Source organism: Bradyrhizobium sp. CER78 (assembly GCF_029846235.1).
In the GTDB taxonomy this organism is placed as follows: Bacteria; Pseudomonadota; Alphaproteobacteria; order Rhizobiales; family Xanthobacteraceae; genus Bradyrhizobium.
Map to the genome: position 1 here is coordinate 1 of NZ_JARVWP010000029.1, position 56,204 is coordinate 56,204.

Consider the following 56,204-nt stretch of genomic DNA (forward strand, 5'->3'; position numbering starts at 1 on the left):
TCGCGCTTGCCTCAAGACGAAGCCGTGGTTTTCCTTTATGAGAATAGCACCTCCGCGCTTTAGATGGGGCCATTGATGATCCCTTGCTGGCCACGTTTCCGGTCGATCGTCACCGCCGCCGGCCTGCTCCTGATCTGCGCGATGCGCCCGGCCTCGGCACTGGATATGCCGAGCCCGTTCGTCCAGGAGGTGCTGATCAAGAGCATCCTGGCCTCGCTCAACGATGCGGTGGCCGCGAATAATTTCACCGTGTTCCACGCCAAGATCTCGAAACCGTTCCGCGACCAGTTTCCGCCCGACAAGCTGCAGACCATCTTCAAGGACCTGGTCGACAAGCACGCCGTGTTCGACGCCGTGGTCGCCAAGCCGATCGTGCTCGATGAGGACGCCAAGATCGACGACAAGGGCGTGCTGCGGCTGAAGGGCCATTTCGACACCACGCCCAAGCAGGTGAAGTATCAGCTCGGCTTCATCCCCTCCGACGGCGCGTGGAAGCTGTCGGGCATCTCGATTGATATCGAGTAGCGGTCGGCACCGCCTATCAGACCCGTCATCCTGAGGAGCGCGTAGCGCGTCTCGAAGGATGCACGGCCCGGCCGGTGGCCGTCGACCCTTCGAGACGCGCTACGCGCTCCTCAGGGTGACGGGACCAGGAGACAAGCCAGCTCCAACTAGAACGCCGTACCGGCCCGCTTCGGCTTCTTCTCGTCGAACTCGGCGACCTCGCGCGGGACGGCTGTGATGCGTAGCGCGGTGATGCGGTTGCGCTCGCGGCGGAGCACGCGGAAGCGGAAGCCGTGGAAGGTGAAGCTCTGGCCCCGCTCCGGGATCGAGCGCGCTTCGTGGATCACGAGGCCGGCGACCGTGGTCGCCTCCTCGTCCGGCAGGCGCCAGTCCATCGCACGGTTGAGGTCGCGGATCGGCACCGAGCCGTCGACCACGACCGAGCCGTCCGGCTGCGCCCGCACGCCGGCGACGACGACGTCGTGCTCGTCGGAGATGTCGCCGACGATCTCCTCCAGAATGTCCTCCAGCGTCACCATGCCTTCGACCTCGCCATACTCGTCGACTACGAGGGCGAAGTGGGTCTTGCGGCGGCGGAACGCCTTCAGCTGTTCGGAGACCGGGCGCATCTCCGGTACGAACCACGGCGGCAGCGCGATCGCGGAGGCATCGATCGCGGACATGTCGCCCTCATTGGCGCGCATCGCGCGCAGCAGATCCTTGGCGTGCAGCACGCCGACGATATTCTCCGGCTTCTCCCGCCACAACGGGATGCGGGTGTATTCACTGGCCAGCACCTCGCGCACCAGCTCCTCGGGCGGCAGGTCGGCGTTGACCATGGTCATCTCGGTGCGATGGACCATCACATCGGAGACCTGCAGCTCGCTGAGGTCGAGGAGCCCGCCGAGCATGTCGCGGTCCTGCTTCTCGACCTTGCCCTCGTGATGCAACAGATCGACCGCGCCGCGCAGGCGCTCGGTCGGTGACAGGATAGCCTGATGCGCGCCGATCTTGATGCCGAGCAGCTTCATCAGGGCGCGGACGATGCCTTCAATGATGCTGAGCAGCGGCCCGAGCACGAACACCGTCAACCGCATCGGCCGGGCTACCAGGAGCGACACCCGGTCCGGCGCATTGATCGCGACGGTCTTCGGCAGCACTTCCGCGAAGATCACCACCAGCACCGTCATCACACCGGTGGCATAAAGCACGCCGACATCGCCGAACCAGGCGGTGAAGATGCCGGTGGCGAGCGCGGAGGCGCCGATATTGGCGATATTGTTGCCGAGCAGCAGCGCGCCGATCATCCGCTCGCGCATCGCCATCAGGCTCGAGACCACCGTGGCCTCGCTGTTGCCCTGCTTCGACAGCCGCAGCATGCTGGCGCGCGAGGCGCCGGTCAGCGCGGTCTCACTCGCCGAGAAGAAGGCGGAGATGAGCAGGCAGAGCAGCACGATCGAGAAGGTCAACCATCCCACTGGCGTGATCCGTGGCTTTTAAGCCTTCAGCTTGGCTTGCAGGAAATCGCGCACCGGCTGCGGCTCGACATTGTTGGTAATCACGGCGCGGCCGACCGCCTCCAGCAGGATGAAGGTGAGCTTGCCGCGCTTGACCTTCTTGTCCTGCGCCATCAGCGCCAGCAGCGCATCGGCATCGGCGAGCCCTTCCTGCGTGAAGCCTGCGATGTCCTGCAGGCGCGTCGGCAGTCCTACCGCGGAAAGATGACGGGCGATGCGGGCCGCATCGTCAGGTGAAATCATGCCGAGCTGCGCCGAGAATTCCGCGGCGAGCACCATGCCGACCGAGACGCCCTCGCCGTGAAACAGGCGGTCGGAGAAGCCGGTCGCGGCTTCCAGCGCATGGCCGAAAGTGTGGCCGAGATTGAGCAACGCGCGCTCGCCGGTCTCGCGCTCGTCGCGGGAGACGACGCCGGCCTTGGCGCGGCAGGAAGTTGCGATGGCGTGCTCGCGCCCGGCGCCACCTGCAAAGATGTCGGCGTGGTTCGTCTCGAGCCAGGCGAAGAACGCCTCGTCGCCGAGGATCCCGTATTTCGCGACCTCGGCGTAGCCGGCGCGGAACTGGCGCGGCGACAGCGTGTCGAGCACCGAGGTGTCGGCAATGACAAGCACGGGCTGATGGAAGGCGCCGATCAGATTCTTGCCCTGCGGCGAGTTGATGCCGGTCTTGCCGCCGACGGAGGAATCGACCTGCGCGAGCAGCGAGGTCGGCACCTGCACGAAATCGACGCCGCGGCGCAGGATCGCGGCCGCAAAGCCCGCGAGGTCGCCGACCACGCCGCCGCCGAGCGCGATGACGAGATCATTGCGCTCGATCTTCGCCGCGATCAGCGCTTCGCTGACCTCTGTCAGCGTCGCGTAGCTCTTCGAGCCCTCGCCCTCCTCGACGACGATCCTCGACGTCGGCACGCCTGCGGCAGCGAGCGACGCTTCAGTCGGCTCCAGCCAATGCCTGGCGACGGTGCGGTCGGTGACGATGGCCGTGCGCACGCCGGGCCGCAGCGCCGCGACGCGCGCGCCGAGCGAGGCCAGCACATCGCGGCCGATCACGATGTCATAAGCACGGTCGCCCAGCGCGACGTCGACGGTAACGGATGCGGAATGTTTCAAGGGCGCAGTCATGAGGTCGCGTTCAATCCATCAGGTGGTGGCTCGCCGGCCGGCCGCACGCCGCACAGATGCGCATGCAGAGCCTCGAGGCATTCGTCGACGATGCGGTCGTGCGGCACATCGCGCGAGGCGATCGTCAGGTCGGCCGTGCCATAGACCGGCTCGCGCTCGCTGAGCAGGCGGTTGACGGTCGCCTCGGGGTCGGCGGTCTGCAGCAGCGGCCGATCGGCGCGGCGGCGGACCCGGCGCATGATTATATCACTGTCGGCCTTGAGCCAGATCGAGATCGCGCGGTCGCGGATCCGGCTCCGGGTCTCCTCGCGCATGAAGGCACCGCCGCCGGTCGCCAGCACGATCGGGCCGCTGTCGAGGATGCGGGCGATCACCCGCGCCTCGCCGTCCCGGAAATAGGCCTCGCCATGGGTCTCGAATATCTCCGGGATCGTCATGTCGGCCGCGGTCTCGATCTCGGTGTCGGCATCGGTGAACGGCAACTTGAGCCGCACCGCCATCCGCCGGCCGATGGTCGACTTGCCGGCCCCCATCATGCCGACCAGCACGATCGACCGCGGCCCCAGCGCGGCCGCGATATCGGCCTCCAGGGTCGGGTGGGTGGTGGACGCCGGGACGGCTGCGTCGGACATCAAAAAGCTCGGATATTGGGACGAATTGTTCAGAATTCGAGCCACCTATACTACCCCCGGCGACACCGTTACCAGCGACTCTTGCAACCGCGCGGGGAACATGTTGGATGATTTCATTGGTTAATTCGCCGCCCGAGTCGCCTCCATGCCCAGCCTGTTCCGCTTCCTGACGGTCGTCGCCGTGATTTTCGGGATCGGCTACGGCATCGTCTTCGCGCTGGCGAATTTCGTGCACCCGAAGCCCCGGGAAATGACCGTAACCATCCCGCCGGATAAGTTCCTCAAGAAATAGGCGCTATGAGTCTTGGCATGACCGCTCTCGCCAAGATCACCAAGACATCCGCCAAGGCCACCACCAAGGCTCCGGCCAAGTCCTCCGACGCCAAGCTGACCGCGTTGTTCCTCGACATGCTCGCCGCGGAACAGGGCGCCGGCGTCAACACGCTCGACGCCTACCGGCGCGACCTCACCGATTTCTCCGGCTACCTCGCCCATGCCGGCACCGATTTCACCAGTGCCGACACCGAGGCGCTGCGCGGCTACCTCGCCGACCTGGACACGCGCGGCTTCAAGTCGACCAGCGTGGCGCGGCGGCTGTCGGCGATGCGGCATCTCTATCGTTTCCTGCTCAACGAGCGGGTCCGCTCCGACGATCCGGCCGCGATCCTGTCCGGCCCGAAGCGCGGCCGCGGCCTGCCCAAGGTGCTGTCGATCGCGGACGTCGACCGCATGCTGACCCGCGCCAAGGAGCTGACCCAAACCGACGCCTCGCCGGCGCAGCGGCTGCGCGCGCTGCGGCTCTATTGCCTGCTCGAGGTGCTCTACGCCACCGGCTTGCGCGTCTCCGAGCTGGTGTCGCTGCCGGTCGCCGCGGCGCGGCGCGATGCGCGGATGATCGTGGTGCGCGGCAAGGGCAACAAGGAGCGGCTGGTGCCGCTGAACGATGCTTCGCGCACGGCGATGGCCGATTACCTCGCCGCGATGGAAGTGATGCAGCCGAAGGCGAAGAAGGCGGCGCCCTCGAAATGGCTGTTTCCCTCCTCCGGCGAGAGCGGCCATCTGACCCGGCAGCATTTCGCCCGCGACCTGAAGGAGCTTGCGGCTGCCTCCGGACTGGCGCCGCGGTTGGTCTCCCCGCACGTGCTGCGCCACGCCTTCGCCAGCCATTTGCTGCACAACGGCGCGGACCTGCGTATCGTGCAGACGCTGCTGGGCCACACCGATATCTCCACCACCCAGATCTACACCCATGTGGTCGAGGAGCGGCTGAAGAGCCTGGTCCGCGACCTGCATCCGCTGGCGGAGAAGTAAGTCCGCCGCCGACCGGACATCGATACCGCCACCTGATCCGCCTTGACTTCCGCGGCGTCTCCGCAGAAAGAGCGTCACCTGCCTGCGATCCCGAAGCGTGCATTCCGCGGGAATGCGCGTTAACCAATTGAAGTTACAAAACTTCTCTTCTCTACGCCAAAACCGCTTCGCCCCTCGCACCGTTCCTCCCTATATTGAGTTGATGCCCGATCCGATGCGCAGCTATCTCGACTTCGAAAAACCTGTCGCCGAGCTTGAATCCAAGATCGACGAGTTGCGTGCGCTTGCCGCGAGCGGCAGCGACATCGGCGACGAGGTCGCGCGGATCGAGGACAAGGCGGCACAGGCGCTCACCGACCTCTATGCCAATCTGACGCCGTGGCAGAAGACGCTGGTGGCGCGGCATCCGCAGCGGCCGCACTTCACCGATTTCATCGGCGGCCTGATCACCGAATTCACGCCGATGGCCGGCGACCGCAAGTTCGCCGACGACGAGGCCCTGATCGGCGGCTTCGGCCGCTTCCGCGGCGAGAGCATCTGCGTGGTCGGCCAGGAAAAGGGCGCCACCACCGACAGCCGCATCAAGCACAATTTCGGCATGGCGCGTCCCGAAGGCTATCGCAAGGCAGTGCGCCTGATGGAGATGGCCGACCGCTTCGGCATCCCGGTGCTGTCGATCGTCGATTCGGCCGGCGCCTATCCCGGCATCGGCGCCGAGGAGCGCGGCCAGGCCGAGGCGATTGCGCGCTCGACCGACGCCTGCCTGTCGCTCGGTGTGCCCAATGTCGCGATCGTCACCGGCGAAGGCATGTCGGGCGGCGCCATCGCCATCACCACGGCCAACCGCGTGCTGATGATGGAGCACGCGATCTACAGCGTGATCTCGCCGGAAGCGGCGTCCTCGATCCTGTGGCGCGATGGCACCAAGGCGCAGGAAGCCGCCAACAGCATGAAGATCACCGCGCAGGACATGCTGCGCTTCGGCGTGATCGACCAGATCCTCAAGGAGCCCTCCGGCGGCGCGCATCGCGACCCCGCCGCGATGATCGCAACCACGGGCGATGCCATCGCCCAGGCGCTCAACGACCTACGAAATCTTGATCCGGACGCGATTCGCAAACAGCGGCGCCAGAAGTTCCTCGATATCGGCCGCAAGCTCGCCTGACCCGACCGAATAGCCCTATTTTTCGACCAAATCGGCCGATTTTGCCGTAATTGGGCCCCGAGCGGGGTCTTTAACGTTCCTTGAACCATGCCTGCTACCGTGAAGGCTGTCAGCCCCGGTTCAGGTTGCGAGCAGGGGTGGTCGAAGGCTAATATTTTACACAATGGCTTCAGGGCATATTCGCCGTGTTGGGGTCGCGAAAATCGCCCGGTGGGTGTGGAGCTCGGACTTGACTCATCGCACGCTCGTACGCGCGCTTCTGACTTCGGCGGTGCTCGCCGCGGGCGTCATGCTCGCCGGTTGTGACAGCGACCAGATCTCGCTCGCGCAGAACGCCAAGGCCAATCAGCCGGTCCCGCCAAAGCTCGTCGCCGCCATGGCCGAGAAGGACATGGACCTGCAGTCGCCGATCCTGGTGCGCCTGTTCAAGCAGGAGGCGGAGCTCGAGGTCTGGAAGCAGACCCGCTCCGGCCAGTTCGCCCTGCTCAAGACCTATCCGATCTGCCGCTGGTCGGGCGATCTCGGCCCGAAGGTCCGCGAAGGCGACCGCCAGGCGCCCGAAGGGTTCTATTCGATCAACCCGAGCCAGATGAATCCGCAGTCGGCCTATTACCTGTCGTTCAACACCGGCTATCCCAACGCCTTCGACAAATCGCTCGGCCGCACCGGCTCCGAGCTGATGGTGCATGGCGACTGCTCGTCGCGCGGCTGTTACGCGATGACCGACGAGCAGATCGCGGAGATCTATTCGCTCGGCCGCGAATCCTTCTTCGGCGGCCAGAAGGCGTTCCAGTTTCAGGCCTATCCGTTCCGGATGACCGCGGTGAACATGGCCAAGCACCGCAACAATCCGAACATGCCGTTCTGGAAGATGATCAAGGTCGGCAATGATCATTTCGAGGTCACGAAACAGGAGCCGAAGGTCGACTTCTGCGAGAAGAAATACGTCTTCGACGCGGCGAAGCCGGCGGATGCTGTGCGCGATCCGGTGTTCAATGCATCGGCGAAGTGCCCGGCCTATGTGATCCCCGAGGAGATCGCGAGCGCGGTGCGCGAGAAGGAGCAGCGCGACGACGCCGAGATGGCCAAGCTGGCCGCCAAGGGCACGCCGGTGGCGCGCCTCAACACCGGCATCGACGGCGGCATGAACGCGATCTTCGCCTCGAAGATTCCGGAAGGAAACACCGGCCTGTCCGAAGGCGGCGACAGCCAGGCGCTGGCATCGATGTCGCTGGCGCGCGCGCCGGGCACCATCCCCGGCACGGTCAATCCGCCCAGGCCGAATCTCGCGGTCCAGCAGGAAGAGCCTGTGGTCGCGACGACGTCGTCGACCTCGGTCGCAACAGCGACCACGCCGCCGGCCACCACCCGTGTGGCGTCGGCGAATGCGTCCGACAAGTCCGAAGGCTTCTTCTCCAGCTTTGCCCGCAAGGTCGGCATCGGCGGCACCGCCGATGCGAGCCAGCCGGCCGCAAAGCCTGCGGCCGCTGCCGCTCCAGCCAAGCCGAAGGTTGCCGAGGCCAAGCCGCAATCGGTCGTGCGCGTCGCACCGAAGGCCGAGCCGAAGGCGCCCGCCAGGCCCGCGCCGAAGCCGCAAGTCGCCGACACCGCCGCCGCGCCGGCGGCAACATCGTCGACCCAACTCGCCGGCTCCGCACCTGTCGTGCAGACCAACTCGTTCGACACCCGCTTCTCCGCAGTGAAGTAAGCGCGCCATCGTTCCGTTATCCCGACCGACGGACTGCCACCCTCCCCTGGAGGGGGCGGATCGTATTGAGCGAAGCGAAATGCGATCCGGGGTGGGGTGACGGTCTCTCCACATCCAACACTGTCCGCGTTGAGAGATCACCCCACCTCGGTCCGCATTCCGCTGCGCTGCATGCGCACCGACCCTCCCCCTCGAGGGGAGGATGAGGTGAACTTGCGGCGATGTTTCGATTCATCTGTCAACTAACCGGCTTTTAACCGGCTTTGGGTGTCATCACCCGCGAAAGCGAAAGCGGGTGATCCAGTATTCCAGAGGCAGCAGTGCTTGAGCCGAAAGGCCGCGGCGTACTGGGTCGCCCGGTCAAGCCGGGCGATGACAGCTTTGGTCAGTCATTCCGGGGCGCGCGAAGCGAGAGCCCGGAATGACGGGAAGATGGAGGCCCCCTCGCATCACCGCGCCGTCGCCACCACATTCCGCTTGTGGACGCGGACAATCGTCAGATCATGCACGCGCGCAGAGCCGGAGAGATTGCCATGAACGATCAAGCCGTGCGGTCGGCGCTGCAGCGCCATTGGGATGCGTCGGATGCCAGCGATTTCGAGCGCGAGCATGACATCTATCGTGACGATGCCGTGCTCGATTATCCGCAATCGGGCGAGCGAATCCGCGGCCGGCGCAACATTCAGGAAAGCCGCACGGCGCAGCCGAACAAGAAGCGCTTCTCGATCCAGCGCATGATCGGCGGCGGCGATCTATGGATCACCGAATACATCCTCACCTATGACGACAGGCCGTCCTATGTGGTGAGCATCATGGAATTCCGCGACGGGCTGGTCGCCCACGAAACTCAGTATTTCGCCGAGCGATTCGACCCTTCGCCCTCACGGGCACATCTCGTCGAGCGCATTGACGGAACGTCGCTGCGATAGACCGACAGAGAGTTGCCGCTGCGACCGGCAAGCGACGGCTACATACCGTGGCTCTCAAACACCTTCTTGCAGCTCCGGCTCAAACTGTCGCGCTTCATCTGCAGACAGTTCTGCACGGCGTCGTCATTGCCGAGGTCCTTGCGGCAAAAGCGCTGTGCATCGCGCGAGCAGGCGGATTGTTCCGACTTGGTGCCGGCATGCTGTGCCAATGCGGCACCGCTGCTTATGACGGCAACGACTAAAGCAGCAGCAATCGAGAAATAGCGCATCGTGAATTCCTCCCGCGGCCCAACGGCAGCGGCGGCGCTTCGTTCCCAAAGGAGCCGGAGGGAACCCTGGGATTCTACGGCGCGAGGTAGCGCAGCAGTTCCGGATCGTTGCGCACCTCGCCGGCGCCGCCCTGCAGCGCGACGCGGCCGCGGTCCAGCACATAGGCGTAGTCGGCGACGCGCAGCGCGAGGTCGAGATGCTGCTCGACGATCACGACCGCGATGCTCTTGGCGAGCTCGATCAGCCGCTCGGTGATCTCCTCGATCACGCCGATCCAGACGCCCTCGGTCGGCTCGTCCAACAGCAGCAGCTTCGGATTGCCGAGCATGGCGCGGCCGATCGCCAGCATCTTGCGCTCGCCGCCGGACAGCGTGCCGGCCGGCTGGTCGAGGCGCTGGCCGAGCTTCGGGAAGATCTCCAGCACGCGATCGACCGCGCTGGTATCGGAATTGGTCAGCGAGCCGACCGCGAGATTGTCACGCACCGACAGGCGGGCGAACACCGAGTGCTCCTGCGGCACATAGCCGATGCCGGAGCGCACGCGCTCCTCGGTGCGGCGCCGCGTGATGTCGCGGCCGTCGAAAAACAGTTCGCCCTGCGAGCTCGCAAGCTCGCCGACGATGGTCTTCATCAGCGTGGTCTTGCCGGCACCATTGCGGCCGAGCACGGCGACGCCGCCGCGCCAGGGAATCCCGATGTTGACATCGAACAGGACCTGACTGCGGCCATAACCGGCATCGAGATGCCTGATATCGAGGAAGGTTTGCTCAGGCACGGCGAAGATAGATCTCCTGGACGTTCTTGTTGGCCTGGATTTCCGCGACCGTCCCCGACGCCAGCACCTTGCCCTGGTCGAGCACGGTGAGGCGGTCGCAGATGTCGCGGATGAAATCGAGATCGTGTTCGACGATGACGAGCGAGCAATGCTGCTTGATCGGCTGCAACAATTCGCCGGTGACGCGGCGCTCCTCGAGGCTCATGCCGCCGGTCGGCTCGTCCAGCAGCAGAAGCCGCGGCTTGCCGGCGAGCGCCATCGCGATCTCGAGCCATTGCTGCTGGCCGTGCGACAGCGCCGCTGCGGCATCATGCGCGCGATCGGCAAGCCGGAACTGGGTCAGCATCGTCATCACCTGATCATGCAGTTTCCTGCGGGTGCGCGAGAGCACGAGATCGAACAGCGAGCAATGCGCCTGCAGCGCCAACAGGATGTTGTCGTACAGCGTCAGCGTCGGCAGCACCGAGGTGATCTGGAATTTCAGGCTCATGCCGGCGCGGGCGCGTTCGGTCGGCGTGAACGCCGTGATGTCAGTGTTGATGAAGCTGACCTTGCCCGTGGTCGGCACCTCGGCGCCGGCGACGCATTTCATCAGCGTGCTCTTGCCCGAGCCGTTCGGGCCGATCAGGCCGTGAAACTCGTTCTCGCCGACGGTCAGCGCCGCACCGTCGAGCGCGGTGAGCTTACCGAACACCTTGCTGATCCCTTGCGCCTCAAGGAGCGGCATTGCCGGCCTCCTTTGACGCCTTGGGTCCCTTGCCGAAGCTGCCGACGCGCTCGCGCTCGCCGAGCACGAAGGAGATCAGCCCGAGGGGGCGGAACATGATGACGAGCAGCAGCAACACGCCGAGGATGATCGGCCAGACGTCGCGATAATTATCCGACAGCCAGAACGAGACGCCCTCGATGATCACGGTGCCGATCACGGCGCCGATCAAGGTGCCGGAGCCGCCGAACAACACATAGAGCACGACCTGGGTCGAGAACACGACACCCAGCATGTTGGGCCAGACGAATCCCTCGTGGAAGGCATAGAGGCTGCCGGCGAGCCCGGCGATGGTGCCGCCGACCGCGAAGATGATCGCCTTCAGATGCTGCGCCTTGTAGCCGAAGAAGGCGATGCGCTGCTCGTTCTCGCGCAGGCCGGCGAGCGCGAGGCCAAATTGCGAACGCACCAGGAAGCGGCAGAGCAGATAGACCACCACGAGGATGCCGAGCACCATGTAGTAGTAGACCGGCCCTTCCTCGAACTCGTAACTGCCGAGCGTCAGCGGCGGGATCGACGGGATGCCGTTCTGGCCGCCGAGATAGTACCAGCCGCGCGCCAGCCGATCCGCAGCATAGGAGCCGGTCAGCGTGCCGAGCGAGACGAAGATCACGCTCGACGGGTAACGCCCGAGCAGCAGGAAGCCGCCGAGCAGCAGCGCCGCGGTGAGGCCGATCAGCGTGCCGGCGGGCAAGATCAGCAGGATCGAGGTGACGTTGAGGTCGCGCGCCATCAGCGCCACGCCATAGCCGGCAGCGCCGAAGAACAGCGCCTGGCCGAAGCTCATGATGCCGGCATAGCCCCACACCAGATCGAACGATAGCGCGAACAGCGCGAGGATCACCACGCGGGTGGCGAACACCGTGAGATAATCCTGCAGCACCCATGGCAGGACCAGTGCGATCAGCAGCACCAGCCCTTCCACGATCGGCAGGACCTTCCATCCTGCCGACGCCTGTCCCGCCGGCGCGCGTGCGGCCGGTGCACTTTCACCCGTCACGACATCTGGTTCCTCACCGACGCGTGCGACGGCCTCGCTTGCTCCACCCATGGATCGCTCAGCACTCCTTGGGATCAACGAGACCGTCGCTGCGCGCCACGATCTCATAGTTCCCGCCTTTGGCAACAGCGGTGTACATCTTCATCTTGCAATGACGCTTGCCCGGCACCATTTCGGCCGGTCCACCCGGACCTTCGGCGATCTTGGCGTGGTCGAGCGCGGCCGCGACGGACTCACGGTCGACCTTGCCGGCTTCCTTGACCGCCGCTTCCCACAGCTTGAGGCCGCGATAGGTTCCGGTGGCAGCGCTGCCGGCCGCGAACAGGAAGTTGCCGGGAAAATCCTTCTCGTAGGCAGCCTGAAGCTTGGCGTCGAACGGATCTTCCTTGGTCAGCACCTTGAAATAGTCGAGGCAGCTGGCGAGGCCCTCGATCTCGTTGGCCTGATTGATGTTGAGCGTGTTCTCGTCATAGTAGACGCAGGCGAGCCGGCCGCCGTTCTTGAGGAAGCCTGCTTCATAGAGCTGCTTGAAGAACGGACCGACGCCCGGCGGGATCACGGTGTTGAAGACCACGTCGACCTTGTTGGAGATGACGCGGTTCACCGTGGCCGAGAAGTCGACCTGGTCGAGCGGGTAATACTCCTCGAACACGACCTCGCCGCCATTGTCCTCGATCACCTTGCGGGCATAGACGTTGAGCGTGTGCGGCCAGACATAGTTGGCGCTCGGCAGCGCGAACTTCTTGCCGCCGTTCTTGATCAGCCAGGGAATGAAGGTGTCGCATTGCTGCGCCGGCGTCGGCCCGGTGCAGAACAGATAGGGCGTGCACTCCTTGCCCTCGTAGAGCTGCGGATAGATGTAGAGCGTCTTGCCGCGCGCCACGATCGGATCCTTGATCGCGTTGCGCATCGAGGAGGTGATGCCGCCCAGCACCATGTCGACCTTGTCGCGCTGGATCAGCTTGCGGACATTGCCGACCGCGACCGATTCGTTCGAGGCGGTGTCCTCGATATAGAGCTCGAGCGGCCGGCCGAGCAGGCCGCCGCCGGCATTGATCTCCTTGATCACCATCTTGGCGACGTTGGCGTCGGCATTGCCGGCATAGGCGATCGGGCCGGTCAGGTCGGTCGCGATGCCGACCTTGATCGGGCCCTCGGCGGCGTTGGCCCAATCTGGCCTGATCACCCAGCTGCCGACCCCGGTCGCGAGTCCTCCGGTCGCGAAGGCGAAATTGCTCATGAAGCGGCGGCGCGTCAGATTCATGCGTTCAATCGACATGGTGATTAGACCCCTTTCCCAGCAATGAGGCCTTGCGGCCGGAATTTGATGAAGGCGATGGCGAGCACGAAGACGAGCACGTCGGCGACGACGGGCGACATGACCCATGGCAGCGCGGCGCTGAGCGTGCCGATCAGGCCTGCGCCGGCGACCGGGCCGATGAAGGAGCCGACCCCGCCGACCATCACGGCGACGAAGCCCTGGATCAGGAAACGGATGCCGAGATCGGCGAACAGGCTGAACACCGGCACGATCAGCGCGCCGGCAAGCCCGGCCAGCGCCGCGCCGAATGCGAAGGTCGCGCCGTAGATCAGCGGCGTCGAGATGCCCGAGGCGCGCGCCAGCGCCGGGTTTTCCAGCGTGGCGCGGACCCGCAGCCCGAAGCTCGTGCGCGCCAGCAGCAGATAGCAGGCGCCCATCACCAGCAGCGTGATCACGATGATGGTGAAGCGCCAGGCCGAGATGTGGACCGAGCCGAGGTCGATCGAACCGCCGATCGGCTCCGGCACCGTGAGATAGAAGCCGCCGATCAGGCCGCGGACGCTTTCGCGGATGATCAGGCCGAGCGCATAGGTGCCGAGCATCGCCACGATCGGCGCGGCGTAGAAGCGCCGGATGATCAGCGCCTCCAGCACGAAGCCGAGCGCGCCGACCACGAAGGGCGCCGCGACCATGCCGGCCCAGACCGGCGCGCCGTGGGCGTAGGCCAGGTAGGTCACATAGGCCCCGAGCAGGACGAACTCGCCCTGCGCAAAGTTGAAGATGCCCATCATGCTGGCGATGATGCCGAGCCCGAGCACGACCAGCACGATGATCGCGCCGAAGCTCACGATCTCGAACACCGCGGCGAAGGTGCTAGCCATGGTGTTCGATCCCTCCGGTCTGCGACAAACGGCGCCTCACATCTTCTTCCAGTCGCCGGCCTGCTCGAAGGCGTGCGCGGCGCGGTAGATGGTGGATTCTTCGAACATCCGGCCGACCAGCATCAGGCCGACCGGCAATCCGTCGACCATGCCGCAAGGCAGCGACATCGCCGGGTGGTGGGTGATGTCGAACGGCGCGGTGTTGGAGATCATCTCCAGCGCGCGCGCGACGTATTCCTCGCGGCTGGCATTGGGCTCGGGCAGTTTCGTCGCCTTCATCGGCGTGGTCGGCATCAGCAGCAGATCGTAATCCTTGAACGCCTTGTCGTAGGCCGCGGCGAGCCTTCGGGAGATGTTGAGCGCCTTGCCGTAGAAGCGCGGACCGAAATTGTTGTTGATGTAGGTGCCGAGCATCATGAACAGCTTGGTGGTCTCGGACAGCGAATCCGCCTGGCGACGCCAGCCGCGATGGAAGTCCATCAGCGAGGTCGAATAGAGATCGCCGCGGCTGAGGCCGTAGCCATCGCCGAACATCATGGTCTGGGTCAGGCCTTCGGTGCCGATCGGAGTCCAGATCGCACCGCCCGCCATGTGCATCGGGATCGAGACATTCTCGACCGACGCGCCGAGATCCTTGAGGCGCTTGGCCGCCTCGCGCACGCTCTCATTCACCGCAGCTTCCGCGGTCGGCTGCTCAAAGCCTTCCTTGAGGATGCCGATCTTCATGCCCTTGACGCCTTTGCCGAGCGCCTTGGTGTAGTCCTCGACCTTCGGCGCCTTGATGCGCGGATCGTAGCCGTCGTCGCCGGCGAGCACTTCGAGCAGCAGCGCGTTGTCTTCCACGGTCGCGGTCATCGGGCCGGTATGGTCGACATAGATCTCGATCGGCATGATGCCGGTGTAGGGCACGAGGCCCCAGGTCGGCTTCATGCCGTAGGTGCCGCAGAATGAGGACGGCATGCGGATCGAGCCGCCCTGGTCGCCGCCGATCGCCATGTCGACCTCGCCGAGCGCTACGACGACGCCGGAGCCCGACGATGAGCCGCCGGCCGAATAGCCCATCTTGTGCGGATTGTGCACCGGCCCGTAGGAGCCGGTGTGGCTGCCGCCGGACAGGCAGAAGTGTTCGCAATGCACCTTGCCCTTGATCTCGGCGCCGGCATCCAGCATGCGGGTGACGATGGTGGCGTCGAAATCGGGCACAAAGCCTTCCAGCGTCGACGAGCCGTTGGTCATCGGCACGCCGGCCAGCATGATGTTGTCCTTCAGCGCCACCGTCTTGCCCTTGAGCTTGCCGGAGGCCGCGCCCTTCACCGTCGACTTGCGATACCAGGCGTTGTGCTTGTTCTCTTCCGGCGCCGGGCGATAGCCGGGCGTGCGCGGATATTTCACCTCGGGCAGTTCGTCCGGCATCGTGGCGACAAGGTTGTAGGCCTCGATCGAGCCCTGCATCAGACCGCGGAACGAGGTCACGTCCTCATCGGTGAGAGACAGGCCGCACTGCTCGGCGACGGCGCGAAGTTGCGTTGGCGTGGGAAGGACGACGGTCACGGCGCTCTCCTGAAGTTTTTGATCTTGGATCTGATCCCTCGGCGCAGGGCAGCGTGCTGCGCGTTGACGCCGCGCGAACCGCTCACCCCGTTGTTGTATTGAAAACGGAAATATTTTCCTTTTCAAGTATTATTTCACAAGGCTCCCTCTCCCGCTTGCGGGGGAGGGTCCGGGTGGGGGTATCTCAAGCGAGTCGCATGGTGGAGAGAGCCCCCACCCGCTTTGCATCTTCGATGCAATGCGACCTCCCCCGCAAGCGGGAGAGGTGAAGAAAGAATCAGATCGCCTTGATCACCCTGAAGTCGAGGCCGTCGGCTTCGGCAAGATACATCGGCATCCTGGCGTGGCCGCTGCGCACCGTGACCGGACCGCGCGGCCCGCGATAGACGAGGTTGTCCGCAGCCTGAAGCAATGGCCGCAGGTCCAGCGTGCCGGCGCGTTTGGCGGCAGCCTCGAGCAGGCAGAAGCCCTCATAGGCGGACTCGCCGCACGATCCGACCGGCGGCGCGAACGGCCCGAACATCGCGCGGTAGCGATCCCTGAAATCGTCGCCGGCCTGCGAGCCGACCGAGGGGAAATAGCCGGAGGCGCAGAACAGGTTCTCGGTCTTGTCGGCGCCGATGCCGAGCAGCGCGGTTTCGTCGAAACAGCCGGCAAAGCGCAGCGTGGTGGCGGCGAGCCCGGCATCGGCGAAGGCGCGGTTGAAGGTCACGCTGTCGGTGCCGATCAGCGAGATCAGCACGACATCGGGTTTCGCCGCGCGGATCCGTTCCAGCGCCGCCTCGTGATCGTCCTCGCCGACCGGCACGAACTCCTCGCCTACCACGAGGCCGCCGGTCTCCTTGATGTAGCGCTTCACCGCGCGGTGCGACTGCCACGGCCAGACATAATCGCTGCCGATCAGGTACCAGCGCGAGGCGCGCTTGGCCTCGGCCAGCCAGTGGATCGACGGCCGGTTCTGCCAGCGCGGCGTCTCGCCGATCGCAATCACGCCCGGCGTCCGCTCGCCGCCCTCATAGACCGGCGTGTAGATGTAGGGGATCCTGCTGCGGGTGATGAGGCCACGCAGCGCGACACGCACCCTGCTGGTGTGCATGCCCATGATGAGATCGACCTCGTCGGACGCGATCGCCTGCTCGGCGCGGTCGATCACCTCATCAATCGGCCCGCCGGCGTCGTAGACCTGGAACTCGATCTCGCGGCCGAGGATGCCGCCGCGCCGGTTGATGTCGCTAACCGCGAGCTGCGCGGTCGAGGTCGCGGCGGGCCCCCACATCCCGGGCGAACCGGAGCAACAGACGAAGCCGGCGATCCGCAGCCGATTGCGCGCGCCGCGCGGACCGAATCCGCCACGATCCATCGGCGCGAGCACGCGATCCGACGCCGCCGACGCCAGGTTCCTGAACAGCAGGGATGGCGGGAACGGGAGACCGCCATTCCTGTTGAAGCTTCCGGCCCTGACATCGAGCGTCGAATGCACACCTGCTCCTGTCTGGCACCGCGCCCTGGGGCAAGCGCGGCGTCGCCCTCGCGGACGACGATGCCAAGCTAGATCGTCTTGATCACATTGAAGTCGAGACCGTCGGCTTCGGCAAGATAGATCGGCATTTCGGCGCGGCCGTCACGAATGGTGACCGTGCCGCGCGCACCGCTGTAGTCGAGGTTGCGCGCCGCTGAGGACAGCGGTCCCGTCGACAGCGAGCGGGCCCGGTTGGCCGCCGCTTCGAGGAAGCGCATCCCCTCATAGTTCGACTGCCCGACCGAGCCGATCGGCGGCGCGTGCGCCCCGAACATCGCGCGGTAGCTGGTCTGGAACTCGTCATTGGCGCGCGAGCCGACGCAGCCGAAATAGCCGGAGGCGCAGAACAGGTTCTCGGTCGCGTCCGGCCCGATGCCGAGCAGCACGGTCTCGTCCATTGCGCCGGCATAGCGCAGAGTGGTGGCGGCGAGCCCGGCTTCCGCGAAGGCGCGGTTGAAGGTGATGCTGTCAGTCCCGATCAGGGTGATCAGCACAACGTCGGGCCTTGCTGCGCGGATCCGCGCCAGATGCGGCTCGTGATCGTCCTCGCCGAGCGGCACGAACTCCTCGCCGACCACCTGGCCGCCGGCCTCCTTGATGTAGCGCTTCACCGCGCGATGCGATTGCCAGGGCCAGACATAGTCGCTGCCGATCAGGTACCAGCGCTGCGCCTTCTTGACCTCGGTGAGCCAGTGGATCGCCGGGCGGCTCTCGGCCCGCGGCGTCTCGCCGATCGCCATCACGCCGGGCGTCCGCTCGCCGCCCTCATAGACCGGCGTGTAGACATAGGGGATGCGGCCGCTCGTGACCTTGCGCAGCGCGAGGCGGACCGCACTGATATGCGAGCCCATGATCACGTCGATCTCGTCGTAGGCGATCGCCCGCTCGGCGCGGCGCACCACCTCATCGATCGGCCCGCCGGCGTCGTACATCGACAATTCGACCTCGCGGCCGCGGATGCCGCCGCGCCGGTTGATCTCGGCAACCGCCAGCATCACGCTGTTGGCGGAGATCGGCCCCCAGATGCCGGGCGCGCCGGAGAAGGTGATGAAATTGCCGATCCGAAGCTTGCTGTCGGTGCCGCCACGGCGCGAGGAGCCCGGCTTGACGGTCAAAGCGAGATCGGCCGCGCAGGACGACGGACTTCGAAACAGGTGCGGCGGCGCGACGGGCAAGCCGCCATACGCCTGGTAAGAGACCGTCGAGAGCACGCCAACTCCTGTCTGGGAAGCAATACGCAACGCAGCCAGCGGGCGGTCACGGCATCCGCCCTTTGGTTGGGGGAATATCCTAGGGGAAAATATTGAATATTCAACAATTGAAGTGCATATAGAAATGGCATGCATTGCCGGACATTCATTCACCGGGTCAGGAACCAGGTCTCACGCCGTGGCTAAACCGCCGAAAGAAAACTCCCCGATCACCGAACACCTCACCTACCTGCTCGCGCAAGCCAACCGGGAGATCAACCGGCAGTTGGAGACGCGACTGGCCAAGGAAGGCGTGCCGGTCGAGCAGTGGCGCATCCTGAAGGTTCTGTCCGACGGCAACGGCCATTCGATGGGCGAGCTCGCCGATGCTGTGCTGCTCAACCATCCGACGCTGACCAAGATGATCGACCGCATGGTGTCGGACGCGCTGGTCTACCGCGTCCAGGACCCCAAGGATCGCCGCAAGGTGCTGATGTTCGTCTCCGACCGCGGCAAGGCGCTGTGCCGCCGGCTCAACTCGCTGGCGGTGAGCCAGGAGGAGCACATCGTCGAGAGCTACGGCGACAAGTCGACCACCGAGCTCAAGCGCCTGCTGGAAAGCCTGATCGGCAGCGCCAATTGACGCTGCGGCTGTTCGCCGTCGGCTGAGCAGCGCCGCTGCACTTCGCGGCGCCCGACTATCGCATCACTTGAGATAAGTGCGGACAACGTCGATCAGGTCGGCGGCGCCTTGCGCCCGTGCCGGATCCTTCTCATGCGCGGGATCGACGACGTGATGCCGGATGTGCTCCTCAAGCAGCTCGGCGGTCAGTCCGTTCACGGCACCGCGCACCGAGGCGATGAGCATCAGCACGTCGGCGCAGCCGAGCTCGGATTCAAGCGCACGCTCGACCGCCTCGACCTGCCCCTTGATGCGCCGGATGCGGCCGACGAGCTTCGACTTGTTCTTGATCGTGTGCGACATGATCATCTAATATAGGGGGGTACCCTATATCGAGCAAGCGGCAAAGGGCCGGCCGAGATGATGTCGATGAAGCCGATATGCCGCAGCGGCGCGCTCGTGATCGTGCCGATGTTATGGGCGCAATCGGCCGGCGCGCACGGCATCGCCGGCAACCGCTATTTCGCCGGCACCATGACCATCGACGATCCCGCGGTGGCCGACGAGCTCATCCTGCCGAACTTCAACTATCTTGGTTTCCCCGCGCAGGGCAGCGACGTCGTCGAGAATCGCATCAACGGCGCCTTTGCCCGGCTGCTCACGCCGACGCTCGCCTTCACCCTCGACAGTTCGTGGGTGCATCAGAGCTGGCCGATCGGCCGCACGTCGGGCTTCGACAAGACCAGCATCGGTCTCAAATACGAGGCCTATCGGGACAACCGCCACGAGACGCTGGTCTCGGTCGGTCTCGCCTGGGGCATTGGTCACTCCGGCGCGGCCGCGATCGGCACCGATGCGCCCGACACGATCCAGCCGGGCATCTTCTTCGGCAAGGGGCTTGGCGATCTCCCGGACTCGCTGTCGTGGTTGCGGCCGGTTGCCATCACGGCCGCGGTCGTCGACGAAGTTCCGGTCGGCTCCGGCGGCGTGGCGCTGGCGCCCAATCCCGTCACCGGCCGGTTCGACACCGTCCTCTCTCCTGCCGTCGAGACGCTGCATTGGGGCTTTTCGGTCCAGTACAGCACCTTCTATCTCACCAAGCGGTTCGACGGCGGGCCACCCAGGGATGAGCCGCTGAATCAGCTGGTTCCGCTGATCGAATTCAGGTTCGACAGCCCCCGCGGCCAAGCCACAGCAGCGACCGCGAACCCCGGCTTTGCCTATGTGGCCGTGACCTGGCAGGTGGCCGCCGAGGCGATCATCCCGCTCAACCGCGCAGGGGGAACCGGGCCGGGCTTCCGGGCACAATTGCTGCTCTTCCTCGACGACCTGGTGCCGTCGCTGTTCGGCAAGCCGCTGCTCACCGACCGCCCCGCACACAGCCAGATCGCGTGGTAGCGCGGCCGGTCAAAAAACCAACCGGCCAATGTCGGACGCCCATCCGCCCGTTCGTCCTCGGAACCGAGCGCCGCGAACGGTCCCCTGCCCCGGCTCCCGTTCGCGGTGCCGCCTTCTCGCTCTTGCGCGAAGGTCCCGTCCCCCGACCAGTCAACGAGGATTCCCGCCCATGCCTTCGATCACGCCGTTCCTCTGGCTCGACAACAACGTCCGCGATGCCGTCGCGTTCTACAAATCGGTGTTTCCGAACGCCGAGATCGAGACCGTCAGCGATTTCATGGCAAGCTTCGAGCTCGAGGGCCAGCGGTTCTACGCGCTCAATGGCGGGCCGCAGCACAAGTTCAACGAGGCGGTGTCGTTCTTCCTCAGCGTCGAGACCCAGGAGCAGGTGGACTACTTCTGGAACAAACTCACCGACGGCGGCCAGGAATCGCGTTGCGGTTGGCTCAAGGATCGCTTCGGCCTGTCCTGGCAGGTGATCCCGACAGCGCTGAGCCGCTACCTCGGCGATCCCGACCGCAAGGCCGCCGACCGCGTCATGCAGGCGATGCTGAAGATGCAGAAGATCGTGATCGCCGATCTCGACAGGGCATATGCCGGGTGAGGCTTCAACATCAATTCGAAGGCTCATTCGCAACAATGCGAGCGTGCTAGCGGGTGTAGGGACAGACCGTAAGCGAAGCGTGCCCACCGTCGAGAGCAACACAAGACGTGGTGGGCACGCTTTCGCTTTGCCCACCCTACAATCGCGACGATTGCCGCGGCTTACGCGTACCGCCCGTGGCAGTGCTTGTATTTCTTGCCGCTGCCGCAGGGGCAGTCCTCATTGCGGCCGACCTTGCCCCAGGTTGCCGGGTCGTTCGGATTGCGGTCGGCGGCGGGCATGCCCGGCGCCAGCGAGGCCTGGGCGTAGGTGGCCTCGAGCAGGCTGGCGCGGGCGAACTCGTCCTCGCCGGTGTTGGGATCGAGCTTGTGCGCTTCCATCACCGGCAGCGGCTGCGGCGGCTCGTCCGGCGGCACGATCTCGACCCGCATCAGCTGCGCGGTGACCGCCTCGCGCAGATGCGCGCTCATCTCCTGGAAGAGATTGAAGGCTTCGGTCTTGTACTCCTGCAACGGATCGCGCTGGCCATAGCCGCGCAGGCCGATCACCTGGCGCAGATGATCGAGCATGATCAGGTGCTCCCGCCAGAGATGGTCGAGCGTCTGCAGCAGGATGGTCTTCTCGACGTAGCGCATCACGTCGGGGCCCCATTGCGCGACCTTGGCCGCCATGCGCTCGTCGACGTGATTCTCGATACGGTTGAGCAGCTCCTCGTCGGCGATGCCCTCTTCCTTGGCCCATTCGTCGACCGGCAGGTCGACATCGAGCACGCGCTTCAGCTCTTCCTTGAGGCCCGCGGTGTCCCACTGCTCGGCATAGGCGTGCTCGGGGATGTGCTTGGCGACCACGTCCTCGACGAAGGCGTGGCGCATATCGGTCACGGTCTCGACGACGCTGTCGTCCTTCATCAGGTCGACGCGCTGGTCGAAGATCACCTTGCGCTGATCGTTCTGGACGTTGTCGAACTTGAGCAGGTTCTTGCGGATGTCGAAGTTGCGCGCCTCGACCTTCTGCTGGGCCTTCTCGAGCGCCTTGTTGATCCAGGGATGGATGATGGCCTCGCCTTCCTGCAGGCCGAGCCGCTGCAGCATGCTGTCGAGCCGGTCGGAGCCGAAGATGCGCATCAGATCGTCTTCCAGCGACAGGAAGAATTTCGATCGGCCGGGGTCGCCCTGACGGCCGGAACGGCCGCGCAGCTGGTTGTCGATGCGGCGGGACTCGTGGCGCTCGGAGCCGATGATGTAGAGGCCGCCCGGCTTCTTCACGGTCTTGGCCGGCTTGTTGCCCTTGGCGGGCTCGACCTCGAAATCCTCTTCCGCCTTCAGCACGATCTCGCGGAAGCGCTCGATATCGGCCTTGATCTGCTCGATCTTCTTGGCCTTCTCGGCCTCGTCGGTGATCCCGGCGGTCTCCTGCTGGATCCGCATCTCGAGCGAGCCGCCGAGCTTGATGTCGGTGCCGCGGCCGGCCATGTTGGTCGCGATCGTGATCGCGCCCGGCACGCCGGCTTCCGCGACGATATAGGCTTCCTGCTCGTGAAAGCGCGCGTTCAGCACCGCGAACAGTTTTGCCGGCTTGCCGGCGCGCGCGGCGGCGTAGAGCTTCTCCATGCCGGATTCGGAGGTGAAGTCGATCTGCTTGTAGCCGTGCTTCTTCAGGTAGTCGGCCAGCACTTCCGATTTCTCGATCGATGCGGTACCGACCAGCACCGGCTGCAGCCGCTTGTTGGCGCGCTCGATCTCGGCAAGGATCGCGCCGTACTTTTCGTTCTGGGTGCGGTAGACCTCGTCGTCCTCGTCGAGGCGCGCTACCGGCAGGTTGGTCGGGATCTCGACGACCTCGAGCTTGTAGATGTCGAACAGTTCGTCGGCTTCGGTCAGCGCCGTGCCGGTCATGCCGGACAGCTTCTGGTACATCCGGAAATAGTTCTGGAAGGTGATCGAGGCCAGCGTCTGGTTCTCGGGCTGGACCGTGACGTGCTCCTTGGCTTCCAGCGCCTGGTGCAGGCCTTCCGAGTAGCGGCGGCCCTGCATCATGCGGCCGGTGAACTCGTCGATGATCACGACCTCGTCGTCGCGGACGATGTAATCCTTGTCGCGGGTGAACAGCGTGTGGGCGCGCAGCGCCTGGTTGACGTGATGCACGACGGAGACGTTCTCGACGTCGTACAGCGAATCGCCCTTGAGCTGGCCGGCGTCGCGCAGCAGGTTCTCGAGCTTTTCCATGCCGCCTTCGGTCAGCGTCACCGTGCGCTGCTTCTCGTCGACCTCGAAGTCGGTGACCTTGGTCAGCTGCGGCATGAAGGTGTCGATGGTGTTGTAGAAATCCGAGCGGTCGTCGAGCGGGCCGGAGATGATCAGCGGCGTGCGCGCCTCGTCGATCAGGATCGAGTCGACTTCGTCGACGATCGCGTAGAAATGCTCGCGCTGGACCATGTCCTCCAGGCGGTACTTCATGTTGTCGCGCAGATAGTCGAAGCCGTATTCGTTGTTGGTACCGTAGGTGATGTCGCAGGCATAGGCCGCCTTGCGCTCGGCGTCGTCGAGGCCGTGCACGATCACGCCGGTGGTCAGCCCCAGGAAGGCATAGATCTGGCCCATCCAGCCGGAGTCGCGGCGGGCGAGGTAGTCGTTGACGGTGACGACATGAACGCCCTTGCCGGCGAGTGCGTTGAGGTAGACCGCCAGCGTCGCAACCAGCGTCTTGCCTTCACCGGTCTTCATCTCGGCGATGTCGCCCTCGTGCAGCACCATGCCGCCGATCAGCTGGACGTCGAAATGGCGCTGGCCAAGCGTCCGCTTGGCCGCCTCGCGGACCGTGGCGAAGGCCGGAACCAGGATGTCGTCCAGCGTCTTGCCGCTGGCGAGCTGCTGCTTGAATTCGGCGGTGCGGGCCTTGAGCTCCTCGTCGGTCAGTTTGACGAGCTCGGGCTCCAGGGCGTTGATGGCGCTGACGCGGGACTGATACCCCTTGACCCGACGGTCGTTGGCGGAGCCGAAAAACTTGCGGGCGAGCGCGCCGATCATGCGAAATTCCTGTTCTTCGGTCTCGAGTTCGGTCTTGGTTCAGTCTTGGAAGTTCTTGGAAGTCTTGCTTGGAAGTCTTGGATTTTTATCTTGGATTTTTGTCTTGGATTTCAGTCTTGGATTTCAGTCTTGGAATACAGCCTGAGATGATCCGCCGGATCGCCTATCAACTCACCGTGACGCGCTACGGTTCGAGCCCCGGCCCGGGGCTCCTCCGCCAATTGAGTGGGAAACGGGCCATCCTGGGTTCAACGGCGAAAAACGCAGCAAAATAAGCGTTCTCACCGGTGACACGGTCGGCCAGAGATATGGCCCGGTCGGGGGGTTGTCAACGCCGCCAAGATGTCAAGGAATTCATCATTTTGACAAGACTTTCGCGTTGCCAATGTAACACGATTGGGCGAGTGTCCGCCCCGCTCGAGCTTCCCCCCTTTAGACCAAGGATTTTGCATGACCACCTCGCCTCCGGAAACCAAAACCGGCCTGCGCCTCGGCCTCGCTACCCTCGCCGCCACGGGCTGTCTTGTCGCAGTGCTGGCTGCCGGCCTTCCGGTCCGCGCCGCGGAATCCGACCCGGTGCTGGCGAAGGTGAACGGCGCCGAGATCCACGCCAGCGACGTGGCGCTCGCCGAGGAGGAACTCGGCCCGAGCCTGCAGCAGATGGACCCCTCGACCCGCAAGGACAACGTGCTGTCCTTCCTGATCGACATGAAGATCGTGTCCAAGGCCGCCGAGGACAAGAAGATCGAGAACAATGACGACTTCAAGAAGCGGCTCGCCTTCACCCGCAACCGCCTGTTGATGGACAGCCTGCTTGCCAGCGAAGGCAAGGCCGCGACCACCGACGACGCCATGAAGAAGGTCTATGAAGAGGCCGCCAAGCAGATCACCGGCGAGCAGGAGGTGCACGCCCGCCACATCCTGGTCGAGACCGAGGACGAGGCCAAGGCGATCAAGGCCGAGCTCGACAAGGGTGCTGACTTCGCCGAGCTCGCCAAGAAGAAGTCCAAGGACCCCGGCGCCTCCGACGGCGGCGACCTCGGCTTCTTCACCAAGGAGCAGATGGTGCCGGAATTCTCCGCGGTCGCCTTCACGCTCGAGCCGGGCAAGATCTCCGATCCGGTCAAGTCGCAGTTCGGCTGGCACATCATCAAGGTCGAGGAAAAGCGCAACCGCAAGGCGCCCGACTTCGAGCAGGTGAAGGCCCAGATCGAGACCTATGTGACCCGCAAGGCCCAGGCCGACTACGTCGCCAAGCTGCGCGAGGCCGCCAAGGTCGAGCGCATGGACAAGCCGGCCGCCGATGCGGCGGCACCGGCGGATGCCGCCAAGGACGCGCCAAAGCCGGCCGACAACAAGATGGCCCCGGCGAAGAAGTAGGCTTCTCGGCACTGAACCGATCGAAGTTGCGATGGCCGGGCACGTCCCGGCCATTTGCTTTTGCGGTGCCTTCGTAGCCCGGATGGAGCGAGGCGTAATCCGGGACAGGATGATCCGCGGGCACAGCGGCCCCGGATTTCGCTTCGCTCCATCCGGGCTACGGATCGTTGTTTCTTGAACGATTGATGACACTCGCGTTGCCCTCTCCCGCTTCAGGCGGCGAGATGTTATGCAGCGCTTCCCTCCCGTAGCCGGAAGCTTGCCGATGTCCACCGCCGTCTCCCCCCTCGCCCCGCCCGACGTTCCCGAGATGCCCGTGATCGCGGGGGTGCGGCTTGCGACCGCTGCCGCCGGCATCCGCTACAAGGGCCGCACCGACGTGCTGCTCGCACTGCTGGACAAGGGCACCACGGTGGCCGGCGTCTTCACCAAGTCGAAGTGCCCGTCGGCACCGGTCGAATGGTGCCGCGCCAAGCTGAAGGGCGGAGCTGCGCGCGCGCTGGTGGTCAATTCCGGCAACGCCAATGCCTTCACCGGCAAGACCGGCAAGGTCTCCACCGCGCTGACCGCGCAGATCGCAGCGAAGGCGGTCGGCTGCGCGACGTCGGACGTGTTCCTGGCCTCCACCGGCGTGATCGGCGAGCCGCTCGACGCCACCAAGTTCGACGGCGTGCTGGCGCAGCTCGCAGAGACCGCGACCCCCGATCTCTGGATGGACGCGGCCAAGGCGATCATGACCACCGACACCTTCCCGAAGGTCGCCACCGCGACCGTGAAGCTCGGCAAGGCCAAGGTGACGATCAACGGCATGGCCAAGGGCGCCGGCATGATCATGCCCGACATGGCGACCATGCTGTCCTTCATCTTCACCGACGCGCCGCTGTCGGCTGGCGTGCTGCAATCGCTGCTCAAGGCCGGCGTCGAGGACACCTTCAATGCGCTGACCATCGACGGCGACACCTCGACCTCGGACACGCTGCTCGCCTTTGCAACCGGCGCTGCGGCCGCCAACGGCGCGCCGAAGATCTCGCGCGCCAGCGACCCGCGTCTGAAGGCGTTCACCAAGGCGTTCCAGCAGATCCTCGCTGACCTCTCCGAGCAGGTGGCGCGCGACGGCGAAGGCGCCCGCAAGCTGGTCGAAGTCGTGGTCGAGGGCGCGACGACAAAGCCGTCGGCGCGCAAGATCGCGATGTCGATCGCCAATTCGCCGCTGGTGAAGACCGCGATCGCCGGCGAGGACGCCAATTGGGGCCGCGTGGTGATGGCGGTCGGCAAGGCCGGCGAACCCGCCAACCGCGACAAGCTCTCGATCTCCTTCAACGGCATCCGCGTCGCCAAGAGCGGCGCACGCGATCCGTCCTACAATGAGAAAGAGGTGTCGGAGGCGATGAAGGCGCCGAAGATCCAGATCAAGGTCGCGCTCGGCCTCGGCAAGGCGAAAGACCGCGTGCTGACCTGCGACCTCACCAAGGAATACGTCGCGATCAACGGCGATTACCGGTCGTAGGCCGCGCTCGCCACCGCGAGGAGTACTATTCTCCGCCATCATCCTGAGGTGCGAGCGGAGCGAGCCTCGAAGGATGTACGGCCCGGATGGCGCCCCGTGGAGAGAGTCGGGCCGTCGACCCTTCGAGACGCCGCGCGAAAGCGCGGCTCCTCAGGGTGACGGTGAGAGAGGGTATGGGCTTTCGCTAGCTGCTGATCCGCGCGTCGGCGACCGCCTTCTTGAACAAGGCATTCATCGCATCGGCGATGCCCTGCGTCGGGCTGACCTCGAAATAGAAGCCCGGCGACGCGCAGGCCTGCATGTTCTGCGCGATCTGGCTGTTCGGCGACGGGCCGAACGGGCCCTGGTTGAACGGATCGATCCAGGTCATGTACCAATTGTTGGTCGGCAGCTGCAGATAGGTGGTGTAGAGCACCGCGATCTTGATGTTGCGCTTCTTGATCGCATCGCAGAGCGCCGGATTGATCGGCGACTGGCAGCGATTGCTGCCGGTGATCGGCTTCAGGCAGCTTGAATTCGGCTCATCGGCGACGCCGTCGGACACGAAGAACAGATACTTCATCGGCGCCGACGACGTGCCGGCGCCCGGGTTTGCGATCGCGTTGTTGATCTGCGGAAAAATTGCGGTGAACTGGCTGTCCTTGTCCGCGGTATAGGAATCGTTGTTGCCGTAAACGCCCATGAGATCGATGTTGCCGGCCGCCGACTTTGCGCTCGACAGGCTGGACGACAGCGAAAACAGGCTTCGCAGGCCATAGGTCGCCGAGGACGCGCCGAAGTCATAGATCGCCATGCGGAACTGGCTCGAATAGGTCTGGGTCGCCGCCGCGGTATCCATCAATTGCTGGGTCGCACTGCGAAGCACGTCGATCCGCGTCGTCACGCCGAGCGATTTCGCCAGATTGTAGTAGTTGTTGGGATCATTGTAGTCGTGGCAGGCGAAGGCGCATTGGTCGTTCGGCTTGAAGCTGTTGCCGGTGGTGGCCTTGACCAGGGCGGCGACGTCCGTCGGCGTAGCGCCGACCCCCATCGACGGCGAATTGTCGAGCAGGAGATAAAAATCGATATAGAGCGGCATGTTCGCGGTCGAGGTCGACGTGCCGGACACGCTCACCTTGCTCCGCCCCATCACGCCGAGGAACATGGTCGGGACGTCGGCGGTGAATTGGACCGTCGAGGTGATGGTGCCGCCGCTCTTGGTCATGGTCGGCGTCACGCTGGTCAGCGTGAAGCCGTTCTGGTTGGAGATGTTGCCGTTGAAGATCTTCCTCGCATCGGCTTCGCCTGCCGTAATCTCACCGTCCGACGTCATGGCGCCCGCGGCGATGAAGCCGGGCGAAGCCTTGGCGATCGATCCGACGCTCGCAGCATCGGCGGCGGATATCAACTTGCTGCGGATCTGGTTGGCGCGGGAATAGTCGACCGCGCATCCGACCGCGATGAGCAGCGGCAGCAGAGCGAGGCCGAAGATCATTGCGATATTGCCGGAGCGATCGCGGCGGAAACGGCTGATGGTCCGGATCAAGGTGCTCATGGGTTATGTCGGCAAAGAAAATGATGGGTCGATCAACCCCTTCACCCTGCCGACCGCGAATTAAGGCCGAATTATCGCGCGCGCAGAAAAGACCTGCGAACACAAATCGTTTGGCTGACGACGCGGAGCTGGTTAATGAAAGCTTGCAAATTGGAAGGGACATCCGGGCCGCATGGCTGACATCAAGCTGACCCTCGTCGTCGCCTGCGCGCTGGTCGATGCCGACAAACGCGTACTGCTGGCGCAGCGCCCGGAAGGCAAGGCGCTGGCCGGACTGTGGGAATTCCCCGGCGGCAAGATCGAGCCCGGCGAGCGGCCGGAGCAGACCCTGATCCGCGAGCTGCACGAGGAGATCGGCATCACCGTGAGCGAGCCGTGCCTCGCGCCGCTGACCTTCGCCAGCCACGCCTACGAGACCTTCCATCTCCTGATGCCGCTCTACATCTGCCGGCGCTGGGAGGGCATGGCGGTGGCGCGCGAGGGCCAGAACCTCGCCTGGGTGCGCGCCAACAAATTGCGCGACTACCCGATGCCGCCGGCCGACATCCCGCTGCTGCCGCATCTGATGGATCTGCTGATGTGATCTGCGCTTGTGGTGCGACCATCTGCCTCCCTTTTGGGGCCGTCGCACGGGTGCGCTGAAAAATATCGAAAACAACCCCATGCAAAGGAGCCGGCGGTGTTCGGCACGGCGACTTGACACGTCGGGCAACTCACCGGCATAATTCCATTATTCCGAAATCGCGCAGCCAACCGGTCGCCCACCTTGTGAGAGAGGTTGGATCGCATCGGCAACTGCGATCGATCGTAAGGGACACACGGTGGACAGGCTCCCTCCCCCCTTGCGGGGGAGGGCTGGGGAGAGGGGTGCCACACGGCGCGCTCTCTCAGCATGCACCTTGAAGACGGGCGCAGAATTGCGAAAGCGATGATCACGCTAAGGCGGGATGAGTTTTGGTTGAATCGGTTTGGCGCGGTCTCGGTTCACCTCTCCCCGTTGGGGAGAGGTGAACCTTCGACGCCGTTCCAGCTCAACCTAATCTCATCAGGCTTTAGTATCTCACCCGGGGCCACCCCTCTCCCCAACCCTCTCCCGCAAGGGGAGAGGGAGCCCTGGCATCGTGCGCCCCTAACGGCTCAACGCTTCACCCGTTTCACTGCGGCCTCCAAACTCGCCTTTGCCGAACCCGGTTTCAGCGGCTTCGGCTGGCTGTCATGCGGCGCCCAGCCGGAGAGCCAGACGATGTCGAAGGTGGCACGGATGCGGCCGTCGGGATCGGCGAAGCGTTCGCCGTAGATTTGCGCCATGCGCAGCATGGTGGCGCGGCGGGTCGAGGCGTGACGACGCTCGCGCAGCACGTTGGTCGCACCCATCCGCCTGAGATCGGCCATCAGCGCGAACGCGCTTGCATAGCGCACCACGACGCGGTCGACGTCGGTGACCGGCAGCGCGAAGCCGGCGCGCTGCAACAGCGCGCCGATGTCGCGCAAGTCAGCAAACGGCGCGACGCGCGGCGACACCCCGCCCTCGCATTCGGCCTCCGCCGCGGCAAAACTCTGCCTGAGCTCGGTCAGCGTATCGCCGCCGAGCATCGCAGCGAGCAACAGCCCGTCCGGCTTCAGCGCCCGGCGGATCTGCGCCAGCACGCCAGGCAGATCGTTGACGAACTGGAAAGCGAGCGCGGACACCACGAGATCGAGCGACTCCGGCGACAGGCCGAGCGCTTCCGCCTCACTGAAGCCGATCGTATCGACCGATCCGACACGCCCGCGCAGGACGACCGCAAGCCCGTCCCCCGGCGTCCAGACGTCGGCCGCGGCCGAGAAGCTGCGCGATACAGCCTGCAACCGGTCCGCCATGTCCTCCGTGGCGCGTTCGAGCAGGAACGTCGCCGCCCCCTCGCGCCGCGCACGCGCCAGCCTTGCGCCGAGCAAGGCGCGATCGAACAGAGTGGGGGCCGTGGCCGGGGTCGTTGCCATCCGCGCTGGTTACGCCGGACCGCCGCAGCAGGCAATGCGCCTTGAGCCGGCGTTGCTCAACCGCTAGCCTCGCCCGATGGACGCCGAGGCATCACCGACACGCTCCATTACCGGACATGTTCAGCGCGCGCTTGGCGCGGTCGGGGGCGCCTGGCTGCAGACAGCGCGGCTCCTGCTCGACATCGCGCTGCCGACGCTGTGCGTGTCCTGCCGCGAGCCGGTTCACGGCGAGGGCGTCTGCGCGGCCTGCTGGGCCAAATTGTCGTTCATCGCGCCGCCGTTCTGCCCGCGGCTCGGTATTCCCTTTGTCTACGATCCCGGACCCGAATTGCTGTCGATGGAGGCGATTGCCAATCCACCGGCCTACAGCAGAGCCCGCGCCGCGGTGCGCTATGACGACGTCGCGCGCACGCTGGTGCACGCATTGAAATACCAGGATCGCACCGATCTGGCGCCGACGATGGGCCGCTGGATGGCGCGGGCGGGGAAGGAATTGCTACACGATGCCGACATGGTGGTGCCGGTTCCCCTGCATTGGCGGCGCGGCTGGAGCCGGCGCTACAACCAATCCGGGGCGCTCGCCAAGGTGATCGCGCGCCAGAGCGGCGTCAAAATGGTGTCCGAGGCGCTGCGGCGCACCCGCGCCACCGAGCAGCAGATCGGGCTGTCGCGCAAGGACCGCGCCAGCAATGTGCAGGGCGCATTCGGGGTCACCCAGGAACGCAAGGCTGACATCCAGGGCCGCCGCGTGGTCCTGATCGACGACGTCCTGACCTCGGGCGCCACAGTCGATGCCTGCGCGCGGGCGCTGTTGCGCGCCAAAGCCGCGCAGGTCGACGTGCTGGTGTTTGCCCGGGTTGTCGATACCCACCGTGCTCCCATATAATCTGTCATTCAGGTTCAACCGAGCACACCATGACCGCTGCCATTGAAATCTACACCCGCCCGGGCTGCGGTTATTGCACCGCGGCCAAATCGCTGTTGACGCGCAAGAACGCCGCGTTCACCGAATTCAGCGTCGCCAGCGACCCGGCCTATCGCGACGAGATGTACGATCGCGCCGGCGCCGGATCGACCTTCCCGCAGATCTTCATCGGCAAGACCCATGTCGGCGGCTGCGACGAGCTCTACGCGCTCGACCGCGAGGGCAAGCTCGACGGCCTGCTCAGCAACGGAGGCGGCGCCTGATGGGCACGGACAACATTTTCACCGCCGCGATGGTGCAGATGCGCACCGGTCTGCTGCCGGAACCCAGCCTCGAGCAGGGCACGCGGCTGATCCGCGAGGCGGCGGCGCAGGGCGCCAAATATGTGCTGACGCCTGAGGTCAGCAACATGATGCAGCTCAACCGCAAGGCGCTGTTCGAGCACTTAGCGAGCGAAGAGGACGACAAGTCGCTGAAGGCGTATCGCGCGCTCGCGGCCGAGCTGAAGATCCACCTCCATATCGGCTCGCTGGCGCTGCGTTACTCGCCGGAGAAGGCGGTCAACCGCTCGTTCCTGATCGGGCCCGAGGGCAATGTGCTCGCGAGCTACGACAAGATCCATATGTTCGATATCGATCTGCCGGGCGGCGAGAGCTACCGCGAATCGGCCAATTACCAGCCCGGCGAGACCGCCGTGATCTCCGACCTGCCTTGGGGCCGGATCGGCCTCACGATCTGCTACGACGTGCGCTTCCCGGCGCTGTATCGCGCACTCGCCGAAGCCGGCGCGTCGTTCCTCACCGTGCCGTCCGCCTTCACCCGCAAGACCGGCGAAGCGCATTGGCACACGCTGCTGCGCGCCCGCGCCATCGAGACCGGCTGCTTCGTGTTCGCAGCGGCGCAGGCCGGCCTGCATGAGAACAAGCGCGAGACCTTCGGGCATTCACTGATCATCGACCCCTGGGGCGAGATCCTTGCCGAGGGCGGCGTCGAGCCCGGCGTGTTCCTCGCCGAGATCGATCCCGCCAAGGTCGAGACCGCGCGCAAGACCATTCCGTCGCTGCAGCATGGCAGGCGTTTCGGCATCGCCGACCCCAAGGCCGGCCCGGAACATCTGCACCTCGTTCGGGGTTCGGCATGATCCGCTACACGCTGCGCTGCGAGCAAGGTCATCAGTTCGAGAGCTGGTTCCAGAGCTCCTCGGCTTATGAATCGCAAGAGCGGCGTCACCTGATCAATTGCCCGTCCTGCGGCTCTGACAAGGTCGAGCGCGCCATCATGGCGCCGCGGGTTGTCAGCAAGAAGGGCCGCGAACCGGCCCGGCCGGCACCGGCGACGCCCGTCGAGACGACGCCCAACGAATCGACATCGCTGATGATGGCGCAGGAGCGCGAGCTGCGCAGCAAGCTGAAGGAGCTGCGCGACCACATCGTCAAGAACGCCGACAATGTCGGCGACCGCTTCCCCAACGAGGCGCGCAAGATGCACTATGGCGATATCGAGCATCGGCCGATCTATGGCGAGGCCTCGCCCGAGGAAGCGCGCGCGCTGATCGACGAGGGCGTCGAGGTCTCGCCACTGCCGACGCTGCCGGAAGATCGGAACTGACGCGCAGCGTCATTCCGGGGCCTGCGGAGCAGGAACCCGGAATCTCGCGCCACAACTTCTGGATTCCGGGTTCGGTGCTGCGCACCGTCCCGGAATGACCACTTGGGACAAGCATGACCCCCGAGACATTTTCTTCCTGGCAGGTCTGGGCGTTTCTTTCCGCCGTGTTCGCCGCCCTGACCGCGATCTTCGCCAAGGTCGGGGTCGAGGGCATCAACTCCGATCTCGCGACCCTGATCCGCACCGTGGTCGTGCTGATCACGCTGTCGGCGATTCTGTTTGCGACCGGGCAGTTCACGCAGTCCGGACCGATCTCGGCGAGAAGCTGGCTCTTTCTGCTGCTATCCGGGCTCGGCACCGGCGCGTCGTGGATCTGCTATTTCCGCGCGCTCAAGCTCGGACCCGCGACGCTGGTCGCTCCGATCGACAAGCTCAGCGTGGTGCTGGTGGCGCTGTTCGGCGCCGTCTTCCTCGGCGAACGCCCGTCGGCCTATGGCTGGGTCGGGATCGCGCTGATCTCCGCGGGCGCGGTGCTGATCGCCGTCAAAGGCTGATCGGGTTTTTCGAACCTACGCGGCAATCAGCAGCGCAACGCCGATCACGATCAGCACGATGCCCGTCAGTTCGCGCAGCGAGAACGGCTGCTTGAGCGAGAAATACGCCACGCCCTGCGCGAACAGCACCTCGATCAGCGCCAGCGTGCGCACGTTGGCGGCCGCGGTGAGCGCGAACGCCAGGAACCAGAACTGCGACGAGAACGCGCCCATGAAGCCCGCGAACAGCGAGGGCCGCCACAGGCCGAGGATCTTCCGCAGCACGTCGGGCGCGCGCAGCAACAGATAGACCGACAGGATCAGCGTCTGCACGAGGAGGCTCCACATCAGCGTGTAGGAGGCCGCCGTCACGAACGAGACATCGGGCACCGCGATGATGGCGCCGCGAAAGCTCACCGCCGAGATCGCGAACACCGCGGCGGCGCCGAGGCCGAGCACGGTCGGACGCAGATCGGCAAAGCTCTTTTTCCCGCCCGGCCTGAGCGCAGTGACGACGACGCCGATTGTCGCGATCACGATCGCGATGACCTTGGCCGACGTCAGATGATCGCCGAGGAAGATGAACCCGAAGATCGCGGTCTGGATCGCCTCGGTCTTCATATAGGCCGTGGTCACCACGAAGGAGCGGTCGTTCATCGCCAGCAGCATGAAGCCGGTGCCGACGATCTGGCTGAGCGCGCCGGACAGCAGCCACGGCCAGAACGACGCCATCGGCCACGGCACGGGGTCGCCGGTCAAGATGATCGCGAGCAGGAAGAATACCACCGAAAACGGCAGGCCGAACAGGAAGCGGATATTGGTCGCGCCCCAGGTCCCGAGCGGCCCGGTGAGCTGCCGCTGCATCGCATTGCGCGCCACCTGCCCGAACGCAGCGACGATGGTGAAGGGAATCCAGAGCGAGGCGATGGTGAGCATGGGGGGATGAAAGCGTGCCGGGGCGGGAGTACACGCGCAGCGTGCCGATTGCGGATGATGCGGTCAACCGGGCCGGCGCATGACAGGCTTGCGCGTCAACCGCACAGTCGGTGTCGTCCCTGCGAACGCAGGGACCCATAACCTCAGGGAGCAGTATGTGGCACGGCTGTCAGACAAGAGACCACCACCGTGCGCTGGCGCGGTCAGCAAAAAGCGCCAACCGTCATCACTAACTGGAGCCGGTGGCTATGGGTCCCTGCTTTCGCAGGGACGACACCGCCCGGGCGGCATCTGCGTCTCGCATCTCCACGGGGCGCGCCACAAACTCCCCGTCGTCCCTGCGAACGCAGGGACCCATAACCACAGGAAACAGTTCGTGGCACGCTAGTCAGACAAGCAGATCGCTGAGGTCTCGCCATTCGAGATTCTCGCGCTCAATCAGCTCGATCTTCCAGTCGCGCTTCCATCGTTTGAGTTGCTTTTCGCGAGCGATGGCTTCTTCAGCCCGTTCGTAGGCTTCCACGTAGACGAGACGGTAGACACGATACGTCTTGACGAACGATGAGCCTATTCCGGCTCTATGCTCCTCGAGCCGTTTCTGCACGGAATTCGTCACGCCGATATACAGCGTGCCATGGCGCCGGCTGGCGAGGATGTAGACGTAGTACATGCTCGGAACGCGGACCTCGCCCAACTATTGGGGCCGGTGGTTATGGGTCCCTGCGTTCGCAGGGACGACACCTTCCGGATGGCAACAGCGTCTCACATCTCCACCAGTCGCGCCACAAACTCCGCGTCGCCCCTGCGAAAGCAGGGGCCCATAACCACAGGGAGCAGATTGGGGCACGATGGCCGGATAGCCGACCTACAACAATCGGAACGCTGACCTCGCCCGGTTATTCGGGCCGGTGGTTATGGGTCCCTGCGTTCGCAGGGACGACACCTTTCGGAGGAACACCGTCTCACATCTCCACCTGTCGCGCCACAAACTCCGCGTCGCCCCTGCGAAAGCAGGGGTCCATAATCACAGGGAGCGGATTGGGGCACGATGGCCGGACAGCCGACCTACAACAATCGGAACGCTGACCTCGCCCGATTATCCGGGCCGGTGGTTATGGGTCCCTGCTTTCGCAGGGACGACACCTATCGTGTGGCCGAGATCGGGGCCTAACTCACACCTCCTCCGCCACCACCATGTAATTCACATCCATGTCGGTCGACACGGTCCATTTGTCGGCGAGCGGGTTGTAGACCACGCCGGCCTGCTCAGTGATGGTGAGGTTGACGTCGCCGAGATAGCGCTCGAGCTCGGCGGGAGTGACGAACTTGCTCCAGTCATGGGTGCCGCGCGGCAGCCAGCGCAGCACGTATTCGGCGCCGACGATCGCCAGCGCAAAGCTCTTCCAGTTGCGGTTCAACGTCGAGACCACCATCAGCCCGCCGGGCTTGAGCATCGCGGCGCAGCGCTTGATGAAGGCGCCGACGTCGTTGACGTGCTCGACCACCTCCATCGCCAGCACGATGTCGAAGCGCTCGCGTGCGTCCATCTCCTCCACCGTGGTGCAGCGGTAGTCGATCGACAGATGGCCCTTGTCGGCGTGCAGCTTCGCCGCCGATATGTTGGTGGCTGAGGGATCGATCCCGATCACCTGGGCACCGAGCCGCGTGAACGGCTCGCACAACAGGCCGGCGCCGCAGCCGATGTCGAGCAGGCGCAGGCCGGACAGGCAGCTCAGACTCTTGGCGTTGCGCTCGAACTTGCGGCAGGCGGCGTCGCGGATATAGGTCAGGCGCAGCGGATTGATCTTGTGCAGCGGCGCCATCTTGCCGCGCGGATCCCACCATTCATCCGACAGTTTCGAGAACTTCGCGACCTCGGCCGGATCGACCGAGCCCGAGGAGGCATTGGCGGAGGAACTGGCGGAGGAACTGGAAAGCGTTGTTTGCGTGGCCATGATTGCGCGCGCCCCTATCGCGCGGTGATCGAATTGCGGAACGACAGCGGCGAGGCGATGGTCTTGATGGTCTCGATGCCCTCGCCGACACCGCGGATGGTGACGTCGCCATAATTGAGCAGGCGCCCCATGATGCTCTGGTTGACGTCGACGCTCTCGACCTTGTCGAGGCTCATCTCGAAGGTGCGCCGCTTGATGAAGCCGCTCTTGTGCACCACGCGGAAATTGGTGACATCGGTTTCCGTGGTCCAGCGATGGAACCAGGCCGCGCCGGTCCAGTACAGCGCCGCCACCGCGACCACGGCGGCGGCCGCCAGGCAGGCCAGCGCGAGGGCATCGACCGTTATCATCCGCGACAGGATCAGCAGTGCCAGCACCACGATCCAGGCCCCGATCGCCGGCAGATAGAACATCCAGTGCGCGTTGGTGGAGTACAGCACCTTCTCGCCGGGCTGCAGGATTTCGTCGATATAGCGTCCCATCCAATCCGCCTTCGCATGACCCCGAGTCACCGTTGCGCCACAGCCCGCCCGCAACCGGCAAAAACACCCCCGAAGGACCCCAAGGACCTAAGGGCACCCCTTCCAACCGGCTTGCCCCCGGGCGCGGCGCTATGTATACGCGCCTTTCGGTCCCCGCGCTTGCGGTTTTCGGCGTGGGTTAACCTACTTATCCTCTTAAAGGAATAGACGCGTCGTCATGGGCCGCCTCGTGATGAAATTCGGCGGTACGTCCGTCGCCAATATCGATCGTATCCGCAACGTCGCCCAGCACGTGAAGCGTGAGGTCGACGCCGGCCACGAGGTCGCTGTCGTGGTCTCCGCGATGTCCGGCAAGACCAACGAGCTGGTGGCCTGGTGCACCGAGGCCTCGCCGATGCACGACGCCCGCGAATACGACGCGGTGGTCGCCTCCGGCGAACAGGTCACCTCGGGCCTGCTTTCGATCGTGCTGCAGGGCATCGGCATCCAGGCGCGCTCCTGGCAGGGCTGGCAGATTCCGATCAAGACCTCGGATGCGCATGCCTCGGCGCGCATCGTCGAGATCGACGGCACCGAGATCATCACCCGCTTCAAGGAGCGCAAGGAAGTCGCCGTGATCGCCGGCTTCCAGGGCATCAATCCCGATACCGGCCGCATCACCACGCTCGGCCGCGGCGGTTCGGACACCTCGGCGGTGGCGATCGCGGCCGCACTGAAAGCCGACCGCTGCGACATCTACACCGATGTCGACGGCGTCTACACCACCGATCCCCGCGTGGTGCCGAAGGCGCGCCGGCTCGACAAGATCGCGTTCGAGGACATGCTGGAGCTGGCCTCGCAGGGCGCCAAGGTGCTGCAGGTTCGCTCGGTGGAACTCGGCATGGTGCACAACATGCCGATCTTCGTGCGCTCCAGCTTCGACAAGCCAGAGGATATCGACCCGCACGCCAACCAGCCGCCGGGCACGCTGATCTGCAGCGAGGAGGAAATCATGGAAATGCACGTCGTCACCGGCATCGCCTTCTCCAAGGACGAAGCCCAGATTTCCGTGCGCCAGATCGAGGACAAGCCCGGCGTCGCCGCGGCGATCTTCGGGCCGCTCGCGGACGCCAACATCAATGTCGACATGATCGTGCAGAACGTGTCGGAGGACGGCAAGACCACCGACCTCACCTTCACCGTGCCGGCCGCCGACTACAACCGCGCCAAGGACACCATTACCTCCGCCAAGGCCAAGATCGGCTATGCCAGGCTCGACACCGCAACCGACGTCGCCAAGGTGTCGGTGATCGGCAGCGGCATGCGCAGCCATGCCGGCGTCGCGGCGAAGGCGTTCAAGGCGCTGGCCGAGCGCAACATCAACATCCGCGCCATCACCACCTCCGAGATCAAGTTCTCGGTCCTGATCGACGCCGCCTACACCGAACTCGCGGTGCGCACGCTGCACACGCTGTACGGCCTGGATCAGGCGTAGGGTCTGGCAGGTACACCCTCCTCGTCATTCCCCGGTGCGCAATTGCGCACCTGGGGGCCCGCGAAGCGGGAGCCCGGAATCCATCGGGCCACGGGTTTTGCGGATGAATGGATTCCGGGCTCTCGCTTCGCGAGCCCCGGAATGACGGAGGGCGGGAGCCGTGCTCCACTACCCCCGCCCCGGAGTTAGAATTTCTCTTAGCGGGCGCAGCATTGGGCTGACGCAGACGTTATTTGCTACTGGCAGGCGTTTTGCTTGGCAAAGCCAGCCTCGATTGGCTATACGGCCAGTCAGGTAGGCTGTCGCAAACTGTGGCACAGTTTTAGTGACCGCGAATCGGCGGGAACTGGCGCGAGCGGCACGCCGAATGACTAAAATTGTTGTTTTTGACGAGTTTTGCGCCAGCGGCCGGCCGGCCCGGTGCGCTAGCCTCGTGGGGAGGGACTGAAGCACATGCGGAGCGCGTCGGGAGGCCCACGCATCCTGTTGAGACGGCTCCGCGAAACCATGGCGGAGCAAGTCTCCGCCCAGGAGCGCCTCGACAAGATCGTGGTGCTGATCGCGGCCAACATGGTGGCCGAGGTCTGCTCCTGCTACGTGCTGCGCATCGACAACACCCTCGAACTCTACGCCACCGAAGGTCTGAACCGCGACGCCGTGCACCGTACCGTGCTGAGCGCGCATGAAGGCCTGGTCGGCCTCGTCGCCAGCGAGGCGACGCCGCTCAATCTGTCCGACGCGCAAAGCCATCCGGCCTTCGCCTACCGCCCGGAGACCGGCGAAGAGGCCTACCACTCGTTCCTCGGCGTGCCGATCCTGCGCGCCGGCAACACGCTCGGCGTGCTCGTGGTGCAGAACCGCGCCAAGCGCACCTATGTCGAGGAAGAGGTCGAGGCGCTGCAGACCACCGCCATGGTGCTGGCGGAGATGATCGCCTCCGGCGAGCTTGCCGCGCTGGCGCAGCCCGGCGCCGAGCCCGCCGCGCGACACTCGCTGCACAAGACCGGTGCAGTGCTCTCCGACGGCATCGCGCTCGGCCATGTCGTGCTGCACGAGCCGCGCGTCGTCATCACCAACTATATCGCCGAGGACCTGCCGAAGGAGGTCAAGCGGCTCGACACCGCGCTCGCCAATCTGCGCGCCGACCTCGACCGCATGCTGGAGCGCGGCGACGTCGCCGACGGCGGCGAGCACCGCGAGGTGCTCGAAGCCTACCGCATGTTCGCCAACGACCAGGGCTGGTCGCACAAGCTGCATGAGGCGGTCGCCACCGGCCTCACCGCGGAAGCCGCCGTCGAGCGCGTGCAGTCCGACACCCGCGCGCGCATGCTGCGCTCGACCGATCCGTATCTGCGCGACCGGTTGCACGACCTCGAGGATCTCGGCCATCGCCTGATGCGGCAACTGGTCGGCCAGGACCATGCGCCGTCGCGCGAGCAGCTGCCCGACAACGCCATCCTGATCGCCCGCGCGATGGGCCCCGCGGCGCTGCTCGACTATGACCGCAAGCGGCTGCGCGGCCTGGTGCTGGAGGAAGGCACCGCGAACTCCCACGTCTCGATCGTGGCCCGCGCGCTCGGCATTCCCGCGGTCGGCGAGGTGCCGAACGCGCCCGGCATCGCCGATCCCGGCGATGCCATCATCGTCGACGGCATCTCCGGCGAGATCTATGTCCGCCCCTCGACCGAGATCGAATCCGCCTATGCCGAGCGCGTCCGGTTCCGGGCGCGGCGGCAGGCGCAATATTCGGCGCTGCGCGACAAGGCCTGCGTGACCAAGGACGGCCAGCCGATCGAGCTGCTGATCAATGCCGGCCTGACCATCGACCTGCCGCATATCGACGACACCGGCAGCGCCGGCATCGGCCTGTTCCGCACCGAATTGCAGTTCATGGTGAGCCCGAACCTGCCGCGCTCGAGCGACCAGCTCGCGCTGTATCGAACCGTGCTCGATGCCGCCGGCAGCAAGCCCGTCACCTTCCGCACGCTCGACATCGGCGGCGACAAGGCGCTGCCCTATATGGAGACCGTGGTCGAGGAAAATCCCGCGCTCGGCTGGCGCGCGATCCGGCTCGGCCTCGACCGTCCCGGCCTGCTGCGCGGCCAGATCCGCGCGCTGCTGCGCGCCGGCGGCGGCCGCGCGTTGAAGATCATGTTCCCGATGATCTCAGACGTCGCCGAGTTCGACCAGGCCAAGGCGATCGTCGAGCGCGAACTGACCTATCTGCGCCAGCACGGCCATTCGTTGCCCGAGCGGATCGATATCGGCACCATGGTCGAGGTGCCGGCGCTGCTCTACCAGCTCGACGAGCTGCTGAAGAAGGTCGACTTCGTCTCGGTCGGCTCCAACGACCTGTTCCAGTTCCTGTTCGCGGTCGACCGCGGCAATGCCAAGGTCTCCGAGCGCTTCGACATCCTGTCGGCGCCGATCCTGCGCGCGCTGCGCGACATCGTGCGCAAGGCCAAGAGCGCGAAGAAGGCCGCCTCGCTGTGCGGCGAGATGGCGTCGAAGCCGATCGGCGCGCTGGCGCTGATTGCGCTCGGCTATCGCTCGCTGTCGCTGTCGGCGACCGCGCATGGCCCGGTCAAGGCGATGATCCTCGACCTCGACGCCAGGAAGGCGGAGGCGATGATCAATCCGCTGCTGGACGCGCCGGTCGGCAGCGTCTCGATCCGCGAGGCGCTGACGAAGTTTGCGGAAACCGAGGGGCTGGCCTTGTAGCGACGCTGCCGTCGCTTCCGCCACCCTTCGCGCCTTCAGCAAATTCGAGATACCGCCATGCTACCCGAAGCCAAACTCGACGTCCTGCTCGCCCATCACGCCTCGCTCGAGGCCGAGCTGCTCGGCGAGGTGAAGTCCGATCGCTACGTTGCGATCACGCGCGAACTCGCCGAGCTCAATCCGCTGATCGACGCGGTGAAGCTCTATCGCTCTGCGCGCACCGAACTCGCCGACACCGAGGCGTTGCTGGCGGACGCGGGGACCGATCCCGAGATGCGCAGCATGGCGGAAACCGAGCTAGAGACGTTGCAGGCGCGCATCGGCGAGCTCGAGCAGCAGATCCGGATCGCGCTGCTGCCGAAGGATGCGATGGACGATCGCAACGTGATGCTGGAAATCCGCGCCGGCACCGGCGGCGACGAAGCCTCGCTGTTCGCCGGCGACCTGTTCCGGATGTATGAGCGCTTCGCGGCCCTGCAGGGCTGGAAGGTCGAGGTGATCTCGGCGAGCGAGGGCACTGTCGGCGGCTACAAGGAAATCATCGCCGAGGTGCAGGGCCGCGGCGCCTTCGCCAAGCTGAAATTCGAGTCCGGCGTGCACCGCGTACAGCGCGTGCCCGACACCGAGACGCAGGGCCGCATCCACACCTCGGCCGCGACCGTCGCCGTGCTGCCCGAAGTCGAGGACGTCGACGTCGACATCAAGGACACGGATTTGCGGATCGAAACCATGCGCGCCGGCGGCGCCGGCGGTCAGCACGTCAACAAGACCGAGTCCGCGATCCGCATCACCCATCTGCCGACCGGCATCGTTGTCATGATGCAGGACAGCCGCTCGCAGCACAAAAACCGGGCGTCGGCGATGAACATCCTGCGCTCGCGCATCTATGACGCCGAGCGCCAGCGCGTCGAGGCCGCGCGCTCCGCCGACCGCAAGGAGAAGGTCGGCTCCGGCGACCGCTCCGAGCGCATCCGAACCTATAATTTCCCGCAAGGGCGAGTCACCGACCACCGCATCAACCTGACGCTCTACAAGCTGCCGCAGGTGGTCGCGGGCGAGGCACTCGGCGAACTGATCGATGCGCTGACCACCGAGCACCAGGCCGCGCAGCTCGCGGCACAGGGCGCGGCGGCATAAGATTTCAATTTGCGCATGATCTCCGTGCAAACGCGACGCGTTTGTCGCGAGGAAAACTGCCGCACACTTTTCCGGATCATGCGCTACTTCTTTTGCGACTGCCTGAAGTGACGCAGGATCTTGCCGAGGGCTGGGCCTGCCGTGGTCAGCTCCTCGAGATGAATCTTTGACAGCGCCTGCAGCTTGCGCTCGCCCTGCGCCGTCAACGTCACCAGGACACGCCGGCCGTCGGCGGCATCGACGGCGCGCATCAGCAAGCCGAGCTTGGTCATCCGGTTGACCAGCTCGACCGCGGTGTGATGGCGGATCAAGAGATAGCGGGCGATGTCGCCGACCGTGGTCGGCTCCGTTCCGGAAAATCCCTTGATGGCGAGCAGCGCCTGATGCTGCTGCGGGGTCAAGCCCGCCGCCTGCGCCGCCTCCTCGCTGAACCCGAGAAAGCTGCGCAGCTGGTAGCGGAACCGGGCCAGCGCCGCGTAGTCGATCGTCGCAGCCGCTTTGCTGCGCTTTGCGGGCGCGGTAGATGCTCGCCGCTGCTTTGATGGAGGCATTCCGTCGTCCCGTTGCCGACTCGCTCCGCCGGATCGCGGAAGCCGCGCGACGCTATCAAGCCCAAGCCTAACGGACCATCCTACCGGCAGCCTTTGCACGCTTGTTTCACCGGTTGGTCGCGGAGCGGGACTGGACTGAGCGACCTCACGACTGCGGCAAGTGATCGAAGTTCGAACTCATGGCCGCGCGTTCCGGATCGATGCGTTGAGGCTTCGTGCACGCGGGCAACGCGCGGCGCAAGCCATATCGACGCCGCATCGACCATCGGCTAACAACGCGCAATGAGCACCGCAGCTGAACATGGCAGCCAGACCGTCGAGAGCGCCCGGCGCGCGCTCGCCGCGCGCCTCAGGGACGTCAGCGGTGACGATGCCGAGCTCGACGCGCGGCTGCTGGTCGGCGCCGCGCTGGGGCTCGATCTGACTGGAATGGTCACCGGCGCCAGGCGCACGCTGACGCAAGACGAAGCGGACCGCATCGAGAACCTCGCGCGGCGCCGCATCGCCGGAGAACCGGTCGCGCGCATCCTCGGCATCAAGGAGTTTTGGGGACTGCCGTTGCAGCTCTCCGCTGCGACGCTGGTGCCGCGTCCCGACACCGAGACCGTGGTCGAGCGCGCGCTCGAATTGCTGCGGGCCGATGGTGCGACCGACCGCGCATTGCGGATCGCCGATCTCGGCACCGGCTCCGGCGCGATCCTGCTGGCGCTGCTCTCGGAACTGCGCCACGCGCATGGCTTCGCCACCGACATCTCGGCGGAGGCGCTTGAGACCGCGAGCCGGAACGCCACAGAGCTCGGGCTCGCGGATCGCACCACTTGGATCCAGTGCGACTATGCCAGCGGATTGACTGGCGCGTTCGACCTGATCGTGTCCAATCCGCCCTACATCCCCTCGGCCGACATCGCCGGTCTCGACATCGAGGTGCGCGCACACGATCCGCGCGCGGCGCTCGACGGCGGTGCCGACGGGCTCGACGCCTACCGCGCGCTGATTTCGCAATCTGCGCGTCTTTTGACATCAGGTGGATTTCTGGTTGTGGAAGTCGGACAGGGCCAAAGCGGCGACGTTGAAGCGCTGATGACGGCTTCCGGGTTATCCCCAACGGGGCCGCCCAAGGCCGATCTTGGGAACGTTCCGAGGGCCGTTTCAGCCCGCCGGCTGCCCCGATAAAGTCCTATTGGAACGCAAAAAAACCTCTTGGAATATCCCCGGGGAACGACTACGTTCCGGGCACAACATCGGTGCTGGCCCCGTAAACCGTTACGGGTGATGACCAGGGTTCAGCAGAGCCCGCCGATCGAAAGGTTCCAGGAACGCAGGTCTCATTGAGCGCAATAGCCGAAGCTGTGCTGCTCTGACCGCCAAGCGAACGAAAGCCTGTTATTGCGCTTGAAGACTTACGCACGAGAACTGGGCCTGTCTCAACGGGCGGAATGATTTGGTCGCTGGCGCGATCTGCCGGCGGTTGGGGAACGCGTATTTGCTGAACGCGACTTTGCTGAACGAGATGGTCAGCGACATCGAAGCCACTTCGAACGGTATCGCGATTCCGTGCGCCTCGGTGCGCGCCGAATCGGACTTCTGAGTATCTGACTTCTGGGAATTCGGACTTCTGAGAAATCGGACTGTGGACTGCAATAACTTCAGGGCTGGAATTAAAGGCGACAGATGAGAAACGGTCAGAACAACAAGCGGATGCGCAATCGGAATAACAACAACAATAATAACAACAATAACCGGCGCGGCCAGAATCCCCTGACACGGGTGTACGAATCGAACGGACCCGACATCAAAATCCGCGGCACGGCCTCTCACGTTGCCGAGAAATACGTCCAGCTCGCGCGCGATGCACGCTCCTCCGGCGATCCGGTGGCAGCCGAAAACTACTACCAGCACGCCGAGCACTACTACCGGATCATCGCGGCCGCGCAGGAGCAGTTCCGGCAGAATCAGCAGCAGCCGCGCCCCGACGCCGAGCCGGTCGCGACCGAAGACGGCGACGACGACAGCGACGGTTACTCGAGCTTCGGCCAGGAGCCGGGCTTCGTGCCGCAGCAGCAGCCCTTCATGCGCGACAACGGCCAGCAGCCGTACCAGCGCGAGCAGCAGCAGCAGCCGCGCGAGCACCGCGAGCGTGACCAGCAGCAGCCGCGTGAACACCGCGAACGCGAGCATCGTCCGCAGCCGCAATATCAGCCGCAACCGCAGAACCAGCCACAGCCCGCGATGGCCGATGCCGGCGGCGTCGATCGCCTGCCCTCGTTCATCACCGGCGGCGCGCAGCCGCAGGTCAACGGTGGCGCCTATGAAGGCAACAATGGCGGTGCTGCCGAACGCGGCGAGCGCAGCGAGCGTTTCCCGCGCCGCCGCCGCCGTCCGCACGGTCCGCGCCCCGACATGGCAGCGCAGCCCGCGCCGAGCGGCGACGACTTCAATCCTGGCAACGAGTAACGCACCGCGCAGCCACCCTCCCCTGGAGGGGGAGGCTCACATGAGCGCAGCGAAATGTGAGACGGGGTGGGGTGATCTCTCAACATGGGCAGCGCCCGATCGGAGAGACTGTCACCCCACCCCGTTACGCATTCCGCTGCGCTTCATGCGCAACGGCCCTCCCCCTCCAGGGGAGGGTGAACGATCGGTGTCACGGCTGCGTCGTCTTACAATTCCGAGTGACTGGATTTGCGCGTCGCGGTCGAGGACGGCACCAGCACCGGCCGCAACGACGGGATCAGCTGCGTGCGCTCGCGGCGCGCCGGGATCGCGCGATAGACCTGCTTGCTCGCTTCCACGATATGCACGCCGGCGAACGGCATCGACAGCGCCGCGCCGACGCGCTCCCACGCCATTGCCGAGCGCAGGAACCAGCTGCCCTGCACCGGCGGCATGAACAGCGCCTCACCCCATGACGCCGGCGTGAACCAGGTCTGCCGCAACAGCTGGGTGATCTGCGCCCGCGAATAGGGCCGGCCGTGACCGAACGGCGTGGCATCGGTGCGCGTCCAGACGCCGCGGCGGTTCGGGATGATCGCGATCAGCCGCCCCGACGGCGACAGCACCCGCCACACCTCGCGCAGCAGCCGCTCGGGATCGTCGGACATCTCCAGCGCATGCACCATCAGCACGCGATCGACCGCGGCATCCGGCAGCGGCATCGAGAATTCATCGATCAGGGTCGCCAGCGCAGGCCGGCCGGTCGGCCATTTCAGCACGCCCTGGGCCGCCGGCATGAAGGCAATGCAGCGCTCGCAGGTATCGCGGAACAGGCCGAGATAAGGCGTCGGATAGCCGAGCCCGAGCACGCGCTGGCCTTCCGCATTCGGCCACCGTGCACGGATGCCGCGGTTGATCAGCTGCCGCGCCACGATGCCGAGGCGCTGCGAATAGAAGTCGCGGAGGTCGATGACGTCCATGATCGCTAGCCTACCATGCCCCCTGCCGCCGGGGTGCGCGGAAATTTGCGTTGCCGCCGGAGCGTTAACGCCATATTTCACACCTATATTGGGCGCGTTAAGAGCATGATCCGAAAAAGTGGCCACCGGTTTTTCGAAAAGATCATGCTCTGAAATGCCCGTCCCGTTTGTTCGTGGAGATATCATGACCGCCGAAATTCGCACCTTCAGCTGCCTCACCGACAATTTCGGGTACCTGATCCACGATCCCGCCACCAAGGCGACCGCATCGATCGACGCGCCGGAGGCCGGCCCGATCATCAAGGCGCTTGAGCGCGAAGGCTGGACGCTGACCGACATCCTGATCACCCATCACCATGGCGACCATGTCGGCGGCGTCGCCGAGCTGAAGCAGAAATACGGCTGTCGCGTCGTCGCCCCGCACGACCAGTCGGCGAAGATCGCCAATGTCGATCTGCGCGCCGCCAATGCCGACGTCATCAAGGTCGGCAGCCTGCTCGCGCGCGTGGTGGAAACGCCCGGCCATACGCTCGACCACATCTCCTACGTATTCGACAGCGAGAAGGCGGTGTTCGCCGCCGACACGCTGTTCTCGATCGGCTGCGGCCGGGTGTTCGAAGGCACTTATCCGATGATGTGGGATTCGCTTTTGAAGCTGCGTTCGCTGCCGGACGATTTCCGGCTGTATTGCGGCCATGAATACACCGCCTCCAACGTGAAATTCGCGCTCACCATCGAGGCCAACAATCCGCATCTGCAGGCGCGTGCCGAGGAAGTCACGAAGCTGCGCGCCGAGAACAAGCCGACGATCCCCGTGCTGCTCGGCGACGAGAAGAAGGCCAACGTGTTCCTGCGCGCCGACGAACCTGCGGTCGCAGCCAAGCTGCACATGAAGGGCGCCGACCCGGCGCTGGTGTTCGGCGAGCTCCGCGAGCGCAAGAACAAGTCGTGACGGCCGACCTCTCGGCTGCCGACATCATCGCGCGGCTCGCGCTCAAGCCGCATCCCGAAGGCGGGCATTATCGCGAGACGTTTCGCGACGAGCGCACTGACGCCGACGGACGCGCGCATTCGACCGCGATCTATTTCCTGCTCGCGCGCGGCGAGCGCTCGCACTGGCACCGCATCGACGCGGTCGAGATGTGGCACTATTACGCCGGCGCGCCGCTGACCCTGCGGATTGCACAGGACGGCGGCTCACAGCAATCGATCACGCTCGGGGGCGATATCGCGCGCGGCGAACAACCACAGGCGATCGTGCCGGCGGGCGCCTGGCAGGCCGCGGAAAGCAGCGGCGACTGGACGCTGGTCGGCTGCACCGTCGCGCCGGGGTTCGAGTTCGCGAAGTTCGAGCTGGCACCGAGGGGCTGGGAGCCGGCTTAGTCCGTCATCCCCGCGCAAAGGCTAAGCCTTTGTCGCTGGAGGTGCGAGCCTTGCGGCGCAATTGCGCCGCTGGGCGAGCCTCGAAGGATGAATCGGCCACAGACGGGCCGTCGACCCTTCGAGACGGCCGCCTTGCGGCCTCCTCAGGGTGACGGTGCAACAGGCTTCGCTTTGCCTGCCCTACTTCCTCAACACCATGTCTTTCGCCGCGATCAGCCCGCCGCCGGCGATCAGGATCGCGGCGATCGCGATGTTGGCGCTCGGCTTGGCAAAGCCCGCTGCAATCAGGAACGCGGTCGAAAGCAGCGGCGTAGCGTAGGATGCGGCGCCGAGCACGCGGATGTCGCCGCGCTTCATGCCGATGTCCCAGGCAAAGAACGCAGCGCCCACCGGACCAATGCCGAGCGCCACGACGGCGAGCCATTGCAGCGGTGTCGCGGGCCATACCGTGGTCTCCACCATCATGTGCACGGCTGCTGCGAGCACCGCCGTCGCAAGGCAGAAGCCCGCCACCGCATCTGTGGGCACCGCCTTGAGCCGCCGCGACATCACCGAATAGGCCGCCCAGACGAACGCCGCGACAAACGCCGCCACAAAGCCTGGAATCTGCGCACTCGTGAAGGCGCCGGTATTGCCGGCGAACAGCAGCACGGTGCCGGCAAGGCCAAGCAGTGCGCCGACGATGTGATGGATCGCAAGCCGCTCGCCCGGCAGCAGCGAGGAGAACAGCACGATCAGCAGCGGCCAGAGATAATTGAGCAGGCCGGCCTCGGCCGGCGGCGCGAAACGCAGCGCCAGGAAATACAGCGCGTGATAGCCGAACAGCCCGCCGACGCCGACGACCCAGGCGACCAGCGGCTGCTTCAACGCGCCGAAGGCGGCCGGACGCAACAGGAAGCTTGCGAACGCGACCGCAGCGCCGATCGCAAACGTCATGGCGGCGAGCTGGAAGGCCGGGATCACCCCGGTCGCAACCGTCATGACCGACAACAGCGACCACATCAGGATGGCGGTCAGTCCGACAAGAGTGGCAGTTCGGGTCGTCATTCAATTCAATCCGTCGTGGCCGGGCAGGACCGTGTGCAGCCACGTCCTTGCTTCGCGCCCCGCGGTTGTAGCGACGAAAATGCCCGGCACAAGGCCGGGCATTGGACTTGATTGAGGGCGTCTGCGACGCGACGACGCTTCCCGCGTCAGGCGTGATACTGGCCGCCGTTCACGGTCAGCGTCGAGCCGGTGATGAAGCCGGCATCGTCGGCGGCGAGGAAGACCACGGCGCGCGCGATCTCTTCCGGCTCGCCGAGCCGGTTGACCGGAATCTGCGGGATCACGTTCTTCTCGAGCACGTCCTTCGGCACCGCCTGCACCATCTCGGTGTTGATGTAGCCCGGGCAGATCACGTTGACGGTGATGCCGCCCTTGGCGTTCTCCAGCGCCAGCGCCTTGGTGAAGCCGATGTCGCCGGCCTTCGCCGCCGAGTAGTTGACCTGGCCGAACTGGCCCTTCTGGCCGTTGATCGAGGAGATCGAGATGACGCGGCCGAACTTGCGGGCGCGCATGCCCTCGATCACCTGGCGCGTCATGTTGAACAGCGAGCCGAGGTTGGTGTTGATCACGGCATTCCACTGCTCGAGCGTCATCTTGTGGAATGCGGTGTCCTTGGTGATGCCGGCATTGTTGACGAGCACGTCAACCGGGCCGAGATCCGCCTCGACCTGCTTCACGCCGGCCGCGCAGGCGTCGAACGATGAGACGTCCCACTTGTAGACAGGAATCCCGCTCTCCGCCTTGAACTTCTCCGCCGCGGCGTCATTGCCGGCGTAGCTTGCCGCCACCTTGTAGCCCGCCGCTTTCAACGCCTTGCTGATCGCAGCTCCAATACCGCGCGTTCCGCCCGTCACCAATGCAACACGTGCCATGTCCGTTTCCTCCTTGGCCGTCTTTTATAACCGGATAACTCCGGCCTACGCACTCACAACGAAGCGCGATGGGTCGTCGCGCTTCAGCTCCCTTTTGAGCATGATCCTTTCGGAAAACCGCTTCACACTTTGCGCTAACGCGGCCCTTCGGGTCCGGATCATGCTCTCGAAACAAAAATGCCCGGCGCAAAGCCGGGCATCTTTTCTATCAGTTCGCGTCGTGGTTGACAGATGATCTTTTCATCACCTAGCCGGCCTCGCTGCCTTTTGTTCAGTCGCGTGCAACGCACATAGCGATGCCCATGCCGCCGCCGATGCACAGCGTCGCGAGGCCCTTCTTGGCATCGCGCTTCTGCATCTCGTGCAGCAGCGTCACCAGCACGCGCGCACCCGACGCGCCGACCGGATGGCCGATCGCGATCGCGCCGCCATTGACGTTGACCTTGGCCGGATCCCAGCCGAGGTCCTTGTTGACCGCGCAGGCCTGCGCGGCGAACGCCTCGTTGGCCTCGATCAGGTCGAGATCGGCGATGTTCCAGCCGGCCTTCTTCAGCGCCGCGCGCGAGGCGGGGATCGGACCGGTACCCATGATCTTGGGGTCGACGCCGGCCTGGCCCCACGAGACGATGCGGGCGAGCACCTTCTTGCCCTGCTTGGCGGCTTCCTTGGCGGTCATCAGCACGACGGCGGCGGCGCCGTCATTGATGCCCGAGGCGTTGCCGGCGGTCACGGTGCCGTCCTTCTCGAAGGCGGCGCGGAGCTTGGCCATCGCGTCGAGCGTGGCGCCATGGCGCGGATACTCGTCGGCGTCGACCACGATATCGCCCTTGCGGGACTTGATGGTGACCGGAACGATCTCGTCCTTGAACCTGCCGGCCTTCTGCGCCGCCTCGGCCTTGTTCTGCGACCCGACCGCGAACTCATCCTGCTGCGAGCGGGTGATCTGGTACTGCTTGGCGACGTTCTCGGCGGTGTTGCCCATATGGTAGCCGTTGAAGGCGTCCCACAGGCCGTCCTTGATCATGGTGTCGATCAGCTCGAGGCCGCCCATCTTGACGCCGCCGCGCAGATACTGCGCATGCGGGGCCATGCTCATCGACTCCTGGCCGCCTGCCACGACGATCGACGAGTCGCCGTTGAGCAGCGCCTGGTAGCCAAGCGCCACCGTGCGCAGGCCCGAGCCGCAGAGCTGGTTGACGCCCCAGGCCGGGCTTTCCACCGGGATGCCGGCCGCGATCGAGGCCTGGCGGGCCGGGTTCTGGCCCTGCGCCGCGGTCAGGATCTGGCCCATGATGACTTCGGAGACCTGACCACCCTCGACACCGGCACGCTCCAGCGCCGCCTTGATGGCGATCGCGCCGAGGTCGTGGGCCGGCGTGGTGGCGAACGCGCCGTTGAAGCTACCGACGGGGGTGCGGGCGGCGCTGACGATGACGACATCGTCTGACATGGACATCTCCTATGGTTGTAGCTGGGTTTCTCGACGGCGGGCGGCCGGTTTGGCGGGCCTGTCTCTTGGTGACTATCCTGTAAACCTCGTCGGGACATGTCAATCGCGCTGACGCGCAAATCGCGCCGCGACGCACTCAAAATGACGCCCTTGGCACATTCATGAGCAAATCCTATGCTTTGGAATTAACCGCACAGCACAAAACGGTAGCCGAACCGCTTTGAAAATGCTTACCTTTGCTGCGATGCGTTGCATTTTGCCCTGCGGCGATGCCGTGGGGTTCCAGGTTCTTCGGTGTTGAAGTGAGAGCCCATGGCAAAATCTGAACAACCGACCACGATCAAGAAATACGCGAACCGGCGGCTCTATAATACCGGTACGAGCACCTACGTGACGCTCGAGGATCTCGCGGCGATGGTGAAGGAAGGCGAGGATTTCCTCGTCTACGACGCGAAGACCGGCGACGACATCACCCGCTCCGTGCTCGCACAGATCATCTTCGAGCAGGAGAACAAGGCCGGACAGAACCTGCTGCCGACCACGTTCCTGCGCCAGCTGATCCGGTTCTATGGCGACAGCATGCAGATGGTGGTGCCGAAATATCTCGAACAGTCGATCGAGACGCTGACCAAGGAACAGGAGAAATTCCGCAAGCAGATCGCGGGCGCCCTGAGCGGCACGCCGTTTGCGCCCTTGGAAGAACAGGTCCGCCGCAACATGGAGCTGTTCCAGCAGACCTTCTCGATGTTCAAACCGTTCGTGCCGCAGCGCGGCGGCACGGAGACCGAGAAGGTGCCGGAGCCGACACCCGACGACGGCAACATCGACGATCTGCGCCGCCAGATGAAGGACATGCAGGAACGCCTCGAGCGCATGTCGCAGCCCGCGAAGAAGGACGAGTAGGTCCTTCGACGGCATTTTCGCGCGAAGCGGATGCCGGTTCATGCGAGGAAAATGCGCCAAAGCCGGCCCCTGGAGCTGCAGTTCTGCTTCGATCAGAACCGAAGCTCTACACGGGAACGGCTTCGATCACGGCGAACCTGCCGATCGGCGTGATCGATGTGGTTCGAAAGCCTGCTTGCATGAGCAGGCCGCGGTATTGCGCTTCAGTACGCTCCCGGCCTCCGGGCCCGCGCAGCATATTCAGATCGCTGAACGCGTGGGACCGGTCCGCGTCGCAGGGCATCGGCGCCTCCGGCATGATCCGCTCGACCAGCAACAAGCTCCCGTTTGCCGGAAGCGCGAGCCGGCAATTCCGAAGAATGACGTCACTTCGCTGGTCGTCCCAGTCGTGGATCACGCTTTTCAGGATGATGGCGTCCGCGACGGCGGGCACCGAGACGAAGAAATCTCCCGCCTGAAACGCGACACGATCAGCTATTCCCAATCCGGCCAGATGCGCGTTCGCGGCTTCGCCGCAGCGGACGAGATCGAACACCGTGCCACGGACCTGCGGATATCGCGTCGCGACCGCCCCGATCAGTTCGCCTGAACCACCTCCGACGTCCATCAGATGGGCGATACGTCCGAAGTCGTAGGCTTCGAGCAAATCAGCCGTGACGAGGCCGGTGAGATCGGCCATCGCGGCATTGAACATGCGCACCTGGTCTGGCGCGCCGGCCATCATATCGAAACTGCTGTTGAAGCCGCGAAGCTGGGCGGCCGTCTTGCCGGTCATGATGGTCTCCAGCATCCCACTCCAGGATCGCTGCAGCATCTCGGCTTCGAAGATTGCCCAAGCCTTGCAGGAAGGCCGTGCCGTCGATGCAAGCGCAGCCCCGGTCTCAGTCAGGGTGTAGCGATCCTGCGCGGTTCGCTTGCAGAGGCCGATGGTCGACAGGGCAGCAAGGAGGCGCGCCAGCGCCTGCCGGTCCGCGCCGGTCGATGCTGCAATATCGTCAAGCGGCTTCGCGCCGTCCAACAGCATGTCGGCGATTCCGAGTTTGGCCGCCACGTAGATCGCGGACGTGATGCGATGCGACTGGATGAGATCGAGGAGTGTCAGTGCTGCCGGTGACGACATGGCCATGCTCCTGTCCGCTATCTCGCGTCACGAATATCGATCAGTTGCGCGACTTCGGCGAGCCAGGCCCGCTGTCTCTCGATTCCAGCCCGCAATTCTTCCACCGTTCCTGCAAGGACGTTGAGACCAGCGGCCTCGAGCTTACGACGAACTTCGGTGTCTGCGCAGACTGCGGCAACATCTGCCGCGATCCGCTCCTTCAGCGCATCCGGCATGCTGCGGCTACCGAAAATTCCGGCCAGGCCATCGATCTCCAGTTCGGGATAGCCGAGTTCTCGCGCCGTCTTCACATCCGGCAATGCAGCCGCCCTGACCGGATTGATCACCGCCAGAAATCGCGCCTTGCCGGTTTGCACCGGAGATTGGGAAGCCGCCAGCGATGTCACCAACGCCTGAATCCGTCCCTCGCCCAGATCGGCTTGCGGCTGCGCGGCGTCGCGATAGCTCACATAATTCATCGAGAGCCCGCGGCGCTTGAGGAACGCCGCAAAGACATATCTCGGCAGCGTGGGACCGGAGGTCCACGCATATTTGCCCGGCTGCGCCTTCAGCCCATCGATCAGCTCTGAAATCGTGCTGGCGCCGATGTCGTTGCTCACCGCGAGCGTGAGAACGATCGATGTGGTCGCCGCGATCGGCCGCAGATCGCGTTCGACGTCATAAGGAAGCTTGTCGATCAGCAGCGGCGCCACGGTCACTGAACCAGCCACCGTGTAGAGCAAGGTGTGATCGTCCTGCGCCGAGACGAAAGCCGCAACTCCGATCGTGCCTTCGGCGCCGGTCCGATCTTCGATGATGACCGACTTGCCCCAGCGCCTCGACAACGCGTCCGCGAAGATACGTGCCGCCGCATCGTTGGCGCTGCCGGGGGGAAACGGCACGATGATCTTGACGGTGCGTTCCGGCCATTCGGCCTGCGCAGCCCTCGTCGGGCCGATGACAATGCAGCAAGCCAGCACGGCAATCGAGAGCAGGCGGAACAGACCCATGATCGCCTCCCTAGGGGTGAGAATGAGACTCCAATTTGCGGCGTGGTTTGCGCCGGCCATTGCCTGGCCGGGCGTAGCTTTCGTTGGCTTCAATAACGCGTGCGAGCATGTCCAGTAACGACGCCCGCTCCGTTCGGGTCAGCGGCGCCAGAATTCGGTCTTGTGCGGCAAGCAGGGAGGGGCGCAGGCCTTGGCGCAGCTCCGCGCCGTCGCGTGTGAGGAAAAGCTGTCGTGCCCGCCGGTCATCGGGATCGATCTGCCGTTGCACAAGGGCCTTTTGCTCGAGAAATTCGATGATCTGGCCGAGGGTGACGGCGTCGATGCCGAGCCGCTTCGCAACATGCCGCTGGCCGCTGCCGGGCTCCTCCGAGATGGCAGCCAAGACCGCCCATTGCAGCGGGGTGAGGTCCTGGCGGCCGAGGATTTCCGCGGTGACACCGAGACAGAGCTGATGAAACCGGCGAGCCAGATGCGCAGGCACGCGGTGCGACGCCAGAATTGCAGCCGTCTTGGGACTCCCTCGGCTCATAGCCGCCCTATATCGTAAGACTTCTAATGATAAGAATATTTATTAATATGTCAATGGGTCCGTACGCGACTGATCGCGACGTCGGCATTGAGGACAGTCATGCGGGCGGTCGCATGGGCGTCGCATTGACGCTGCCCAATCATCGCGCCCCAGATCGAGCCGTACCAGCGCACCTTGTCTTGCAGGCGCGCAAGCCCGGATTGCCACGCGGCAAGGTATGACCACCAACGTTGCTGCGCGCTTTGCGGGCGGTCAGCCCGCAGCCGGCACGGCCTTCTCCGCCGGCACGTTCCACGGCCGCTCCGGCGAGGCGAGGCCGATCAGGCGGCCCTGGATGAAGTCGCAGCCCCATTCGCGCAGCATCACGGCGGCTTCCTCGTCCTGCACCCATTCGGCGACCGTCTTGATCTCAAGCCGCCGCGCGAGATCGATCAGAGTCTGCACGAAGGCGCGGTCGTCGGCCGAACGCACGATGTTCTGCACGAACGCACCGTCGATTTTGACGATGTCGACGCCGAGCTTGCGCAGGTTGCGGAACGAGGTGTAGCCGGCACCGAAATCGTCGATCGCGATCCGGCTGCCGAAATTCTTCAGCCGGGTGACGAAGCCGCGGACGTCGTCGATGTCCTGGATCGCGACCGTCTCGGTGATCTCGACGATCAGCCGCTCGCCGACCCCGGGATGCGCGCGCATCAAGGATTCGATGGTCGCCCACCAGTCCGGATCCATCGTGGTGTCGGGCGAGATGTTGAGGCTGAGCTGCACGCCGGGAGCTGCAGCGAGCTCGGCGACTGCAAGCTCCAGCACGCGATGATCGACCAGCCGGATCAGGCCGAGCCGTTCGGCGACCGGCACGATGTCGGGCGCCAGCAGCGCGCGGCCGTCGTCCTGCTCCATGCGGACCAGGCACTCGTAGAACGACGGCTGCCGCGAGCGCGCATCGACCACCGGCTCGAAGCCGATCACGATGCGGCGCTCGTTCAGCGCGGTGACGATCTCGTCGGTGACGCGGATGTTGACGCGGCGCTGGGCATCGCGCTCGACATTCGGCTTCCACAGCGCGAACGATCCGGCGCGGCGGCTCTTGGCGGCATCCAGCGTCTCCTGCGCGCGATTGACCGCCTCCTCCGCCGACTTCGCATGGCGCGGGATGGTGACGGCGCCGATCGATGCCGTCACCGACACCGGGCCGGACTTGGTCGGCACCACCTCGTCACGCACCGCGGCGAGGAAGCGCTCGGCCGCGACGTTGGTGTCGTCGACGGTGCAGTTGCGCAGGATCAGGCCGAACTTGTTGCCGGAGAAGCGGCCGAGCATGTCGCCGCTGCGCAGCCGGGCCCGAATTCGCTTCGCGACCTCGGCGATGACGGCGTCCGCGACGTCGAAGCCGAACGCATCGTTGACGCGCGCCAGATGATCGATGCCGATCAGCATGAAGGCGCAGGAGGTGCGGAAGCGGGCGCACTCCTCGATGCTCTCGGCGAGCGAGGCGATCAGATGGGTGCGGTTGAGTTCGCCCGTCAGCGGATCGTGCCGCGACAGCTTCAACAGCTGTTCGTCGCGGGCGTGCCGTTCATTGTTGATGCGGACGACGCCTTCCACGCGCGCCGGCCTGCCGTCGGCGCCGGCAAACCAGCAGCCGGTCTCCTCGATCCAGATCACCGGCGCCGAGGTGACGGCTCGTACGCCATACTCGATCCGGTAAGGCACCGGCTCTCCGCTCCGCGCCGGCGCGGTCTGGCCGAGCGCGTCCACCCGAATGGTGCGCGACGGCTCGATCAGCTTTGCGAGCTCACTGCCGCTCGCCAGCGCCGCGGCCGGGATATCAGGGAAGACCGTCGCCACGTTGTCGCTCCAGGCGATCGCGTCGCTCGCCAGGTCCCAGGCGAATGTCGCTTGGCCGAGCGAGGCGAGGATGCTGGCGGCTGGCGGGACAGGGGGCATCGAACATGTCTCGATTTGGGACGGCACCCGGTGATTCTGTACGCTCTCAAGATAGTGGTTCCGGCGAATCCAACGCTAGG

Annotated in this window: 55 protein-coding genes; 26 read left to right on the forward strand and 29 right to left on the reverse strand. The window is 65.1% G+C overall.

Annotated elements, in window-relative coordinates; translation table 11 throughout:
• Positions 1–75 precede the first annotated feature (75 nt).
• Complete coding sequence (locus QDT69_RS35385; RefSeq protein ID WP_279711097.1) at positions 76–525, forward strand: hypothetical protein; 450 nt, start codon at positions 76–78, stop codon at positions 523–525.
• A 146-nt stretch (positions 526–671) separates the two neighbouring features.
• Here the strand turns inward: QDT69_RS35385 and QDT69_RS35390 are convergent, their stop codons facing one another.
• Genes QDT69_RS35390 through QDT69_RS35400 form a run of 3 tightly spaced genes read right to left on the reverse strand, consistent with a single transcriptional unit; the run spans position 672 to position 3,775 of the window.
• Complete coding sequence (locus QDT69_RS35390; protein ID WP_279711098.1) at positions 672–1,982, reverse strand: HlyC/CorC family transporter; 1,311 nt, start codon at positions 1,980–1,982, stop codon at positions 672–674.
• Positions 1,983–2,000: 18 nt separating this feature from the next.
• Positions 2,001–3,143: a 3-dehydroquinate synthase gene (gene aroB / locus QDT69_RS35395; protein WP_279711099.1), complete on the reverse strand. Its 1,143-nt coding sequence runs from the start codon at positions 3,141–3,143 to the stop codon at positions 2,001–2,003.
• Entirely contained in the window at positions 3,140–3,775 is a 636-nt protein-coding gene (locus QDT69_RS35400; RefSeq protein ID WP_279711100.1) for a shikimate kinase, read from the reverse strand. Before QDT69_RS35400 ends, aroB begins: the two co-directional genes overlap by 4 nt.
• A 145-nt stretch (positions 3,776–3,920) precedes the next feature.
• Between QDT69_RS35400 and QDT69_RS35405 the strand changes: the two genes are divergently transcribed.
• The 5 genes from QDT69_RS35405 (at position 3,921) to QDT69_RS35425 (ending at position 8,888) form a co-directional block, all read left to right on the forward strand.
• Entirely contained in the window at positions 3,921–4,067 is a 147-nt protein-coding gene (locus tag QDT69_RS35405) for a hypothetical protein (protein WP_016843561.1), read from the forward strand.
• A gap of 17 nt (positions 4,068–4,084) precedes the next feature.
• The gene (gene xerD / locus QDT69_RS35410) at positions 4,085–5,086 is read left to right on the forward strand and encodes a site-specific tyrosine recombinase XerD (RefSeq protein WP_279711101.1); all 1,002 of its coding nucleotides are present in this window, start codon (positions 4,085–4,087) and stop codon (positions 5,084–5,086) included.
• 202 nt (positions 5,087–5,288) lie between these two features.
• On the forward strand, positions 5,289–6,251 hold the full coding sequence (locus QDT69_RS35415; RefSeq protein ID WP_050423919.1) for an acetyl-CoA carboxylase carboxyltransferase subunit alpha: 963 nt from the start codon (positions 5,289–5,291) through the stop codon (positions 6,249–6,251).
• Positions 6,252–6,480: 229 nt separating this feature from the next.
• Positions 6,481–7,959, forward strand: coding sequence for a murein L,D-transpeptidase (locus tag QDT69_RS35420; RefSeq protein ID WP_279711102.1), 1,479 nt, complete (start codon positions 6,481–6,483; stop codon positions 7,957–7,959).
• A 533-nt stretch (positions 7,960–8,492) separates the two neighbouring features.
• A complete protein-coding gene (locus QDT69_RS35425) occupies positions 8,493–8,888 on the forward strand; it encodes a nuclear transport factor 2 family protein (protein WP_279711103.1) in 396 nt (131 codons plus the stop codon).
• A gap of 38 nt (positions 8,889–8,926) precedes the next feature.
• Here QDT69_RS35425 and QDT69_RS35430 read toward each other — a convergent pair whose 3' ends face one another.
• The 9 genes from QDT69_RS35430 to QDT69_RS35470 form a co-directional block, all read right to left on the reverse strand.
• Positions 8,927–9,157 (reverse strand): hypothetical protein, encoded by a 231-nt coding sequence (locus tag QDT69_RS35430; RefSeq protein ID WP_279711104.1) that lies wholly within the window; start codon positions 9,155–9,157, stop codon positions 8,927–8,929.
• 74 nt (positions 9,158–9,231) lie between these two features.
• Entirely contained in the window at positions 9,232–9,933 is a 702-nt protein-coding gene (locus QDT69_RS35435; protein WP_279711105.1) for an ABC transporter ATP-binding protein, read from the reverse strand.
• Complete coding sequence (locus QDT69_RS35440) at positions 9,926–10,660, reverse strand: ABC transporter ATP-binding protein (RefSeq protein WP_279711106.1); 735 nt, start codon at positions 10,658–10,660, stop codon at positions 9,926–9,928. Before QDT69_RS35440 ends, QDT69_RS35435 begins: the two co-directional genes overlap by 8 nt.
• Positions 10,647–11,750: a branched-chain amino acid ABC transporter permease gene (locus QDT69_RS35445; protein WP_279711107.1), complete on the reverse strand. Its 1,104-nt coding sequence runs from the start codon at positions 11,748–11,750 to the stop codon at positions 10,647–10,649. The genes QDT69_RS35440 and QDT69_RS35445 overlap by 14 nt, the downstream gene beginning before the upstream one ends.
• 7 nt (positions 11,751–11,757) lie before the next feature.
• Positions 11,758–12,978, reverse strand: a complete 1,221-nt coding sequence (locus tag QDT69_RS35450) for a substrate-binding protein (RefSeq protein ID WP_279711108.1) — start codon at positions 12,976–12,978, stop codon at positions 11,758–11,760.
• Positions 12,979–12,983: 5 nt separating this feature from the next.
• Complete coding sequence (locus QDT69_RS35455; RefSeq protein ID WP_279711109.1) at positions 12,984–13,841, reverse strand: branched-chain amino acid ABC transporter permease; 858 nt, start codon at positions 13,839–13,841, stop codon at positions 12,984–12,986.
• Between the two features lie 36 nt (positions 13,842–13,877).
• Positions 13,878–15,392, reverse strand: a complete 1,515-nt coding sequence (locus QDT69_RS35460; protein ID WP_279711110.1) for an amidase — start codon at positions 15,390–15,392, stop codon at positions 13,878–13,880.
• 277 nt (positions 15,393–15,669) lie between these two features.
• Positions 15,670–16,752, reverse strand: a complete 1,083-nt coding sequence (locus tag QDT69_RS35465) for a substrate-binding domain-containing protein (RefSeq protein WP_279711150.1) — start codon at positions 16,750–16,752, stop codon at positions 15,670–15,672.
• Between the two features lie 188 nt (positions 16,753–16,940).
• Positions 16,941–18,122, reverse strand: a complete 1,182-nt coding sequence (locus QDT69_RS35470) for a substrate-binding domain-containing protein (protein WP_279711111.1) — start codon at positions 18,120–18,122, stop codon at positions 16,941–16,943.
• 178 nt (positions 18,123–18,300) lie between these two features.
• On the opposite strand from QDT69_RS35470, the gene QDT69_RS35475 reads away from it, so the two are divergent.
• A complete protein-coding gene (locus tag QDT69_RS35475) occupies positions 18,301–18,744 on the forward strand; it encodes a MarR family transcriptional regulator (protein WP_038387042.1) in 444 nt (147 codons plus the stop codon).
• Positions 18,745–18,807: 63 nt separating this feature from the next.
• Here the strand turns inward: QDT69_RS35475 and QDT69_RS35480 are convergent, their stop codons facing one another.
• Positions 18,808–19,086, reverse strand: coding sequence for a metal/formaldehyde-sensitive transcriptional repressor (locus tag QDT69_RS35480; RefSeq protein ID WP_279711112.1), 279 nt, complete (start codon positions 19,084–19,086; stop codon positions 18,808–18,810).
• Between the two features lie 66 nt (positions 19,087–19,152).
• Here QDT69_RS35480 and QDT69_RS35485 point away from each other — a divergent pair, with 66 nt between their 5' ends.
• Together QDT69_RS35485 and QDT69_RS35490 are read left to right on the forward strand one after the other, a co-directional pair.
• Positions 19,153–20,121 (forward strand): hypothetical protein, encoded by a 969-nt coding sequence (locus tag QDT69_RS35485; protein WP_279711113.1) that lies wholly within the window; start codon positions 19,153–19,155, stop codon positions 20,119–20,121.
• A 169-nt stretch (positions 20,122–20,290) separates the two neighbouring features.
• Positions 20,291–20,725, forward strand: coding sequence for a VOC family protein (locus QDT69_RS35490; RefSeq protein WP_279711114.1), 435 nt, complete (start codon positions 20,291–20,293; stop codon positions 20,723–20,725).
• Between the two features lie 161 nt (positions 20,726–20,886).
• Here the strand turns inward: QDT69_RS35490 and secA are convergent, their stop codons facing one another.
• Complete coding sequence (gene secA / locus QDT69_RS35495; protein ID WP_279711115.1) at positions 20,887–23,751, reverse strand: preprotein translocase subunit SecA; 2,865 nt, start codon at positions 23,749–23,751, stop codon at positions 20,887–20,889.
• A gap of 68 nt (positions 23,752–23,819) precedes the next feature.
• On the opposite strand from secA, the gene QDT69_RS35500 reads away from it, so the two are divergent.
• The 3 genes from QDT69_RS35500 (at position 23,820) to argJ (ending at position 26,638) form a co-directional block, all read left to right on the forward strand.
• A complete protein-coding gene (locus tag QDT69_RS35500; protein WP_279711116.1) occupies positions 23,820–24,026 on the forward strand; it encodes a hypothetical protein in 207 nt (68 codons plus the stop codon).
• 175 nt (positions 24,027–24,201) lie between these two features.
• Positions 24,202–25,131, forward strand: coding sequence for a peptidylprolyl isomerase (locus QDT69_RS35505; RefSeq protein WP_279711117.1), 930 nt, complete (start codon positions 24,202–24,204; stop codon positions 25,129–25,131).
• A gap of 265 nt (positions 25,132–25,396) precedes the next feature.
• Positions 25,397–26,638, forward strand: coding sequence for a bifunctional glutamate N-acetyltransferase/amino-acid acetyltransferase ArgJ (argJ, locus tag QDT69_RS35510; RefSeq protein WP_279711118.1), 1,242 nt, complete (start codon positions 25,397–25,399; stop codon positions 26,636–26,638).
• Between the two features lie 184 nt (positions 26,639–26,822).
• Here argJ and QDT69_RS35515 read toward each other — a convergent pair whose 3' ends face one another.
• On the reverse strand, positions 26,823–28,172 hold the full coding sequence (locus QDT69_RS35515) for a pilus assembly protein (RefSeq protein WP_279711119.1): 1,350 nt from the start codon (positions 28,170–28,172) through the stop codon (positions 26,823–26,825).
• A gap of 172 nt (positions 28,173–28,344) precedes the next feature.
• On the opposite strand from QDT69_RS35515, the gene QDT69_RS35520 reads away from it, so the two are divergent.
• On the forward strand, positions 28,345–28,755 hold the full coding sequence (locus QDT69_RS35520; RefSeq protein ID WP_279711120.1) for a (deoxy)nucleoside triphosphate pyrophosphohydrolase: 411 nt from the start codon (positions 28,345–28,347) through the stop codon (positions 28,753–28,755).
• A 554-nt stretch (positions 28,756–29,309) separates the two neighbouring features.
• On the opposite strand, the gene QDT69_RS35525 is transcribed toward QDT69_RS35520, so the two are convergent.
• Positions 29,310–30,152: a methyltransferase domain-containing protein gene (locus tag QDT69_RS35525; RefSeq protein WP_279711121.1), complete on the reverse strand. Its 843-nt coding sequence runs from the start codon at positions 30,150–30,152 to the stop codon at positions 29,310–29,312.
• Positions 30,153–30,228: 76 nt separating this feature from the next.
• Between QDT69_RS35525 and QDT69_RS35530 the strand changes: the two genes are divergently transcribed.
• The 5 genes from QDT69_RS35530 (at position 30,229) to QDT69_RS35550 (ending at position 33,239) form a co-directional block, all read left to right on the forward strand.
• Positions 30,229–31,038, forward strand: coding sequence for a ComF family protein (locus tag QDT69_RS35530; protein WP_279711122.1), 810 nt, complete (start codon positions 30,229–30,231; stop codon positions 31,036–31,038).
• Positions 31,039–31,067: 29 nt separating this feature from the next.
• Positions 31,068–31,340 carry a glutaredoxin 3 gene (grxC, locus tag QDT69_RS35535; RefSeq protein WP_074130724.1) on the forward strand — a complete coding sequence of 91 codons (273 nt, stop codon included), beginning with the start codon at positions 31,068–31,070 and terminating at the stop codon, positions 31,338–31,340.
• Positions 31,340–32,218, forward strand: coding sequence for a carbon-nitrogen hydrolase family protein (locus tag QDT69_RS35540; RefSeq protein ID WP_050423938.1), 879 nt, complete (start codon positions 31,340–31,342; stop codon positions 32,216–32,218). The genes grxC and QDT69_RS35540 overlap by 1 nt, the downstream gene beginning before the upstream one ends.
• Positions 32,215–32,685 carry a DUF1178 family protein gene (locus QDT69_RS35545; RefSeq protein WP_279711123.1) on the forward strand — a complete coding sequence of 157 codons (471 nt, stop codon included), beginning with the start codon at positions 32,215–32,217 and terminating at the stop codon, positions 32,683–32,685. Before QDT69_RS35540 ends, QDT69_RS35545 begins: the two co-directional genes overlap by 4 nt.
• Before the next feature lie 113 nt (positions 32,686–32,798).
• Positions 32,799–33,239, forward strand: coding sequence for an EamA family transporter (locus QDT69_RS35550; RefSeq protein WP_146986480.1), 441 nt, complete (start codon positions 32,799–32,801; stop codon positions 33,237–33,239).
• 15 nt (positions 33,240–33,254) lie between these two features.
• Here the strand turns inward: QDT69_RS35550 and QDT69_RS35555 are convergent, their stop codons facing one another.
• From QDT69_RS35555 to QDT69_RS35570, 4 genes are all read right to left on the reverse strand, one after another.
• Positions 33,255–34,154, reverse strand: coding sequence for a DMT family transporter (locus QDT69_RS35555; protein WP_279711124.1), 900 nt, complete (start codon positions 34,152–34,154; stop codon positions 33,255–33,257).
• A gap of 388 nt (positions 34,155–34,542) precedes the next feature.
• The gene (locus QDT69_RS35560) at positions 34,543–34,824 is read right to left on the reverse strand and encodes a GIY-YIG nuclease family protein (protein WP_279711125.1); all 282 of its coding nucleotides are present in this window, start codon (positions 34,822–34,824) and stop codon (positions 34,543–34,545) included.
• A gap of 502 nt (positions 34,825–35,326) precedes the next feature.
• Positions 35,327–36,109, reverse strand: a complete 783-nt coding sequence (ubiG, locus tag QDT69_RS35565) for a bifunctional 2-polyprenyl-6-hydroxyphenol methylase/3-demethylubiquinol 3-O-methyltransferase UbiG (RefSeq protein ID WP_279711126.1) — start codon at positions 36,107–36,109, stop codon at positions 35,327–35,329.
• Positions 36,110–36,123: 14 nt separating this feature from the next.
• Positions 36,124–36,591, reverse strand: coding sequence for a PH domain-containing protein (locus QDT69_RS35570; protein WP_279711127.1), 468 nt, complete (start codon positions 36,589–36,591; stop codon positions 36,124–36,126).
• Positions 36,592–36,808: 217 nt separating this feature from the next.
• On the opposite strand from QDT69_RS35570, the gene QDT69_RS35575 reads away from it, so the two are divergent.
• The 3 genes from QDT69_RS35575 (at position 36,809) to prfA (ending at position 41,923) form a co-directional block, all read left to right on the forward strand.
• Positions 36,809–38,065: an aspartate kinase gene (locus tag QDT69_RS35575; protein ID WP_279711128.1), complete on the forward strand. Its 1,257-nt coding sequence runs from the start codon at positions 36,809–36,811 to the stop codon at positions 38,063–38,065.
• 453 nt (positions 38,066–38,518) lie between these two features.
• The gene (gene ptsP, locus QDT69_RS35580; RefSeq protein WP_279711129.1) at positions 38,519–40,786 is read left to right on the forward strand and encodes a phosphoenolpyruvate--protein phosphotransferase; all 2,268 of its coding nucleotides are present in this window, start codon (positions 38,519–38,521) and stop codon (positions 40,784–40,786) included.
• 57 nt (positions 40,787–40,843) lie between these two features.
• Positions 40,844–41,923, forward strand: a complete 1,080-nt coding sequence (prfA, locus tag QDT69_RS35585) for a peptide chain release factor 1 (protein WP_279711130.1) — start codon at positions 40,844–40,846, stop codon at positions 41,921–41,923.
• Positions 41,924–42,006: 83 nt separating this feature from the next.
• Here the strand turns inward: prfA and QDT69_RS35590 are convergent, their stop codons facing one another.
• Positions 42,007–42,474: a helix-turn-helix domain-containing protein gene (locus QDT69_RS35590; protein WP_279711131.1), complete on the reverse strand. Its 468-nt coding sequence runs from the start codon at positions 42,472–42,474 to the stop codon at positions 42,007–42,009.
• A gap of 282 nt (positions 42,475–42,756) precedes the next feature.
• Between QDT69_RS35590 and prmC the strand changes: the two genes are divergently transcribed.
• Complete coding sequence (prmC, locus tag QDT69_RS35595) at positions 42,757–43,647, forward strand: peptide chain release factor N(5)-glutamine methyltransferase (protein WP_279711132.1); 891 nt, start codon at positions 42,757–42,759, stop codon at positions 43,645–43,647.
• 498 nt (positions 43,648–44,145) lie between these two features.
• Positions 44,146–44,928 (forward strand): DUF4167 domain-containing protein, encoded by a 783-nt coding sequence (locus QDT69_RS35600; RefSeq protein WP_279711133.1) that lies wholly within the window; start codon positions 44,146–44,148, stop codon positions 44,926–44,928.
• A gap of 206 nt (positions 44,929–45,134) precedes the next feature.
• Here QDT69_RS35600 and QDT69_RS35605 read toward each other — a convergent pair whose 3' ends face one another.
• Complete coding sequence (locus QDT69_RS35605) at positions 45,135–45,887, reverse strand: class I SAM-dependent methyltransferase (RefSeq protein ID WP_279711134.1); 753 nt, start codon at positions 45,885–45,887, stop codon at positions 45,135–45,137.
• A gap of 184 nt (positions 45,888–46,071) precedes the next feature.
• On the opposite strand from QDT69_RS35605, the gene gloB reads away from it, so the two are divergent.
• Both gloB and QDT69_RS35615 read left to right on the forward strand, forming a co-directional pair.
• On the forward strand, positions 46,072–46,839 hold the full coding sequence (gloB, locus tag QDT69_RS35610) for a hydroxyacylglutathione hydrolase (RefSeq protein WP_279711135.1): 768 nt from the start codon (positions 46,072–46,074) through the stop codon (positions 46,837–46,839).
• Positions 46,836–47,270, forward strand: coding sequence for a cupin domain-containing protein (locus QDT69_RS35615; protein WP_279711136.1), 435 nt, complete (start codon positions 46,836–46,838; stop codon positions 47,268–47,270). Before gloB ends, QDT69_RS35615 begins: the two co-directional genes overlap by 4 nt.
• A gap of 180 nt (positions 47,271–47,450) precedes the next feature.
• On the opposite strand, the gene QDT69_RS35620 is transcribed toward QDT69_RS35615, so the two are convergent.
• From QDT69_RS35620 to QDT69_RS35630, 3 genes are all read right to left on the reverse strand, one after another.
• Entirely contained in the window at positions 47,451–48,317 is an 867-nt protein-coding gene (locus QDT69_RS35620) for an EamA family transporter (protein ID WP_279711137.1), read from the reverse strand.
• A gap of 146 nt (positions 48,318–48,463) precedes the next feature.
• Entirely contained in the window at positions 48,464–49,189 is a 726-nt protein-coding gene (gene phbB, locus QDT69_RS35625) for an acetoacetyl-CoA reductase (RefSeq protein ID WP_050425845.1), read from the reverse strand.
• A 271-nt stretch (positions 49,190–49,460) separates the two neighbouring features.
• Entirely contained in the window at positions 49,461–50,639 is a 1,179-nt protein-coding gene (locus tag QDT69_RS35630; RefSeq protein WP_050425846.1) for an acetyl-CoA C-acetyltransferase, read from the reverse strand.
• Between the two features lie 312 nt (positions 50,640–50,951).
• Between QDT69_RS35630 and phaR the strand changes: the two genes are divergently transcribed.
• Positions 50,952–51,542, forward strand: a complete 591-nt coding sequence (phaR, locus tag QDT69_RS35635) for a polyhydroxyalkanoate synthesis repressor PhaR (RefSeq protein WP_050404779.1) — start codon at positions 50,952–50,954, stop codon at positions 51,540–51,542.
• 106 nt (positions 51,543–51,648) lie between these two features.
• Here the strand turns inward: phaR and QDT69_RS35640 are convergent, their stop codons facing one another.
• The 4 genes from QDT69_RS35640 to QDT69_RS35655 all read right to left on the reverse strand — a co-directional run bounded on the left by QDT69_RS35640 (position 51,649) and on the right by QDT69_RS35655 (position 56,124).
• On the reverse strand, positions 51,649–52,662 hold the full coding sequence (locus tag QDT69_RS35640; protein WP_279711138.1) for a methyltransferase: 1,014 nt from the start codon (positions 52,660–52,662) through the stop codon (positions 51,649–51,651).
• 17 nt (positions 52,663–52,679) lie between these two features.
• Positions 52,680–53,651 carry a tripartite tricarboxylate transporter substrate binding protein gene (locus tag QDT69_RS35645; RefSeq protein WP_279711139.1) on the reverse strand — a complete coding sequence of 324 codons (972 nt, stop codon included), beginning with the start codon at positions 53,649–53,651 and terminating at the stop codon, positions 52,680–52,682.
• A gap of 10 nt (positions 53,652–53,661) precedes the next feature.
• Positions 53,662–54,132 carry a MarR family transcriptional regulator gene (locus QDT69_RS35650; protein ID WP_279711140.1) on the reverse strand — a complete coding sequence of 157 codons (471 nt, stop codon included), beginning with the start codon at positions 54,130–54,132 and terminating at the stop codon, positions 53,662–53,664.
• A 300-nt stretch (positions 54,133–54,432) separates the two neighbouring features.
• The gene (locus QDT69_RS35655; RefSeq protein ID WP_279711141.1) at positions 54,433–56,124 is read right to left on the reverse strand and encodes a bifunctional diguanylate cyclase/phosphodiesterase; all 1,692 of its coding nucleotides are present in this window, start codon (positions 56,122–56,124) and stop codon (positions 54,433–54,435) included.
• Between the last annotated feature and the right edge of the window lie 80 nt (positions 56,125–56,204).

Coding starts and splice junctions, on each gene's coding strand:
- QDT69_RS35385 (WP_279711097.1), top strand. CDS start 76: ATGATCCCTTGCTGGCCACGTTTCCGGTCGATCGTCACCGCCGCCGGC.
- aroB (WP_279711099.1), bottom strand. CDS start 3,143: ATGACTGCGCCCTTGAAACATTCCGCATCCGTTACCGTCGACGTCGCG.
- QDT69_RS35400 (WP_279711100.1), bottom strand. CDS start 3,775: ATGTCCGACGCAGCCGTCCCGGCGTCCACCACCCACCCGACCCTGGAG.
- QDT69_RS35405 (WP_016843561.1), top strand. CDS start 3,921: ATGCCCAGCCTGTTCCGCTTCCTGACGGTCGTCGCCGTGATTTTCGGG.
- xerD (WP_279711101.1), top strand. CDS start 4,085: ATGACCGCTCTCGCCAAGATCACCAAGACATCCGCCAAGGCCACCACC.
- QDT69_RS35415 (WP_050423919.1), top strand. CDS start 5,289: ATGCCCGATCCGATGCGCAGCTATCTCGACTTCGAAAAACCTGTCGCC.
- QDT69_RS35425 (WP_279711103.1), top strand. CDS start 8,493: ATGAACGATCAAGCCGTGCGGTCGGCGCTGCAGCGCCATTGGGATGCG.
- QDT69_RS35430 (WP_279711104.1), bottom strand. CDS start 9,157: ATGCGCTATTTCTCGATTGCTGCTGCTTTAGTCGTTGCCGTCATAAGC.
- QDT69_RS35440 (WP_279711106.1), bottom strand. CDS start 10,660: ATGCCGCTCCTTGAGGCGCAAGGGATCAGCAAGGTGTTCGGTAAGCTC.
- QDT69_RS35445 (WP_279711107.1), bottom strand. CDS start 11,750: ATGGGTGGAGCAAGCGAGGCCGTCGCACGCGTCGGTGAGGAACCAGAT.
- QDT69_RS35450 (WP_279711108.1), bottom strand. CDS start 12,978: ATGTCGATTGAACGCATGAATCTGACGCGCCGCCGCTTCATGAGCAAT.
- QDT69_RS35455 (WP_279711109.1), bottom strand. CDS start 13,841: ATGGCTAGCACCTTCGCCGCGGTGTTCGAGATCGTGAGCTTCGGCGCG.
- QDT69_RS35465 (WP_279711150.1), bottom strand. CDS start 16,752: ATGGATCGTGGCGGATTCGGTCCGCGCGGCGCGCGCAATCGGCTGCGG.
- QDT69_RS35480 (WP_279711112.1), bottom strand. CDS start 19,086: ATGTCGCACACGATCAAGAACAAGTCGAAGCTCGTCGGCCGCATCCGG.
- QDT69_RS35485 (WP_279711113.1), top strand. CDS start 19,153: ATGAAGCCGATATGCCGCAGCGGCGCGCTCGTGATCGTGCCGATGTTA.
- QDT69_RS35490 (WP_279711114.1), top strand. CDS start 20,291: ATGCCTTCGATCACGCCGTTCCTCTGGCTCGACAACAACGTCCGCGAT.
- secA (WP_279711115.1), bottom strand. CDS start 23,751: ATGATCGGCGCGCTCGCCCGCAAGTTTTTCGGCTCCGCCAACGACCGT.
- QDT69_RS35505 (WP_279711117.1), top strand. CDS start 24,202: ATGACCACCTCGCCTCCGGAAACCAAAACCGGCCTGCGCCTCGGCCTC.
- argJ (WP_279711118.1), top strand. CDS start 25,397: ATGTCCACCGCCGTCTCCCCCCTCGCCCCGCCCGACGTTCCCGAGATG.
- QDT69_RS35515 (WP_279711119.1), bottom strand. CDS start 28,172: ATGAGCACCTTGATCCGGACCATCAGCCGTTTCCGCCGCGATCGCTCC.
- QDT69_RS35520 (WP_279711120.1), top strand. CDS start 28,345: ATGGCTGACATCAAGCTGACCCTCGTCGTCGCCTGCGCGCTGGTCGAT.
- QDT69_RS35525 (WP_279711121.1), bottom strand. CDS start 30,152: ATGGCAACGACCCCGGCCACGGCCCCCACTCTGTTCGATCGCGCCTTG.
- QDT69_RS35530 (WP_279711122.1), top strand. CDS start 30,229: ATGGACGCCGAGGCATCACCGACACGCTCCATTACCGGACATGTTCAG.
- grxC (WP_074130724.1), top strand. CDS start 31,068: ATGACCGCTGCCATTGAAATCTACACCCGCCCGGGCTGCGGTTATTGC.
- QDT69_RS35540 (WP_050423938.1), top strand. CDS start 31,340: ATGGGCACGGACAACATTTTCACCGCCGCGATGGTGCAGATGCGCACC.
- QDT69_RS35545 (WP_279711123.1), top strand. CDS start 32,215: ATGATCCGCTACACGCTGCGCTGCGAGCAAGGTCATCAGTTCGAGAGC.
- QDT69_RS35550 (WP_146986480.1), top strand. CDS start 32,799: ATGACCCCCGAGACATTTTCTTCCTGGCAGGTCTGGGCGTTTCTTTCC.
- QDT69_RS35555 (WP_279711124.1), bottom strand. CDS start 34,154: ATGCTCACCATCGCCTCGCTCTGGATTCCCTTCACCATCGTCGCTGCG.
- QDT69_RS35560 (WP_279711125.1), bottom strand. CDS start 34,824: ATGTACTACGTCTACATCCTCGCCAGCCGGCGCCATGGCACGCTGTAT.
- ubiG (WP_279711126.1), bottom strand. CDS start 36,109: ATGGCCACGCAAACAACGCTTTCCAGTTCCTCCGCCAGTTCCTCCGCC.
- QDT69_RS35570 (WP_279711127.1), bottom strand. CDS start 36,591: ATGGGACGCTATATCGACGAAATCCTGCAGCCCGGCGAGAAGGTGCTG.
- QDT69_RS35575 (WP_279711128.1), top strand. CDS start 36,809: ATGGGCCGCCTCGTGATGAAATTCGGCGGTACGTCCGTCGCCAATATC.
- ptsP (WP_279711129.1), top strand. CDS start 38,519: ATGCGGAGCGCGTCGGGAGGCCCACGCATCCTGTTGAGACGGCTCCGC.
- prfA (WP_279711130.1), top strand. CDS start 40,844: ATGCTACCCGAAGCCAAACTCGACGTCCTGCTCGCCCATCACGCCTCG.
- QDT69_RS35590 (WP_279711131.1), bottom strand. CDS start 42,474: ATGCCTCCATCAAAGCAGCGGCGAGCATCTACCGCGCCCGCAAAGCGC.
- prmC (WP_279711132.1), top strand. CDS start 42,757: ATGAGCACCGCAGCTGAACATGGCAGCCAGACCGTCGAGAGCGCCCGG.
- QDT69_RS35600 (WP_279711133.1), top strand. CDS start 44,146: ATGAGAAACGGTCAGAACAACAAGCGGATGCGCAATCGGAATAACAAC.
- QDT69_RS35605 (WP_279711134.1), bottom strand. CDS start 45,887: ATGGACGTCATCGACCTCCGCGACTTCTATTCGCAGCGCCTCGGCATC.
- gloB (WP_279711135.1), top strand. CDS start 46,072: ATGACCGCCGAAATTCGCACCTTCAGCTGCCTCACCGACAATTTCGGG.
- QDT69_RS35620 (WP_279711137.1), bottom strand. CDS start 48,317: ATGACGACCCGAACTGCCACTCTTGTCGGACTGACCGCCATCCTGATG.
- phbB (WP_050425845.1), bottom strand. CDS start 49,189: ATGGCACGTGTTGCATTGGTGACGGGCGGAACGCGCGGTATTGGAGCT.
- QDT69_RS35630 (WP_050425846.1), bottom strand. CDS start 50,639: ATGTCAGACGATGTCGTCATCGTCAGCGCCGCCCGCACCCCCGTCGGT.
- phaR (WP_050404779.1), top strand. CDS start 50,952: ATGGCAAAATCTGAACAACCGACCACGATCAAGAAATACGCGAACCGG.
- QDT69_RS35640 (WP_279711138.1), bottom strand. CDS start 52,662: ATGTCGTCACCGGCAGCACTGACACTCCTCGATCTCATCCAGTCGCAT.
- QDT69_RS35645 (WP_279711139.1), bottom strand. CDS start 53,651: ATGGGTCTGTTCCGCCTGCTCTCGATTGCCGTGCTGGCTTGCTGCATT.
- QDT69_RS35655 (WP_279711141.1), bottom strand. CDS start 56,124: ATGCCCCCTGTCCCGCCAGCCGCCAGCATCCTCGCCTCGCTCGGCCAA.